Below are 57,474 nucleotides of genomic sequence, written 5' to 3'. Positions count from 1 at the left end.
CGGCATGAATTTCATCTGCCGCAATGCGCCGGAGACACGGCCACGGACGAACTTCGCATGCTTGTTCAGAGCCTCGACCACCGCATCCGTATCCTTGGCGCCGAGCGGCGAGACGAAAGCAGTGGCGACCTTCAGGTCGGGCGACATGCGCACTTCCGAGACCGACACCACGGTGTTCTCGATCAGCGGATCGATGATCTCACCACGCTGCAAGGTTTCGGACAGCGCATGGCGCACCTGTTCGGCAACGCGCAGCATGCGCTGGGATGGGCTGGATGCTGTTGGACGGGGCATTTTTCTCAATCCTGAAAGCGTGAAGCGCGGGATGGGACCGCGCCGCATGTCTCATATGGGCCATTCTCAATAGACGTTGGGCGGCGGCCTTTCGACCACCGCCCGTATAAACAGTCACTCCAACTCAGAGCGTCCGGGTCACCATCTCGACGCGGAAGCACTCGATGACGTCGCCGACGCGCATGTCCTCGTAGTTCTGGAAGGCCATGCCGCATTCCTGACCGCCTGGGACTTCCGAAACTTCGTCCTTGAAGCGCTTCAGGGTCTTCAGCGTGCCTTCGTGGATGACGACGTTGTCGCGGATCAGGCGCACGCCCGCACCACGCTCGACCTTGCCTTCGGTGACACGGCAGCCGGCGATCTTGCCGACCTTGGTGATGTCGAAGATTTCGAGGATCTGTGCATTGCCGATGAAGGTCTCGCGACGCTCCGGCGACAGCAGGCCCGACAAAGCCGCCTTCACGTCATCGACGAGATTGTAGATGATCGAGTAGTAGCGGATCTCGATGCCCGCTGCCACAGCTGCGGCACGCGCCTGGACGTTGGCGCGGACATTGAAGCCGATGATCGCGGCACCGGAAGTCTCCGCCAGAGAGACGTCGCTTTCGGTGATGGCGCCGGCGCCGGCATGGACGATGCGCGCACGCACTTCGTCGGTGCCGAGCTTGTCCAGCGCCGCGTTGATCGCCTCGATCGAGCCCTGCACGTCGCCCTTGATGACCAGCGGGAATTCCTTCAGCCCGCTCGTCTGCAACTGCGACATCATCTGCTCGAGCGAACCGCGCTGGCCGGCATGCTTGGCAACCGCCTTCTCGCGCGCCAGACGCTGGCGATATTCGGTGATCTCGCGGGCACGGGCCTCGTTGTTGACCACGGCGAAGCGATCGCCGGCCTGCGGCGTACCCTGCAGGCCAAGCACCTCCACCGGCATCGCCGGCGGCGCTTCCTTGATCTGCGTGCCACGATCGTTGACCAGCGCGCGCACCCGGCCCCATTCGTTGCCGGCAACAAGGATGTCGCCTGGCATCAGCGTGCCGGTCTGCACCAGCACGGTGGCGACGGGACCACGGCCCTTGTCGAGCTGGGCTTCGATGACGACGCCTTCGGCGGTACGATCCGGATTGGCCTTCAGGTCGAGAATTTCGGCCTGCAGCAGGATCGCCTCGAGCAGCTTGTCGAGATTGGTGCCCTTGGTCGCCGACACTTCGACGTCCAGAACTTCACCACCCATGGATTCGACGAACACCTCGTGGCGCAACAGTTCGGAGCGCACTTTCTGCGGATCGGCATCATGCTTGTCGATCTTGTTGATCGCCACGATGATCGGAACGCCGGCCGCCTTGGCATGGCTGATCGATTCGATCGTCTGCGGCATGACGCTGTCGTCGGCCGCAACCACCAGGATGGCAATGTCGGTCGCCTGGGCGCCACGAGCACGCATCGCCGTGAAGGCGGCGTGGCCGGGCGTGTCGATGAAGGTGATCTTGTGACCGTTCTTCTCGACCTGGTAGGCGCCGATATGCTGGGTGATGCCGCCGGCTTCGCCGGAGACGACGTTGGCGTTGCGGATGGCATCGAGCAGCGAGGTCTTGCCGTGATCGACGTGGCCCATGATCGTCACGACAGGCGGACGCGACACCAGGTCCTCGGCATTGTCGGCGATGTTGAACAGGCCTTCCTCGATGTCGGACTCGGCAACGCGGCGAACCGTATGGCCGAATTCGGTGGCAACCAGTTCGGCCGTGTCGGCGTCGATGACGTCGCCCGGCTTCAGGATCTGGCCTTGCTTCATGAAGAACTTGACCAGGTCGACCGCACGCTCGGACATGCGTTGCGCCAATTCCTGGATGGTAATCGTCTCTGGCAGGATCACTTCGCGCATGACTTTCTCGCGCGGCTCATTGTGCATCGCGCGCTTGAATTTTTCCTGGCGTCGACGCATCGACGACAGCGAACGGGCTCGCGCATCTTCGTCGGACAATGCTGAATTCAGCGTCAGCTTGCCACGGCGGCGGTCTTCCTCGCTCTTGGTCGGCTTGGCCGGGCGCGCCACTTCGGGCGTGACCGGACGGCGCACCGGCACACCGGCACCGGTCCGCTTCGGCTTGACCTGTTCTTCGTCATCGACCGTCGCCAATTCGGCGGTCAGCGGCGCGCGGCGACGCGCCTCTTCCTCGGCCCGACGGCGGGACTCGGCCTCGGTCTGCAACCGCGCCTCTTCCTCGGCCTGGCGGCGCGCGGATTCATCGCGTTCGCGCTTGCGGCGCTCTTCATCCTCGGCGCGGCGCTTGGCATCCTCGGCGGCGCGCTGACGGTCCTCGACCTCACGAACCTTCGAGCCCTCGAGCGCCCTGCGGCGTGCTTCCATTTCACTGCGCGACAGTTCGTTGAGCACCATGCCGCTGCGCTCGACCGGGGCCGGTGGCGGGGGTGGCGGCGCCTTCGGCGCTTCCTGCACGACAGGTGCGGCCACGACCGCCGGCTTCGGTGTGAAGACGGGGGCTGCAACCGGCTCCGGCTTGTCGCCGGGCATCGAGAACTTGCGCTTCTTGGTTTCGACGACGACCTGCTTGGTGCGGCCGTGCGAGAAGTTCTGGCGCACAGTGCCCTGTTCCATACCGGGGCGCTTCAGCGTCAAGGTCTTCTTCGGCGTCACACTCAGCGTATTGTCGTCACCCGATTTCGTATCGCTCATTCCATATCCTCTGCGGCATCATCTTCGTCAGCAACAGCCGCAAGCATTGCCAGATCGTCCGGGGAACCGCCCCGATACCGGTCGAGCGCAACCATGCGCTTCTGGACCGCCCTGCCCGCGTCTCCCGCGAGAACGGCAGCATGTATCACATTTGTACCCCCCAATGCCAAGCTCAACTCGGCCTCGGAGAAAAGTTTGTAGGCAAGGATAGCAGGGCCGCCGAGATGGACTGTCGCCCGTCGCGCTTGGCTGATCTTGCGCACACCGTCGTCGGACGCCTCGGTCGCGTGAAGCACGAAAAGCGCCAATCCGCCGCGTACAGCGCTCTCGACCTTGGTGGCACCCAGCGCAATCGCGCCCGCCTTGCGGGCAAGACCAAGCATGCCCAAGGCGTGTCTGGAAAGCAACCCGTCGACCATGCCGCCAAGATCGGGCGGCACGACCACCTGTGCCTTGAAGGCGCGAGCGAAAAGGTTCTTCGCCGCAGCCTTGTCGATATGTAGGCGGTCGGCGCTCACCCAGCAACCGCGGCCGGGCAAATTTCTCTTGATGTCGGGAACGACGGCCGAATCCGGGCCGACGACGAACCGGATCAAATCATCCGGTTCGGCCTGCCTGCGGGTGACGATGCAGGTGCGATCGTTCATCTCGTCCAAGGGCGGGTTCGGTGCGATGCGGTTTCACCTCACGCACCAACGGCTTCGTCAGCCGATTCTTCTTCGGCCGCAAGCTCGTCTTCGGTGATCCACCCAGCCTTGAGGCGGGCGGCAAGAACCATCTGCTCGGCATCGGCGCGTGTCACGCCATGATTGGCCAGCACGCCGGGGAATACCTTGGTTTCGCCGTCCTTGCGTTCCTTCCAGCCGGTCAAGTCGTCGGCGGCATAGCCGGCAAAGTCCTCGATCGTCTTCACGCCGTCCTCACCAAGCGTCACCATCATGGCGGTGGTGACGCCGGGGATTTCGCGCAATTCGTCCGAGACGCCGAGCGCCTTGCGCTTGTCGTCGTGTTCGGCTTCGATCTTCTCCAGATATTCGCGAGCGCGGGTCTGGATCTCCGAAGCGGTGTCCTCGTCGAAACCGTCGATCGAGGCGATCTCGCCGGAATCGACATAAGCGACTTCCTCGACGCTGGTGAAGCCTTCGGAGGCGAGCACCTGGCCGACCATCTCGTCGACGTCGAGGGCTTCCATGAACAGCGACGAGCGCTCGACGAATTCCTTCTGCCGACGCTCGGATTCCTCGGCCTCGGTCAGGATGTCGATATCCCAGCCGGTCAGCTGCGAAGCCAGCCGCACGTTCTGGCCGCGGCGGCCGATGGCCAGCGACAGCTGGTCGTCGGGAACCACGACTTCGATGCGTTCGGCATCCTCGTCGAGCACGACCTTGGCGACTTCCGCCGGCTGCAGCGCGTTGACGATGAAGGACGCCGCCGATGGGGACCACGGAATGATGTCGATCTTCTCGCCCTGCAATTCGCCGACGACGGCCTGGACGCGGCTGCCGCGCATACCGACGCAGGCGCCGACCGGATCGATCGAGCTATCGCGCGATATGACCGCGATCTTGGCGCGCGAGCCGGGGTCGCGGGCGACCGACTTGATCTCGATGATGCCGTCATAGATTTCCGGCACTTCCATGGTGAACAGCTTGGCCATGAACTGCGGATGGGTACGCGACAGGAATATCTGCGGGCCGCGCTGCTCGCGGCGCACGTCGTAGACATAAGCGCGGACGCGGTCGCCGTATTTGTAGTTTTCGCGCGGGATCAGTTCGTCGCGACGGATGATCGCCTCGCCGCGGCCGAGATCGACGATGACGTTGCCGTATTCGACGCGCTTGACGGTGCCGTTGACGATCTCGCCGATGCGGTCCTTGTACTCGTCATACTGGCGATCGCGCTCGGCCTCGCGGACCTTCTGCACGATGACCTGCTTGGCCGACTGGGCAGCGATGCGGCCGAAATCCATCGGCGGCAGCTGTTCGGCGATGAAGTCGCCAAGCTGGGCGTCGGGATTGCGCTCGCGGGCCGAGGAAATGGCGATCTGCGTGGCGTAGTCGTCGACCTTCTCGACCACTTCCATCAGCCGCTGCAGCTTCATCTCGCCGGTGTTCGGGTTGATGTCGGCGCGGATGTTGGTCTCCTGGCCGTAACGCGAACGTGCCGCCTTCTGGATCGCATCGGCCATGGCGGCGATGACGATCGACTTGTCGATCGACTTTTCACGCGCGACCGCGTCGGCGATCTGCAGCAGTTCAAGTCTGTTGGCGCTTACAACCATCGTTTTTCTCCAGAGCCTGTTTGCCGGACCTTTGCGCCCGGCAGCTCAATCATAGTTCCTGTTCGTGTTCTTCGGTGGCGTCCGCTTCCGTACCCGACTCATCGTCGTCCGGTTCGCCGCGACGTTTTTTGGCTTCCTTGCGCGCCCTGTTGTCCTTCGACAGGGCATCGCGGATGAGATCGTCGGTCAGGATCAGGCGCGTTTCGGAAATCGCGTCATAGGGGACACGCACCGTCGGCTCCTCGCCATAGGCGGCCTTTTCGCGCTCGATCAGCACATCGTCTTCGCCGGCCTCGACGATCTTGCCTTTGAACCGCTTGCGGTCGGCAACCACGATCGATGTTTCCATCTTGACCAGATGACCCTGCCAGGTCGTGAAATCCGATTTGCGGACCAGCGGCCGATCAATGCCGGGCGACGAGACCTCAAGGTGATAGGCTTTTTCGATCGGATCGTCGACATCGAGCGCCGGCGACACCGCGCGGCTGACCTCTTCGCAATCCTCGACGGTCATGGTGCCGTCCTCGCGCTCGGCCATGATCTGCAGCGTCAGCCCGTTCTGGCCCGACAGATGCACCCGCACGAGGCGGAAGCCGATGCCACGCAGAACCGGCTGGACGATCAGCGCGATGCGCGCATCGATGCCGCTTTCGCGGATGATGCGATCGTCGCCCTCGCTTGCCGTTGCAGTCATTGAAATCCTGTCGCTCTACCCGAAGTTACCGGCAGGTAATAAAAAAGAGCGGGACCGGGTGGACCCACTCTTCGTCATACCGACCAAGAATTTGAGGCTGATATAAACGATCGCGGCCGGTGTTTCAAGCCCGCCGTGCGGGTCGCAGGGCAACGAACTCGGGTTACGGGTTCCTTCGCAGCCTTCGCCGGCGCGTTGGCTGACGGAGCATCAAACGAAAAACCCGCCTGGTGCGGCGGGGTTACTGGCGCAAATCAGCACCATGAACAAATATGTACCATAGCTGAGGTCACGGAGTCAAGAAAAAATTCCTATCGTGAAAGGCTGCCGGCACAAAAGTTGCCGACACCGCCGAACTGGCTGTCGTCAGGTTTTTTGTTGACCTGAGTTCGGAGCCCTATGCGGGTCGGGCAATGCCGCCGTCGAGGCGGCCGACGCCAGCGTTGCATGGGGCGCATGGCGCCTATGCGGCAACACCCATGTGATTGGCGCTGAACGCACCTATTTATGTTGCGCTGCACAAATGTGGCTGCGCGCCACTCGTTCGCGAAAGGACATGATCATGAGCAACCGCAAGATATTTTCGGCAATCGGCGATTTCTTCACCGTATTCGGCAGCGCCGTGGCCGCCTCACGGGCCGTCGAAGCCGGCCGCAGGCCGCGCGCCAACGACTTGCGCAACCTCGGCGTCGAACCTGCCGCCTTCGACCGGATCGGCCGCCGCTTCTAAGACCCGTTAGCCCTATACGAGAACGTGAGGTTCCCTTCGAGGCAAAGCGCGCCCTTCAAGCCACCGGCTATTTCCGAACGAAGGTAAGATAGGCCGGCCGCCGGCCCTCTCGAATGGCCTTCGCCTCGTAGCGCGTGCCTGGCCAGCCGTCATAAGGCCGATGCCAGTCCGCCGCCTCCGAGGCCTGCCACACGAACGCGCCATGCGCACGGCAATGCAGCAAGGTCCAGTTGACATAGGTGTCGATATCGGACGCAAAGCGGAATTTTGAACCCGGCTTCAGCACCCGCGCGAACCGCTCGAGATTGACCGGGCTGACGAAGCGCCGCTTCCAATGTTTCTTCTTCGGCCAGGGATCGGGATAGAGCAGGTCGATGCCGTCGAGCGAGGCTTGTGGCAGCCAATCGAGCAGCCGGGTGGCGTCGTCGTCATAGACCCGCAGATTGGCGAGCGGCTTCTCCCGCACCGCCATCATCATCTTGGCCATGCCGTTGACGAACGGCTCGACGCCGATAAAGCCGATCGAGGGCGCCTCGGTCGCGCGATGCAGGAGATGTTCGCCACCGCCGAAGCCGATTTCGAGGCGAACCGCCGAAACATCGGCTTCAAACAGAGTGGACAGATCGGCCGGCGGCCCGGCCGACAGATCGAGCCGATATATGCCGAAACCGCTTTCCAGTGCAGCCGCCTGCTGCGGACGCATGGTCTTGCCGCGCCGGCGACCGAAGAAGGCTTCGGTCGCGCGACTTGGTCTGTCCTTCGGGTCCATGGCGGGACTTTGCGGCGCCGCTATCAGGCGGCGACCGCGTCCTTGAGCGCCTTGGCGAGGTCGGTCTTTTCCCAGGAGAAAGACCCGTCGCGGCCGGCCTTGCGGCCGAAATGGCCGTAGGACGACGTCTTGGCATAGATCGGCTTGTTGAGATCGAGATGGCGGCGGATGCCGGACGGCGACAGATCCATCACGCTGCGCAGCGCCTCCTCGAGCTTTGCCTCGTCGACCTTGCCGGTGCCGTGCAGGTCGACATAGACCGAAAGCGGCTGGGCAACGCCGATGGCGTAGGAAAGCTGGATGGTGCAGCGGTCGGCGAGTTTCGCCGCCACGACATTCTTGGCCAGATAGCGCGCCGCATAGGCCGCCGAACGATCGACCTTGGTGGTGTCCTTGCCGGAGAAGGCGCCACCGCCATGGGGTGCGGCCCCACCATAGGTGTCGACGATGATCTTGCGGCCGGTCAGGCCGGCGTCACCATCCGGCCCGCCGATGACGAACTTGCCGGTCGGGTTGATGTACCACATGCAGTTGTCGGCGATCTTCAGCTCGCCCAGCGCCTCGCGGATATAGGGTTCGACGACCTTGCGGACCTTCTTCGAATCCCAGCTCGCATCGAGATGCTGCGTGGACAGCACGATCTGCGTCGCCTCGGCGGCCTTGCCGTCGACATAGCGAACGGTGACCTGGCTCTTGGCATCCGGCCCGAGCCTGCCGGCTTCACCGCTGCCTTCGTGACGGGCAGCTGCCAGCAGTTCGAGGATCTTGTGGCTGTAGTAGATCGGCGCCGGCATCAGATCCGGCGTCTCGCGGCAGGCATAGCCGAACATGATGCCCTGGTCGCCGGCACCCTCTTCGCCCTGACGGTCGGAGGCGTTGTCGACGCCCTGGCCGATATCCGGCGACTGGCCGTGCAGCAAGACCTCGATCTTCGCCGTTTTCCAGTGGAAGCCGGCCTGTTCATAGCCGATTTCGCGGATCGCCTTGCGGGCGACCGATTTGAACTTGGCCGGATTGACGACCGGATGGCCTGCGGCATCCGTGAGGATGTTGCCTGCCTTGTCCTTCTTCAGCAGCGTCTCGGGGACGCGCACCTCGCCGGCGATGACAACGCGGTTGGTTGTCGCAAGCGTCTCGCAGGCGACACGAACTTTCCACGGGTCCATGCCGGTCTTCTTGGCTTCGCGATAGACCAGATCGACGATCTCGTCGGAGATCCGGTCACAGACTTTGTCGGGATGGCCCTCGGCAACGGATTCCGAGGTAAAGAAGTAGTTCTGCCGCGTCACGGGTGTCCCCTCTTGAAAAACGATCGGCAGGCTGCCGACTTTGGCGCGCCACGTGTTAGCGGGGCAAAGCGCCGCTCGTCAAGCGGTGCTTCGGTTCTGGCATGAATGTCGATGCGGTTATCTTGTGCCACCGGCGGCAGGACGCCGCCGGTCCAAGCGTGATTGCGGATCAGTCGGCATCGTCGGTGGAAAGGGACTTGACCAGATCTATGATCCGGCGGCGCACCTTGGCGTCGGCGATCTTGACAAAGGCCCGGTTGAGCTGAAGTCCTTCCGGACTGCCGCAGAATTCGACGGCGAAAGCCATCGACGCATCCTCGGCAAATCCACGGCCCGCCACGGCCTCCTGGCCAGGCGCATCCTCGAAAAAGAAGGCGACAGGCACGCCGAGGATGGACGCGATCGCCTGCAGACGGCTGGCGCCGACGCGATTGGTGCCCTTTTCATATTTCTGTATCTGTTGAAATGTGATGCCGAGATTTTCCCCCAGCTTCTCCTGGCTCATTCCCAGCATGTTGCGGCGAAGCCGGATGCGACTGCCGACATGGATGTCGATCGGATTCGGTTTCTTCTTGTTGTCTTCTGTCATTTTTTCCTCGCCGAATTTTTTCGGCTTCTCTATTTTTTCCTGCCCAAACGACGCCGGAGGCAACTGCCCCAACAGAACGATCCACCGACTTCGAGAAATTTCAGGCGCTTACAGTATGAGTTTCTAATGTGCGGGCTGTCAATTCACCCGTAGCCTTTGCCTTACGTTCAACAGTGTGGCGGCGATGGCAAACAGCAACATGATCAGCATTCCGTTAATGCGCCGTTGGCCGGGAGATATGACCGCCTGTTCGGAAATCGGTACATGGGCATCGATGGCGCCGCGGGCGTCGATTGCCAGCGCATCGACGATGCGCCCGCGCGGATCAACGACGGCCGAGATGCCGTTGTTGGCAGCGCGCAGCAATGGCAATCCATTCTCCACAGCACGGATCTGGGCCTGCCTGAAATGCTGATACGGACCCGGCGTGTCGCCGAACCACGCATCATTGGTAACGTTCACAATAAGCTGTGCTGACGTAGCGTCAACTGCTACGAGATCGGGAAAGATCACCTCATAACAGATAAATGGCAACGCACGGATGCCGTCGGGCAGGGCGATGGCGTGCCGCTCATTGCCGGCCGCAAAACTCATCGGCCCGGCAACCAGTTGCTCGATGCCGAAACGCTCGAGCAGATCGGAGAAAGGCAGGTATTCGCCGAACGGCACCAGGTGAACCTTGTCGACTGCATCAGTGATTTCACCCTTGTCGTCGATCGCCACCACGGAGTTATAGTAGCGGCTGTCGGCATTCGCGGCCGAGCCACCTTCCTCGCGGACGACGCCGGCGATCAGCATCTGGCCGGGTCCCAGCATGTCGCCAAGCGCCGTCAATGCGTCTGGACGCTCGGTGAAGAGGAACGGCACCGAGGTTTCGGGCCACAGGATCAGTTGCGGCTTTTCATGGCCTGACACCGGCGCCTTGGCCGACAGCCCCATCAAGGTTGCGAAGATGCGGTCGCGCACCGAGGCGTCCCACTTTTCCGACAGATCCACGGCCGGCTGGACGATGCGGACATCCAGGCTGTGCGCCGCCGGCTTTTCGGGAGCGGCAAGCCTGACATAGCCGAAGCCGACATGGGCGGCGGCAAGCACGATAAACAGCGCCGCGCCGAGGCGCAGATGCCGGCGCGTCGCCAGCAGCGCCGGCAGCGCGAAGACGAACACCGCGAGCGCGTTCATGCCGATCATGCCGGTCACCGAGACGCTTTGCATCAGCAACGGTACGGGCATGGCCGCGTAGCCGATGGCATTCCAGGGAAAACCGGTGAACAGGAAGTCGCGCAGCCATTCCGCCAGCGCGAAGCCGAAGGCAAGGGCGGCGATGCGGCCGATGTCGCTGCTCCACAAGAGCCGCGCAACCATGGCCGCGAAGCCGTAGAAAAAGGCGAGTGCGAAGGGGATGCCGACCACCGCGAAGGGAAGCGCCCAGGCAAAGCTGTCGGCCTCGACCAGCAGGGCCGAGCCGATCCACCACAGCCCGGCAAGGAAATAGCCGAAGCCGAACCACCAGCCGATGGCGAAGGCCGGCCGCAAGCGACGGAACAGGCTGCCTGAAGCTTCGCCGGTGGCGCCGTCGAGCAGCCAGACCAGCAGGGGAAACGAGATGAAACAGGCGGCGAAGAAATCGTAGGGCGCCTGGCCAAGCACGGCAAAAGCGCCTGCGATAAACGCCACGAGCGCGCGCCGCCAACCCCAAAGCAGAATTATCCGGCCGGTCAGGCGCTCCATGCATACTTCCGAGTCGCGCGAATCACGACGCAAGATTTAACAGGCCGCGGTCCGCGCTCCAAACGCCGGATGGATGGCCGTGATGCAAGCTCCGGCCACCGCCCTACCGGTGCCAGCCCTCGATCCGCAAGCCGCTCAGCCGTTCCGCCTCTTCACGGGAAACGGAGCCGATGGTCTGCGTGAAGGTCCAGACATGGCCCTCGGGATCGCGCGCCCGATACTGGCGCTCGCCGTAGAACTGATCCGCCGGCTCCTGGATTATGTCGGCACCGGCTGTCCGAGCCTGCTCGCAATGGGCATCGATGCCGTCGTTCAGCCTGATATAGACTGACTGCGTGTTCTTGCCGGAGACGGAAGCCGGGCTGGCGACGTAATCGGTCCATTCGGAATCGATGATGATGTAGCCGTCGCCGAACCGCATCTCGGCGTGAACAAGTCTTCGCTCGGCATCGCTGACCACCATGCTGCGCTCGAAGCCGAAGGCTGCTTCAAGCCAGCCCAGCGCGGCACGAGGATCCCTATAGAACACCCCGGACCCCAAGGTGGCGTGCTTGAAGGGGTCTTCGATCGTCATCCCTAAGCGCTTGGATCATTGTTTTGTCGCATGATGTCTATCCGAAAAATCTGCAACTTTTCGGCATCGTGCTTAAGCCTGCTCGGTGCGCGCGGCGCGCCGGCGGCGCTCGCCCTTCTGGCTCTGCACGATGCGCACGCGCTTGACGCGGCGCGGATCGGCATCGAGCACGTGGAACTCGAAGCCCGGAATGGCCTGCACCACCTCGCCACGCGCAGGAACGCGGCCAAGCGTGTTGAAGATCATGCCGCCGATGGTGTCGACATATTCGCCATGTTCGCCGGCGGCGAAATCCCCGCCGATCATCTTGGCGACATCGTCGATCTCGGCCTTGCCGTCGACGATGAACACGCCGTCACCGCTCTGAGTGATCATCGGCTCATCGTCGTCATGCTCGTCCTCGATGTCGCCGACCACCATCTCGACGATGTCCTCGAGCGAGGCAAGGCCGTCGGTGCCGCCATATTCGTCGATGACCAGGGCCATCTGCGTGCGCGTCGTCTGCATGCGGCCCATCAGGTCGGAGGCAAGCATAGACGGCGGCACGAACAGCACCGGACGGATCAGATTGAGATCGCCAATGGTACGCGCAAGGTCGACCTGTGCGAGATCGAGAACCGTGGCGATGGGGGTTTTTCTGGTCGTGCGGCCCTTCTTGACGCGCGCGATCTTGGTGATGTGGGCCAGTACGTCACGGATATGCACCATGCCGCGCGGATCATCGAGCGTCTCGGAATAGACCGGCATGCGCGAATGGCCGGATTGTTCGAAGGTACCCAGGAGATCGCCGAGCGTCGTCGTGATCTCGACTCCCTGAATGTCGGTACGCGGCACCATGACGTCCTCGACGCGCACCTCGCGCAGCCGCAGGATGTTGTTGAGCATGGCGCGTTCGCCGGGCGAGAAGGATTCCCCGTCGCTCGTCGTTTCAGCAAGCGCGCCGGCAATTTCCTCACGCAGGCTGGTTCCGTTGCGTTGCCTGAACAGGCCTAGAACGCGGTCGAACAGGGAGGGACCGGCGGGCGATGTTTCGCTGGCAACGCTGCCGGTGCTGGCAGCACCAGTGGTAACGGGACTCGGACTTGATCCCTCTTCCGATGTGTCGGAAGCCTTGGTCGCACTGCCGGCGTCGGGGCGGGCGGCAGTCTCTGGTTTGTCGTTCATCGTCGTCCGGTCAATTGGTCAGAAGTAGTTACGCGTAGGGATCGGGAATGGCAAGCCTTGCGAGCGCAGCACGCTCGGTGGCTTCCATCGCCTCTGCCTCGGCGTCGGTCTCGTGATCATAGCCCAGCAAGTGCAGCAGGCCATGGATGACGAGATGGGTGATATGGTTCTCGACAGGCTTGTCTTCCAGTGCCGCTTCACGCGCGACCGTCTCGGCGGCGAGCACGATATCGCCCAGCATCGGCGGCAACGGGCCCCCTTGCAGCAGCGGAAAAGCCGGGAAAGACAAGACGTTGGTCGGTTTATCCTTGCCGCGCCAGTCGGCGTTGAGGGTGCGGATATGGGCGTCGTCGGAAAAAACGAGGCTAAGTTCGGAACGGCCGGCCACGCTGGTTTCAGCAAAAGCAGCCGCGACGGCACGATCGACCAGCCGCGTCAGGCTTGCCTCATCGGGCCATTCGCCCGCTTCGACAGATATATCGATGTCGACGGGAACATTCCCGTCGCCGGATATTATGTCCTCAGGCATGAAGCCGCATCGACAAAATCAATTCTCGGCACCGAGGCCGCGCGCCAGTTTGGCGTCGCGGTCATAAGCCCTGACGATTTCCGCCACCAGCGGATGGCGGACGACGTCGCCGTCGTTGAACCGCACGGTGACCGCGCCCGCCACGCCGTCCAGCACACGCAAGGCTTCGACGAGGCCCGATTTGGTGTTGGACGGAAGGTCGATCTGGGTCGGATCGCCGGTGACGATCATATGCGAGTTCTCGCCCAGACGGGTCAGGAACATCTTCATCTGCATCGGCGTGGTGTTCTGCGCTTCGTCGAGGATGACGGCGGCGTGTGCCAGCGTGCGGCCGCGCATGAAGGCGAGCGGCGCGATCTCGATGACTTCGGCGGCAATGGCGCGCTCGACCTTGTCGGCCGGCATCATGTCGTAGAGCGCGTCATAGAGCGGCCGCAGATAAGGATCGACCTTCTCCTTCATGTCGCCCGGCAAGAAGCCCAGCCGCTCGCCGGCTTCGACCGCCGGCCGCGACAGAATGATGCGTTCGACCATGCCGCGCTCGAGCAGCATCGCCGCATGCGCCACCGCCAGATAGGTCTTGCCGGTGCCGGCCGGGCCGATGCCGAACACCAGTTCCGACCGCTCCAGCGCCCGCATATAGGCGTCCTGGTTGAGCGAGCGAGCATAGATCGTCTTCTTGCGGGTGGCGATCTGGGCGGCGGAGACCTTGCCCTTGCGCTCCAGCGTCGGCAGCGTGAGCTGATCGTCGGCGGCGATTGCCATGCGCACGGCGCCATCGACGTCGGACTGGCCGATATCGACGCCCTTCTGGAGAATGCCGTAGAGATTGTCCAGGGCGCGGCGCGCCTGCTCGGCGGCTGACGCCGAGCCCTTGATGGTCAGCTGGTTGCCGCGCGAGCGGATGTCGATGCCGAGCTTCTGCTCGAGCCTGGCGAGGTTTTCGTCGAACTGACCGTAAAGGGCGCTGGCAAGCTTGTTGTTATCGAAAGTCAGAACGATATGCGCCATATCAGAAGCCCCGGATGCAGTGGTCTGAGGCATATTCTTCACTTCCGCAGCGCTCAACCGTCTCTCCTCATCTGCCGAGACCCTCAGGCCAATTCGGCGAACAGGCTGTTGTAGCCCGTCTTCGTGATTCGCACTTGGATAATGTCACCGATTTCGCCGGCCTTTTCATCAACAATAACCGGCTGCAGCCACGGCGAGCGGCCGACCTTCTGGCCGGACTGGCGGCCGGGCTTCTCGATCAGCGTGCCGATGGTGCTGCCGACGAGGCTCAAACCAAAATCCTGCTGCTGTTTAACAAGCAGAGCCTGCAACCGCTGCAGACGCTCGTCCTTGACCGTTTCCGGCACATGGTCGGGCATTTCAGCGCCGGGCGTGCCCGGGCGCGGCGAATATTTGAACGAGAAGGCCGAGGCGTAATTCACCTGGCGCACCAGTTCCATGGTCGCCTCGAAATCCGCTTCGGTCTCGCCGGGGAAGCCGACGATGAAGTCGCCGGAAAGCGCGATGTCAGGCCGGGCCGTGCGGATGCGGTCGAGCAGCGCCAGATAATCTTTCGCCGTATGCCTGCGGTTCATCGCCTTGAGGATGCGGTCGGAGCCTGATTGCACCGGCAGATGCAGATAAGGCATCAACGCCGGCAGATCGCGATGGGCGGCGATGAGTTCGTCGTCCATGTCGCGCGGGTGGCTGGTGGTGTAGCGCAGCCGCGCCAGCCCGGGAATCTCGGCCAGCCGGAACAGCAGGCGGCCAAGACCCCACTCCTCGCCGTTCTCGCCCCGGCCATGCCAGGCATTGACATTCTGGCCAAGCAGCGTCACCTCGCGCACGCCGGCTTCCGCCAGACGCTCAGCCTCCGCAACGATCTGCGCCACCGGCCGCGAGACTTCCGAGCCTCTGGTGTAGGGTACGACGCAGAAGGTGCAGAATTTGTCGCAGCCTTCCTGCACGGTGAGAAAAGCGGTGACGCCGCGCTTGATGACCTCGGCGCGCTTCGGCTGCGGCAGATGCTCGAATTTGTCCTCGATGGCGTAGTCGGTCTCGACGATCTTTTCGCCGCCGCGCACCCGTGCCAGTACATCAGGCAGCCGGTGATAGGTCTGCGGGCCGATGACCAGATCGACGGCCGGCGAACGGCGGATGATCTCGGCGCCTTCGGCCTGCGCAACGCAGCCGGCGACGCCGACCAGCATCTCGCGGCCGGCCAAGGCACGTTCGGCTTTCATACCGCGGATACGGCCGAGTTCAGAATAGACCTTTTCCGCCGCTTTTTCCCTGATATGGCAGGTATTGAGCAACACCAGATCGGCCTCGCCGATGGCATCGGTCGCGGAATAGCCGTCGGCGATAAGCGCATCGGTCATGCGCTGTGAATCATAGACGTTCATCTGGCAGCCATAGGTCTTGATGAAGACTTTTTTCGCTGCCGTTGAAAGCACCACCGGCTGTCCGGCCGCGGTGGGGATGTCGTCGCTTTCGATCGTGTTCAAGTCCATCTGGCGGCTTCTAACGCCTTTCTGTGACAAAAAACAGACGATTCTCGGCATTCGCCTGCAGGTGCATGCCGGGGCTAGCGCCCGCGGGCGCAGCCGGACTAACGGCTCGGGCGCGGATCGGCAAGCGCGGCCTGCATCATCCCGCGCACCTGGCTTTCCATCAGTTTCGACGTTTCCTTGCGGTTCGAACCCTTGGAAAAGGCGATCGGTTCGCCGAAATGCACCTCGACGTCGAGGGCGCCCTCCGCCAGCAGCACTTTGAGATGCGGCATCAAATCCTCATCGCCGATCCAGGCGGCAAGCGGGCGGTGGCGGCGGCCGAGCGGCACGCCATGCAGGCGCGTGTAGGCGATCGCCACCGGTTGGATGAACACCTGTTCCGCCGCACCTTCCGAAATCGCCATCGAGGCGGCGCCAAACAGCGTGCTCTTGAAAGGCAGGACGATGTTGCCGTCGCCGGTCGAGCCCTCGGCGAACAGCACCATGGCATCACCCTTGGCCATGCGGCTGGCGATCTCGCTTGCCTGGTCGCCCGAGGACCGCTTGCGTTCGCGCTCGATGAACACGGTGCGCTGCAGCTTCGACAGCATGCCGATCAGCGGCCAGCCTTCCATGTCCGCCCTGGCGATGAATTTTACGTCGGCAAAAGAGCCGAGCACCATGATGTCGGTCCACGAGATGTGGTTGGACGCCACCAGCAAAGGACGCTTGGTGGATAGCGCTCCCTTGACATGGATGCGCATGCCGAGTGCCCTGATGATCAGCTTGTGCCAGATCTTGAGGATAAAGGTTTCCGGCCACCAGCCGGTCTTCATCGACAGGATCTGCAACGGCACGAGGACCATCGAACCGGCGACAACGAGGCCCAGCGCCAGGAAAATCCTGATTTTCTTGATCATCGCCCTACCCCGGCCGTCTCGCTAGCGAAGATCGCGGCGCATGACAAGCGCGCCGGTCGGTCCGTGTTCCGGCGACCTGTAGTAATTCGGTCGCTTGCCGACCTCGCGGAAGCCCAGCCTCCGATAGAGCGCGATCGCCGCGACATTGGTCTCGTCGACCTCGAGGAACAGCGCTTCGGCGCGCTGCGCGTGCAGTTCGCGCAGTACCGCGTCCATCAATTGCCAGCCGAGCCCCTGCCGGCGATGCGATCGTGCCACCGCGACGGTGAGAATCTCGCCTTCGCCAGCGGCGAGCCTCGCCAACACGAAGCCGACCGGAGGCTTGGCGCCGTGTCCGGTTTCACGCGCGGCATAGCCGAATACGGTGTCCTGTTCGAGCAAGGCGGCGAATTCGCCATCGGTCCACGGGCGCACAAAGTCCTCGCGATGCAGCAGCGAGACCGCCGGGCTGTCGGCGATCTTCAGCGGCTCGAGCGCGTAGTCCCGGCGGCGTGGTTGGAGAAAAGGTATGCGCATCAACTCTCTTGCCTTGATAGAATGAATCCCGCCTGCGGCTTGGCGTCAGCGCCGCGCAGATAGAGTGGTTTCGGCCTTTCGCCGGGACCCTTGGCGGCAGCCAGGCGGGCGTATGTGACAATATCGGCGGTGGCCGTCTGAGGGCCGATATCGAAGGCGCGTCCGGCCGACGCGGCGATCAGCGCCGCCGCGGTTCCGGCAAGCACCGACGAGCTTTCCGTCGCCATGGTGACGACATCAGCCAGTGTGGCGACAGCCGGACCGTAAGTCAAAGCTGACATTTCATCGTAGAGGGCGGCATGGATTTCCTCGCGACCCGCATCGAGCGCCGCCAGTACGGCGCGACCGGGAAATACTGCTGCCGCCTCAGCAGCCAGCGCCTCGAGCGTCGTCACCCCGATCGCCGGAATCTTGAGCGCCAGCGCCAAGCCGCGCGCGGTCGAGACGCCGACGCGCAGACCGGTGAAAGAACCCGGGCCAACGGAAACGGCGATGGCGCCAAGACCGGCATAGTCGGTCGCACTTGCCTTCAGCGCTTCGGCGATGACGGTCATCAGGTGCTCGGCATGGCCCTTGCCGAGATCGAGTACCGAACGGCCAAGCTCCTGCTTCGCCGCCGCGTCATAGACGCAGGCGGCGCAGAGGTTGGCGGCACAGTCGATGGCGAGCAGTTTCATGAAGCGACCGGTTCGAAAAACAATTCCCTGTGCCCGCCACGGCCCGCCACCGCAAGGGGATAGTTCATAATTCGTCAAGCGGCTTCGCTTCGGCCCGGCAGGAAATATCTACGCAACCTGTTCGATGCGCAGCATGTGGTTGTCCCAGACATAGTCCGGTTCGGAGCGTGTCGCACCGCTGCCCTCGATGATCTCGCCGGCGCCTGTAGTGGCCATGAAGCCGGTTCCGTCGGGCGCCACGCCGCAAACCTCGACCAGTGCGCTGGCCGAGACGACCCGGCTGCTCGTAGCATCGATCACGACAAGCGAATTGCCTTCCGGCGACGAGACGGCGACGGTGCCGGCAGCCGGATTGGCGGCGACCGAACCGATATAGTTGCGGAAGCCGGACAGCACGTCCTGCGGCATGTCGAGCAGCTGCAAGTCCTTGCCGCGCGCGGCGCGGCCGACCAGCGGCGGACGATCGGTGCCCGGGCCCCGGTATTGGCAGCCGAACCAGACGGTGCCGGACGGGTCGGTGTCCATATGCCGGATCGACAGCTGATGCAGTGCCGCCGGCAGTTCGTGCTTCTCGATGAGATCGCCGGTGACGCGGTCGATGAGCACATAGGACGGCTTCATGGTCGCGATGTTGAGCTCGGCACGGCCGTAATCCGGATGGGTCTCGATGCCGCCATTGGCAACCGCGATCGTCCTGCCGTCACCCAGCAGCAGAAGCTCGTGCGGACCCATGCCATGGGTCGGGAATTCACCGATGCGGTTGAACTTCGCCCGCGCATCGTAGATGCCGACCACGCCGGCGGCGTTGTCGAAGTCGTTTTCGGTGGCGTAGAGCAGCGCCCCGTCGGGCGAGAACACGCCATGCCCAAAGAAATGCCGGCCGGCGATGCTGGCGATGGTCCGCGGTTCGTCGCGACCAGAATGATCGAACACCACGGCGAACGTGCCGGGCTGGCGAGCGAAGACCACCGAACGCTTCGATATGGGATCGAATGTGACGTCATGGCCGCGATCGGGCAGGTCGATCGCGTGCAGGACCTTGCCTGCTTCGGACAGCACAGCGGCGCCATAGCTGCCATCGCGCTTGACGAACGCGGTGGCGAAGACGGCGTCGGCCGCAAGCGTCTTTGCCCAGGCCGACGGCGCTACGGCAGCGGCAAAGCCAATGCCTGCGGCCCTGAGAAAATCGCGGCGGTCGACGAGGGAGGTTTTCAAGAGGCGATCCTCCCCTGCACTGGCTCGCTCCAAGACAGGGTGATTTTTGCGGATCGGAGCTGACGCTTGGCACCTACCGGTTCTTGGAATGATCTATCGAAGACGTTGGAAGTTGGCCGAAGCCTCCGGAATTTCGTCAGCCACGGGCGGAGCAGGAGCGAAGCTCCGTCGCGGAGACCCGAGGATCCATGCCGTGACCTCGACCGTCGGGTGCAACGGAGCAAAATTCCGGACCGCGGCAGCGCTTTGAAGTCGCGGCATGGATCCCGGGGTCTGCGCTGCGTCGCTTCGCTCCTTGCTTCGCCCCAGGATGACGAAACTATGGGCGTTTTGGCCAATCTCGAGATCATGCTCAGTCCCCATCCAGCGACGAGAAGCCGGCGGTCAGACCAAATTCTGCGGTCAGCCTGGTGCCGATCAGGGTCGATAGGCTGGAGGTGATGAGCGCGAAATGGTCGAGTTTGTCACGCAGTGCCGGATCGGCAAGCGCCTTGTCGATCGGGCCCTGGATGGACTTCGCGGTAGCGACACCATTGACCAGTTGGATGTGGATCGATTCCGCCATCCAGCGGGCATCGACCGGCAGTGCGTCGCCAAGCTTCGACGCCTGGAACAGCGTGTCTATCCCGGACAGATTGCCGGCCAGCGAATTGGCGGTGTTCCGCGAGCGCCAGTAGATCGCCTGTTTCGGCTTGTCCGCATCCGGCTTGCCGCCGAAAAACCCTTTCAGGCGCACATCGCGAACCATTTCCAGTTCATTGATGAAGACGCCGACCAGTTCGGTCACCGCTTCGTTGCCGTCGCGGTAGAGCGGGTTCTGTGTCCCCGGATTGGCCCAAAGGGCAGCAAATCCGTTGGGCTTGTTCCAGGCATCGTTGACGTCGCCGGCCATGGTTTCGATGTTGCCGGCAATCGCGGCGCCATAGGCACAACGATAAGGATCGTCCCTGCCCGTCAGTGCATCGGCGCCGTCGCCGTAAAGCACGAATTCCAGCGCGCCCAGCCCCTGCATGGCGACACTCTTGCCGGCCAGCTGTGCCGGGTCGGTAGCGGTCGGATCCTTGGCCGCCAAGGCTGCCTGCACCTGCCTCAGGCCGATGCTCTTACGATCCGGCCAGAACAGCATGCGTTCCAGCCGGTTGTTCTCTTTGATCGGCCCGAAACCGATGATTTCGGCCGACGACCAGGCATAGACGGTGGCGGAAAATTCGGCGCGCGCCGCATCGAGTTCCCCTGGCGAGGGCGCTTCGCAGAGCTTGTGCATCGCTTTCGTCAGGGCTTCCGCATGCTTATGCAGGCCGGCATAGGCCGGGCGGACAAAGCCGTCGATCGCCCTCTGGATGATTTCGGAGGCTTTGACTGCCGCCGGCGTCGGTACGGCACCCAGCAGAGCCAGCGGAAGAACGAGAAACAATGCAGAGCGCTTGAGCATCACAGTGACTCCAGGAATTTGAGCAGCGCATCGCGGTCGGCGGCGTCGGCGGCGGCAAAGCGGTCGCGTGCCTTCCGCGCTTCGCCGCCATGCCACAGGATCGCCTCGGTCAGGCTGCGGGCACGCCCATCATGCAGGAAGAAGGAATTGCCGTTGACCGTCTCGGTGAGGCCGATGCCCCAGAGTGGCGGCGTGCGCCACTCACTGCCCGTGGCTTCGCCCACAGCCTGGCCGTCGGCCAGATCGGGCCCCATGTCGTGCAGAAGGAAGTCGGAATAGGGCCAGATCAACTGGAAGGCTTGAGCCGTGTTGGGCGTGCCGCGACGGGTGACGAATTTCGGCGTGTGACAGGCAATGCAGCCGACTTCGTAGAAGATCTTCTTGCCCGCGAGCACGTCCGGCCGGTCGAGGTCGCGGCGCGCCGGCACCGCCAGGTTCTGCGAATAGAAGGTGACGAGATCCATCACCGGCGGCGGCGCCTCGACCGGGCCGAGACGCTGCTGCACGCCGTTCGGCATGGCGAGGCATTTTTCCTGTGCGGCGGTGCAGTCGCCCCAATGATCAGGCACTTCCGGTGTCGAAATGCCGATATCGCCGGCAAAGGCATCCGCCGCCTGCTGACGGATCGACGCGGTCTGCGCCTTCCAGCCGAAACGGCCAAGCGTCAGCTCGCCGCTCGGCCCATCGCGCACGATGTTCGGCCTGCCAGAAATACCATCTCCGTCCTGGTCGTCCGGGTCGGCGTTGGCGAGAATGTCAGCTGGTGCGATCTGTTCGATCAGACCCAGACCGATCATCGGCGGCGTCAGGCGCGGCGACAGCGTGGTGCGCGGATCGAGTGGTCCATAGGCAGGATCGGCAACCGAATAGCTGGGTTTGCGCAGGGAAACCACGGCGCCGTCCGTCAGTTCTACCTTACGCTCCTGAAAGTCGACATGCATCCGGCCTTCGCCGCGCAGGCCGGGCACCGCCAGTTCCTGCAATTGCGCGCCGTAGACCGGGTCGGGGAAATTGAGCACCTCGTGATCGGCAAGTGCTGCCTTCTCTTCCGCGTTGCTGGCCTCACGCGCCAGCCGCAGGAACATCGAGGTGGTGCCGGCATCGCCTTGCGGGGGACGACCGCGGCCGTCCTTCAGATGGCAGTTCTGGCAGGCGCGTTCGTTGAACAGCGGGCCGAGCCCGTCCGAGGCCTGCGTCGAGGACGGCGACGACACCCAGTTCTTGCGAAACAGGGCATTGCCGAGCTTGAAGTCGCCCTCTTCCTCGAAGGTGATGTTGGCCGAGGATTGCGAGAAGGAATCGCGACTGACGTCCTTCCTGGACGTGCCCGCGCCGCCTTGCATCAATTCGAACTGCTCGGGCCTGGAGAAATCCGACGTCGGCCTGGTGATGGCGGTGACGCGCGCCTGGTCCTTCTGACTGAGGTCGGTGCGCGTGGTGGCGAGGCCGGCAGGTTGAAGATTACCGGCCATCGCCGAAGAGGTGAGCGCCACCACGAGGATGACGCTGCGCCGACGCGCCAATCCGGCTGGCGTCTTCCGAGGGAGCGGCGAGCCATCGGCCCGCCGCGAGCGACGCACGAATTCTAGCAGGCGCCGCATTCCCGCATGCCCTTACTCCGCCTCGTCCGCCGATGCGGCGTTGAGCTGGCCGTATTTTTCCTCGCCGATCGAGGCAAGCAGGTCGAGCTGCGTCTCGAGGAAGTCGATATGACCCTCCTCGTCGGCCAGCAATTCCTCGAACAGCTTCATCGTCACATAGTCGCCGGCGTCGTTGCAGATTTCGCGTGAGCGCTTGTAGGCGGTACGCGCGTCATATTCGCCGGCAAGGTCGGATTCGAGCACTTCCTTGACGTTCTGGCCGATGCGCAGCGGCGCCACGGACTGCAGGTTCGGATGGCCTTCAAGGAAGATGATGCGTGCCACGAGCTTATCGGCATGGTGCATCTCCTCGATCGATTCCGCCCGCTCCTTCTTTGCCAGCTTGGCGTATCCCCAGTCTTCCAGCAGACGGAAATGCACCCAGTACTGATTGACAGCCCCTAACTCCAGAAAAAGGGCCTCGTTAAGCCGCTCGATGACCTGCGGGTCGCCTTTCATGATTTCTGCTCCCGTATTGGATGCGCAGGCTTCTGACGCGATCCAGGTGTGAAACGATATCCACGCCGCTCGCCTCCGAGCGGGCGTGGTAATTTTCGGTGACCCGAATGATCGTTTCCACCACATTTGGGAAGCAGCCGCAACAGCGACCGCGCTTTTGCATGGCATGATAGACCTTCGCCGGCACGATCAGCTGCCAGGGATCCTGATCCAGCAGCCCGACGATCGTCTGCTCGATCTCCTTCTCAGTGATGATATTGCAATGGCAGATCAGCATTAATTTGCTCGGATGGCTGACGGCGCCTCCCGCGCCGTGTGGCTTGATTTCCTACCGGAGCCGATTGCGAAGCCGATTATCCGGCTCCGGATCAGGCTCCAGCCTTTCGACTTTACTTGAACACCTTGTCGGGTGCGTCGAGACTGTCGGACCCTTCGAAGGCGATGGTGCTGAGCTTCAGGGAGCCAACGGCGCGTTCGATCGACTTTGTCTGGTCGATAAGCGCGTCGATTGCCGCCTGAACAGTTGCATTGCCTTCCGCGTTGCCTTCGGCGATCTGCTGGTCATAGGCCTCGCCGGCCAGTGCCCGTGCCTTGATCGCTTCCATCTTGGCGACCGTGACATCGAGCTTGTCCGACAATTCCTTGTCGATCGCCGGATCGGCCGCTTTCACCATATCGGCCACCGAGGGACCCGAAACGACGGTGCCGTCGAGGCTGGTATAGCTGGCATGATAGGCAGCGCGAATGCCGATGGCGTCGTAGAGATGTGAGTTGTAGGTGTTGTCGGAAAAGCAGTCGTGCTCCTCTTCCGGATCGTGCAGCAGCAGGCCGAGCTTCATGCGTTCGCCGGCCAGTTCGCCGTAGGACAGTGAGCCCATTCCGGTGAAGATGGTCGAGATGGCGGTGCTCGGCTCGCCGTCGACGAGGCTTTTGCGGGCAGCGCCGTCTTCCTTCCAGTTGCCGACCATCTCCTGAAGATCGGAGACCAGAAGGTCGCTGGCCGACTTCAGATACTGGGCGCGGCGGTCGCAATTGCCGCCGGTGCAGTTCTTGAGGTCGTAATCAGTGTAGGGGCGCTCGCCGGCACCCGGTCCGGTGCCATGCAGGTCCTGGCCCCAGAGCAGGAATTCGATGGCGTGGTAGCCGGTGGCGACGTTAGCCTCGACACCGCCGGCTTCCTGCAGCGTGCCGGAGAGGAATTCCGGCGTCAGGTTCGAAGCATCGACCTTCTTGCCGTTGATCTCGATCTCCTTGTTGGCGATCACATTGGCCGTATAGAGCGCGTTCGCATCCGATTCGGTGCCGTAGCTCTTGGCGACATAGTCGATCAGGCCTTCGTCCAGCGGCCAGGAATTCACCTTACCTTCCCAGTCGTCGACGATCTTGTTGCCGAAACGGTAGACCTCGGTCTGCTGGTAGGGAACGCGCGATGCCTTCCAGGCGTCGCGCGCTGCATTGAGGGTTTCCGCCGAGGGGTTGGCGAGCAGCGCGTCCACTGCCTTGTCGAGCGCCTGCGCGGTGGTCAGCGAATCCTCATACTTGGCCAGAGCGATGTCGGAATAGGTCTTGATGACCGCCTTCGCATCGGTTTCCGCCTTGGCCGGCAACACGAACACCGCCGCCGTCAGCAGGGCCGTGGCGCCGATCGCGGCAAACCTGCCGCCATATCGTGCTGTCATAATCACTCTCCAGTTTCTCGGAAATTCTGTAAACGGCGCGCGCGGCAACGGGCGCATGACCATCTGCAAGCCATTGGGCGCAAAAGATGCCGCGCCAGCGCGCGGTTCGCGGAAGAAAGACACCAAAATGCCTCCAATCGAAAGGGTTCAAGGCCCAGACATTAAAGGGATGCGCTGACGCGCGAGCCTCCATAAAGCTGCGACATCGTCGGATGTCAATGGAAATCAGCAAGAAAAATCAATTGAAACAATAGTTTAGAATTATTCTAAACTGCAACTGTCAACTTTATGCATCGGCCTGCACCGGTCTTGCCGCTGAACTGTACGATTGACAGCCGCCATCCCGAGTGCGACCCGCAAAAGCTCTCTTGCGGCGGCGCCAGACAATTGCCACTTGGCGAGACATCCTAGGATAGAAGCGGGATTGGAATGCGATGAAGAACGGTGTGGTCATTGTCGGCGCGGGTCATGCGGGCGTGCAAGCGGCCGCGAGTTTGCGTGAGGACGGCTATGACGGGCCGGTGATCCTCGTCGGCGACGAGAACGAACTGCCCTACCACAAGCCGCCGCTGTCGAAGACCTTCATCAAGGATGCCGAGGCCAAGCCGCAACCCTTGCGCGGCGAGGCCTTCTACACGGGCAGCGCCATCGACTATCGGCCGGGCGTCAGGATCGATCGCATCGATGCCACACGCCGCAGCCTTGATATTGCCGGCGGCGGCACACTTGCCTTCAATCACCTGATCCTGGCGACCGGCTCGCGGCCTCGCGTCCTGCCGCTGCCCGGTTCGGACCTGGCCGGCGTGCTGTCGCTGCGCTCGCTCGCCGATGCGCGGCTGATCCGAGAGCTGAGCGCACAGAGCGACGAGGTCGTCATCCTCGGCGGCGGCTTCATCGGGCTGGAGATCGCGGCGACGCTGCGGGCAGCCGGCCGCACGGTGACCGTGGTCGAAGCGGTCGACCGGCTGCTTGGCCGCGCCGTGGCGCCGGTTGTGGCGAGCCACGTCCGCCAACGGCTGGAAGCGACAGGTGTGCGCATCCTCACCGGCACCTCGATTGCAAGGCTCGAAGGCGAAAACGGCCATGTCGCAGCCGCGATCACGTCTAGCGGCGAAAGGCTGCCGGCGCGCATGGTCATCGTCGGCATCGGCGCCGTGCCGAACGTCGAACTGGCGCAGCAAGCCGGCCTCAGCATCGCCAACGGCATCCGCGTCGATCACCAGATGCGCACTTCGGTGCCTGAAATCCTCGCCATCGGCGACGCCGCCTCCTACCGGCACTGGTTCACCGGCGGCGACGTACGGCTGGAATCGGTGCAGAACGCCACCGACCAGGCACGGCTTGCCGCACGTACCATCACCGGCCATGCTGACGCCTATTCGGCGGTGCCGTGGTTCTGGTCCGACATCGGCGACATGAAATTGCAGATGGTCGGCCTGACCGCCGGCGGCGACAGCCATGTCGTGCTGGGTGATCTGCCCGACAACAAATTCTCGATCTACCATTATGCCGGCGACCGGCTGCTCGGCATCGAATCGGTCAACCGCCCCGGCGACCACATGCTTGGCCGCAAGATGCTCGGCGCCGGCTTCTCGCCGACGCCGCAGACGATCGCGGCTGGCCCCGAGGGGTTGAAAGCGGCACTGGCCGCGTTTCAACAGGATGTGCCCGCGACGGCTGCGGGTTAGCTGTTGCCCCGACTGGCAAGGTGGTGGGACGATCCTGGCGACGTTGATTTGGGAACGCCGACGCCGCCCCTCATCCGCCTGCCGGCACCTTCTCCCCGTATAGTGACGGGGAGAAGGAAATCGCGCCGATCAGGCGGCGCAGACTTCGCGGATCGAGCTTTCCAGAATGTCGAGTGCCTCGTTCATGACGCTGTCCTGGATGGTGATCGGCGCCAGAAAGCGGATGACGTTGCCATAGACGCCGCAGGTCAGCAAGATCAGGCCCTTGTCGAGCGCCTTCAGCCGGATCGCGTTGGCGATCTCGGCCGACGGCAGGCCCTTCTTGACGTCGTTGAACTCGACCGCGTTCATGAAGCCGAGGCCTCTGATGTCGACGATCTCGGGCACGTCGTCGCGGATCGACTGCAGCCGCTGCTTCAGCCTTGCACCTAGCGTGTTGGCGCGATCGCACAGCTTTTCGTCATCGATCACGTCGAGCACGGCGTGCGCCGCGGCGACGCCGATCGGGCTGCCGCCATAAGTGCCGCCGAGCCCGCCGGGGCCGGGCGCATCCATGATTTCGGCGCGGCCGGTGACCGCGGCCAGCGGGAAACCGCCAGCCAGGCTCTTGGCCATGGTGGTGATGTCGGCGGCAACCTCATGGTGATCCATCGCAAACATCTTGCCGGTGCGGGCGAAGCCGGTCTGCACTTCGTCGGCGATCAGAAGCATGCCGTGCTGGTCGCAAAGCTTGCGCAGCGCCGTCAGAAACTCGCGTGGCGCGTCGTAGAAACCACCCTCGCCCTGAACCGGCTCGATGATGATGGCAGCGACGCGGGCGGGGTCGACATCGGCCTTGAACAGCCGGTCGAGCGCGGCAAGCGAATCGGCGACCGATACGCCATGCAGCGGCACCGGGAACGGCGCATGGTAGACGTCGCCCGGCATAGCGCCGAAGCCGACCTTGTAGGGCACAACCTTGCCGGTGAGCGCCATGCCCATGAAGGTGCGGCCATGGAAGCCGCCGGCAAAGGCGATGACCGCCTGGCGGCCGGTGGCGTTGCGAGCGATCTTGATGGCGTTCTCGACCGCCTCGGCGCCGGTGGTGACGAAGATCGTCTTCTTCGCGAACTTGCCGGGCAGCATGCCGTTCAGCCGTTCGGCAAGCCGCACATAGCTTTCATAGGGCACCACCTGATGGCAGGTGTGGGTGAAGCGGTCGAGTTGCGCCTTGACCGCCTCGATCACCTTCGGGTGGCGGTGACCGGTGTTGACGACGGCGATGCCCGACGAGAAGTCGATGTAGCGACGGCCTTCGACATCCCAGATCTCAGAATTCTCAGCCCGATCGGCATAGATCTGCGTGGTCATGCCGACGCCGCGCGAGATCGACTGGTTCTTGCGTTCGGAAATGGCTGAATTCTTCATGGTGTCCTCATCGGGCCGGCGCCCGTTCTTGTTTGATGCCGCTGACAGGTCTTCTGACCTTATTTCACGTTTTCCTCAAGTCGGCACCAGCGGCAGGCGATTGGGCCTGTGATCCCACCTTAACCAGTCGCCCGATACGCGGACGAGGGAGGTTCCCTTTTCCAAGGGATCGATTATCTTCGGGCAGCCCGCGAGGCTCCGCAGTGGGAACGTCCCACGCAGGCAGGGGAAGCCATGACAAGGAACGCGACATCGTCCGCCTTGCAACCGTCGCCCTCCAATCCTTTGCCGTTTCGAAATGCCCCGATCCTCATCGCCTGCGCAATGGCCGGCCTGTTTCTCACCGGTTGCCAGAAGCAGGAGGCGGCCGATCACAAGCTGCCGACCATGGTGCGCACCGCCGAGGTCGAGATCTCGAGTTATGCCCCGACGACGTCGCTGACCGGGGTCATCGCCGCGCGCACGCTGAACAACCTCGCCTTCCGGGTCGGCGGCCGCGTTGCCGAGCGACTGGTGGAAATCGGCCAGCATGTCGACAAGGGCACGTTGCTGGCCCGCATCGATCCGCAGGAGCAGGAATCGGATTTGCGCTCGGCGCAGGCGGATCTCGACGCGGCACAGGCGCAATTGACGCAAGCATCCGCCGCCTTCGAGCGCCAGAAGACGCTGCTCGCGCAGGGTTTCACCACGCGCCGCGACTATGATCAGGCGGCACAGGCGCAGAGCGTTGCGCAAGGCAGCGTCCAGCAGGCGCAGAGCGCGTTGGACAATGCGCGGGAGAGCTTCACCTTCACCGAGTTGCGGGCCGGCGCGCCGGGTGTCGTCACCGCCCGCTCGGTCGAGGCCGGCCAAGTGGTGCAAGGGGCACAAACAGTCTTCACCATCGCCGAGGACGGCGACCGCGACGCGGTCTTCAATGTCCACGAAACGCTGGTTGCCGGCAGCTCGATGGCACCACCGCCGGTGTCGATTACGCTCGTGTCGGATCCGTCAGTGAAGGCGACAGGCAAGGTACGCGAGATTTCTCCGGTGGTCGACGCCGCCTCGGCCTCGGTTCGGGTCAAGGTCGCCATTCCCGAGACTCCTGCCGCCATGCCGCTCGGCGCCGCCGTCACCGGCACGGTCAGCGCCCAGCCGGTGAAAGCCGTGATCCTGCCCTGGCAGGCGCTGACGTCCAGCGACGGCAAGCCAGCGGTCTGGCTCGTCGATCCGGCTTCCAAGACGGTCACCATCGCGCCGGTGGATATCCTTGCCTATGATTCCGGTGTCATCGTCGTCGACAAGGGGCTGGAGCCCGGCCAGCACGTCATCACCGCCGGCGGTCAGTTGCTCAGCTCCGGCCAGACTGTCGAGATCGCCGAAGGGGCAACGCAATGAACCGGCCAGCGCGCATGATCGCCCTGTCGGCGCTGATTGTTGTCGGCGCCTGTTCGGCCGAGCCGGAAAAGGCGCCCGAGATCATCCGGCCGGTGCTTTCGGTGGTGGTCGAGCCGCGCACCAGCCAGACGCTCGGCTTCGCCGGCGTCGTCGAGCCGGAATTCAGTGCCAACCTGGCCTTCCGCCTGCTTGGCCGTGTCGTCACCCGCGACGTCGATATCGGCGACCTCGTCACCAAGGGTACGACGATCGCCACGCTCGATCCGACGGCGCTGGAATTGGCCGTTCAGGCAGCCAAGGCTGGCCTCTCCAACGCGCAGGCCGAATTCACCAATGCTTACGCCAGCGAGGAGCGCCAGCGCGCATTGCTGGCAGACAAGAACACCTCGCAGGCCACCTATGAGGCAGCCCAGCAGGCGCGGCAAGCCGCGCAGGCCAATGTCGAGCGCGCCAGGGCTGCGCTGGCTAAATCTCAGGAACAGCTTGGCTATGCCCGCCTGTTTTCGGATTTCGATGGCGTCGTCACCGCCACCGGCGCCGAAGTCGGGCAGACAGTATCGGCCGGCCAGACCGTAGTGACGGTGGCGCGCTCGGACGTGCGCGAAGCCGTCGTCGACATTCCCGACCAGTTAACCGGCGACCTGGCTGACGGAACCGGCTTCGATGTCATACTGCAATCGCTGCCGGCGATCCGCACGGAGGCCAAGCTGCGCGAGATCGCGCCGCAGGCCGATAGTTCGACCCGCACACGCCGTGTGCGCCTGACGCTGCTCAATGCGCCGACCGCATTCCGGCTCGGCTCGACGGTCACGGCGACACGGGTGACGGCGATAGACCCGACGATCGAGCTGCCGCTGTCGGCTCTGCTCGAAAAGAACGGCAAGCAGCAAGTCTGGATCGTCGATGCACAATCGAAGGTCGCCTTGCACGATATCCAGGTCGGCGCCAAACGCGCCGGCAGCTTTACCGTTGCTGGTGGATTAGACGCGGGCATGCGCGTCGTCACCGCCGGCGTCCACAGCCTGACAGCGGGCGAGACGGTCAAGATCCCCGAAGGAGCCGCCAAGTGAAGGGCTTCAACCTCTCCGACTGGGCGCTCAGCCACCGTTCGCTGGTCTGGTATTTCATGCTGGTATTCGTCGTCGCCGGCGTCTCGGCCTATCTCAATCTCGGCCGTGAGGAAGACCCGGCCTTCACCATCAAGACCATGCTGATCCAGGCCAACTGGCCGGGCGCCTCTGTCAACGAGACAGTCCGCCAAGTAACCGACCGCATCGAGAAGAAACTGGAGGAACTCGACAGCCTCGACTACAGCAAATCCGTCACCACGGCCGGCAAGACCGTCGTCTTCGTCAATCTCAAGCCGTCGACCAAGGCACGCGACGTGGCCCCGACCTGGGTGCGCATCCGCAACATGATCAACGACATCGGCGCCCAGTTTCCGGAGGGCGTGCAGGGGCCGTTCTTCAACGACAGTTTTGGTGACGTCTACGGCAACATCTATGCCTTTACGGCGGACGGACTGACATCGCGCCAGCTGCGCGACTATGTCGAGCAGGCGCGCACCCAAATCCTGGCCGTGCCCAATGCCGGCAAGGTCGACCTGATCGGCGCCCAGGACGAGGCGATCTATCTCGAATTCTCGACCCGCCAGATCGCCGCCCTTGGCCTGAACCAGCAGGCGATCGTCGCTAGCCTGCAGGCGCAGAACGCGATTGCGCCTTCCGGCGTCATCGAAACCGGCCCCGAACGCGTCAGCGTGCGCGTCTCGGGCCAGTTCACCTCCGAGGAAAGTCTGCGCGCCATCAATTTGCGCGTCAACGACCGCTTCTTCCGGCTGAGCGATGTCGCCACCATCACCCGCGGCTACGCCGATCCGCCGAAAGCATTGTTCCGTTTCAACGGCGAGGATGCGATCGGGCTCGCCATCGGCATGAAGCCCAACGCCAACCTGCTCGACTTCGGCAAGGCGCTGAAGGTCGAGATGGACAAGATCGTCGCCGACCTGCCGGTCGGCGTCGGCGTGCATCTGGTCGCAGACCAGCCTGTCATTGTCGAGGAAGCGGTTTCGGGCTTCACCCGCGCGCTGTTCGAGGCTGTCGCCATCGTGCTTGCCGTGTCCTTCATCAGCCTCGGCATGCGCGCCGGCTTCGTCGTGGCGCTGTCGATCCCGCTGGTGCTGGCCATCACCTTCCTGTTCATGGACTATCTCGGCATCTCGCTGCAGCGCATTTCGCTGGGCGCGCTGATCATCGCGCTCGGCCTGCTGGTCGACGACGCAATGATCGCCGTCGAGATGATGGTGGCGAGGCTGGAAGCAGGCGACAATCTGCGCAAGGCGGCGACCTATGTCTACACCTCGACAGCGTTCCCGATGCTGACCGGAACGCTGGTGACGGTCACCGGCTTCATTCCGATCGGCCTCAACAACAGCGCGGCTGGCGAATACACCTACACGCTGTTCGTCGTCATTGCGGTCTCGCTTCTGGTGTCCTGGATCGTCGCGGTGCTGTTTGCGCCGCTGCTCGGCATCACCATCCTGCCTGCGGTGATGAAGCAGAAGCACCATGACAAGCCCGGCCGTTTCACCTCGCTGTTCCGCAGAGTGCTGGTCGGGTCGGTGCGCCGCCACTGGCTGACGATCATCGCGACGGTGCTGTTGTTCGCCGCCTCGGTCGTCGGCATGGGTTTTGTCCAGCAGCAGTTCTTCCCGTCCTCCGACCGGCCGGAACTTATCGTCGATTGGAACCTGCCGCAGAATTCATCGATCGCCGAGACGCGGGACCAGATGGAGCGCTTCGAGAAGGCAGCCCTTGCCGGCAATCCCGACATCGATCACTGGAGCTCCTATATCGGCCAGGGCGCGGTACGCTTCGTGCTTGCCTATGACGTGCAGCCGGCCAATCCCTATTTCGGCCAGACCGTCATCGTCACCAAGAACGTCGAGGCGCGCGACAGGGTAAAGGCGGCAATCGAAAAAATGCTGCGCGACGACTTCATCGGCACCGACGCCTTCGTCAAGACGCTCGAACTCGGTCCGCCCGTCGGCCGGCCGGTGCAATACCGCGTCAGCGGGCCCGACATCCAGACGGTGAGGACGCTGTCGCAACAACTGGCAGGCGTCATCTCGGCCAATCCCAAGCTTGGCGCGCCGATCTTCGACTGGAATGAACCGTCGCGGGTGCTGAAAGTGGACGTGCTGCAGGACAAGGCGCGCCAGCTTGGCGTCACCTCGTCGGACATCTCCAATGCGCTGAACAGCATCGTCGGCGGCGTCACCATCACCCAGGTGCGCGACGCCACCTATCTCATCAACGTCGTGGTCCGCTCGCGCGATGCCGAACGCGGCTCGATCGAGACGCTGCGCAACATGCAGTTGCCGACCGGTGCCGGCGAATCCATTCCACTCGCCGCCGTCGCCAACTTCCACTACGAGTTGGAGCAGCCAACAGTCTGGCGACGCAGCCGCGTGCCGACGATCACCGTGGGCGCCGGGCTCGTGGGCGATGCGCTGCCGGCGACGGTGGTCGACGAGCTAAAACCCTCGGTCGATGCCTTCATTGGCAAGCTGCCGGTCGGCTACGCCGTCGCCACGGCCGGCTCGGTCGAGGAAAGCGCCAACAGCCAGGGGCCGATCGCGGCGGTCGTGCCGCTGATGCTGTTCATCATGGCGACGATCCTGATGATCCAGCTGCAAAGCTTCCAGCGCCTGTTCCTGGTCGTGGCCGTCGCACCGCTCGGGTTGATCGGCGTGGTTGCTGCACTGTTGCCAAGCGGCGCACCGCTCGGCTTCGTCGCGATATTGGGGGTGCTGGCGCTGATCGGCATCCTGATCCGCAACTCCGTCATCCTGATCGTGCAGATCGAGGACCTCGTCGCCGAGGGCAAGGACCGCTGGGCGGCCGTGATCGAGGCAACCGAACACCGCATGCGGCCGATCGCGCTGACGGCGGCGGCCGCCAGCCTGGCGCTGATTCCGATCGCACGCGAGGTGTTCTGGGCACCGATGGCGTTCGCCATGATGGGCGGCATCATTGCCGGCACGGCGATCACGCTGCTGTTCCTGCCGGCGCTCTATGTGGCCTGGTTCAGGATCAAGGAGCCGAAAGGCCGGGAAGAGCCACCCGTTCTGGATGGGGGCGAACTGGCGCGAAGGTCGACTTAAAACCCTGCTGGATCACTCGTTATCGTTGGAGGGTACAGGGAGTGATTTGGCGCGCTGCCACCGCGACGATTTGGAACTTCGCCAAGCATACCAGCCTTTTGGCAAATCGGCCAATGCCAGGATGCTTTCATCCAGTTGAACCACCGCTTGCAGGCCGACGAGCATTATATCGCTGTCATCCACAGGTCCGGGTTCGCTGTTGTGGAATTGCCAACTGCCACCGTCATCGTTGTAGCTGTCGTCGTCGTCATCTTCATGCACAACGTATGCGATCCAGTCGCCACGTTTAAATATGCTCTTGTCCGATAACACCGCGACATTGGGTGGGTCAGCAAACCTCCATTCCTCCATGGTAGTCCCCAAGACGGTTGTTCTGTACACAGGAAGAACGAATTCAGGCGGTTCTCACAAACCCGTCGCTCGCTCTCAGCAGGTTGCGCGTATAGTCCTTCGAGACGCGGCGCTCGACAAGATCGTTGGCCGCCAGATTCTCCACCGCCTCGCCGCTTTGCATCACCATCAGCCGTTCGCACATGTGGGTGATGATGGCGAGGTCGTGGCTGACCATCAGGAAGGTCAGTTTGCGCCGCCGGCGAACCTCTTCCAAGAGGTTGAGCACTTCCGCCTGCACCGAGGCGTCGAGCGCCGAGGTCGGTTCGTCAAGCAGCAGGATCGAGGGTTCGAGGATCAGGGCACGGGCAATCGCCACACGCTGGCGCTGGCCGCCCGACAATTGATGCGAATAGCGGAAGCGAAAGCCGTTTCCCAGGCCAACCTCGTCGAGCGCCCGCTGGATGCGCTTTTCGCCGTCGGCAAAGCCATGGATGGCAAGCGGCTCCTGCAGCAGGCGGTCGACGGTCTGGCGCGGGTGCAGCGAGCCATACGGGTCCTGGAAGACCATCTGCACCTCGCGGTAGAAGGCCTTGTCGCGGCGCGCGCCGAGCGTCTTGCCGTTGACGGCGATGCTGCCCGAAGCGACCGGCGCCAGACCGGCGATGGCCCGCAGCAGCGTCGATTTGCCGGAACCGGATTCGCCGACCAGGCCGAAGGATTCGCCCGGCTGCACGTCGAGGCTGACACCTTTCAGCGCGCGAAAACGGTCGAAGATCACTTCCAGCCTATCAACGGCAATCGCTGACGTCATGCCGCCCACTCCGGCTTGCGGTCGAGCACCGGCAGCGGGTGACGGTCGGCACCTATCTTGGGCATGCAGTTGAGCAGGCCGCGCGTGTAGGGATGCTGGGCGCGGCCGAGTTCCGAGGCCTTAAGCTGCTCGACCACCTTGCCGGCATACATGACAATGACGCGGTCGCAGAAGGATGAGACCAGGCGCAAATCGTGCGAGATGAAGATCAGCCCCATGCCGCGCTCGCCGACCAGCCTGTCGAGAATGCCGAGCACGTCGAGCTGCACGGTGACGTCGAGCGCTGAGGTCGGCTCGTCGGCGATCATCATTTCCGGCCCGGCGATCAGCATCATGGCGATCATGGCGCGCTGGCCCATGCCGCCGGACACTTCATGCGGATGCAGGTCGAAGACGCGGGCCGGGTCGCGGATCTGCACCGCCTCCAGCATTGCCAGTGCGCGATCGCGCGCCTCGGCTTTGCCGACCTTTTCATGGGTGCGCAGCGTCTCGACGATCTGGCGGCCGATGCTCATCACTGGATCTAGCGAATATTTCGGATCCTGCAGGATCATGGCGATGCGTTTTCCGCGCAGCTTCCGGCGTTCGCGTGGCGAGACGTTGAGCAGGTCGATGCCGTCGAAAGCCAGCTTGTTGGCCGATATCCGGGCCTGCGGCGGCGTCAGGCCCATGATGGCGCGGCCGGTCTGCGATTTGCCCGAGCCGGACTCGCCGACGATGCCGAGCCGTTCGCGGCCGAGCGAAAAGGAGACGCCGCGCACCGCCTCGATGAGCCCGGTGCGGGTCGGGAAGGTGACGCGCAGATCGTCGACATCGAGAAGCGTGCTCATTGGTCACCACTGCGGGGATCGAGCGCGTCGCGCAGGCCGTCGCCAAGCAGGTTGAAGCCGAGGCTGACGATGAGGATGGCGAAGCCCGGCGCGCCGGCTACCCACCATTGATCTAGTACGAAGCGACGCCCCGAAGCGATCATCGTGCCCCATTCCGGTAGCGGCGGCTGCGCGCCAAGGCCGAGGAAACCGAGGCCGGCGGCGGTCAGGATGATGCCGGCCATGTCGAGCGTCACCCTGATGATCAGCGAGGAGATGCAGAGCGGCATGATGTGGCGCAGCACGATGCGGAAGGGCGAGGCGCCCATCAGCTGCACCGCCTTGATGTAATCGGAATTGCGCACGGTCAGTGTTTCGGCGCGCGCAATACGGGCGTAAGGCGGCCATGAAGTGATCGCGATGGCCAGCACCGCGTTCTCGATGCCAGGGCCAAGGGCCGCGACAAAGGCCAGCGCCAGGATCAGCTTGGGGAAGGCGAGGAAGATGTCGGTGATGCGCATCAGTACAGCATCGGTCCAGCCGCCGGCATAGCCGGCCACCGTGCCGACCAGCAGACCGATGGGTGCGGCGATGATGGCAACCAGGATGACCACGTAGAGCGTCCAGCGCGAGCCGTAGAGAATGCGCGAAAGGATATCGCGGCCGAGATCGTCGGTGCCAAACCAGTGCTCGGCGCTCGGCGCCAGCAGACGTGCGTTCTTCAGGTCGCCGAACGTCGGCGAATACGGCGCCAGCACGCCGGCAAAGGCGGCAACGACCAGCAAGGCGATGATGATGAGCAAGCCGAGAAACGCTAGCCGGTTGGCGGAAAAGCGGCGCCACGCCACGTAGGCGCGGCCGAGTCTTGCCTGCATGCGCGAGGCCGGCCGCTCGCTGAGCAGCCAGTCGCGACGAGAGAGAGGGCGGGCGTCGGAGGCGGTCATGACGATGCCTCTTGGAGGTGCCGACCCCCACTCCGGTCTGCTTCGCAGACCACCTCTCCCCCGTTCGACGGGGGAGAGGAATGGCGCCAGGCGTGCGACCGGCTTTTCCTCTCCTCCGGGCAGGGGGAGAGTTGGCCCGAAGGGCCGGAGTGGGGGTGATTGGCCGCAACTGGGCCCGAAAGTAGGATACCTCTGCTCATCTTACCTTCGTCCTCGGATCGAGCACCCGGTAGAGCAGGTCGGACAGAAGGTTGATGCGATGAACACCGAGCCGATAACGATGGTGCCGCCGAGCACGGCATTCATGTCGGCGTTCTGCAGCGAATTGGTGATGTAGAGGCCGATGCCCGGCCACGAAAAGACAGTCTCGGTCAGCACCGAACCTTCGAGCAGCCCGGCATAGGAGAGCGCGATCACCGTCACCATCGGCACCGCGGCGTTGCGCAGCGCATGCCCCCAGATGATGCGGGTTTCCGACAGGCCTTTGGCGCGTGCCGCGACGATGTATTCCTGCGACAGCTCGTTGAGCATGAACGAGCGTGTCATGCGGCTGATATAGGCGAGCGAGAAATAGCCGAGCAGCGAGGCCGGCAGGATGATGTGGCGGAAGGCATCGTGGAAGACATCCCACTGGCCCTGCCACAGAGAATCAAAAAGGTAGAAACCGGTGATCGGCGTGAAGGTGTATTCGTAGACGACGTCGAGTCGGGCCGGAAAAGCGACCCATTGCAGCTTGGCGTAAAACAGCACCAATGCCAGCAGCCCGAGCCAGAAGATCGGCACGGAATAGCCGATCAGGCCGATGACGCGCACGATCTGATCGATGAGACTGCCGCGCCTGACCGCCGCCAGCACACCAAGCGGCACGCCGAACAGCGCACCGATCAACGTTCCCAGCGTCGCCAGCTCCGTGGTCGCCGGAAGCGCTCGGCGAATGTCGGTCATGACGGGGTTCGTGGTCAGCACTGAGACGCCGAAATTGCCGTTCAGGGCATTTTTCACACAGATATAGAACTGCTCGATCAACGGCAAGTCGAGGCCCATCTCACGGCGCGTGCGCTCGACGACATTGGCCGGCGCCCGGTCGCCCAGCACCGCCAGCACCGGGTCGATCGGGATGACACGGCCGATGAAGAAGGTCACCGCGAGCAGACCAAGATAGGTCGTGATCGCGATGACCAGGAAGCGGCCGAGTGATGATGCAATGGCGACGGCGCGGGCGCTGCCGCGCCCGCTCTCGTTTTCAACCGCGCTCATGCGGCGCCCGCGGCGTTATTCTTTCGAGACCGGCCCGACGAAGTTGGTGTCGAAGCTCGGCCCGAGCGCAAAGCTCTTGAGGTTCTTGCGCAGGCCGGCCACTTCCAGCTGCTGGTGAATGATGACGAAGGGGCTGGTGTCGAGGATCTTCTTCTCGAGATCCTTGTACATATCGGCGCGCTTGCCCGCATCTTTCTCGAGCAGCGCCGCTTCCGTCTGTTTGGTCAGGTCCGGAATGTCCCAGGAGTTGCGCCAGGCAAGCGTATGGGATTTGCCGGCATCCGAATTGTCCGGGTTCGAGGCGAAGGTCTGGGCGTTGGAGTTCGGATCGAAATAGTCCTGGCCCCAGTTGCCGATATAGATGTCATGATTGCGGGCGCGGTATTTGGTCAGCGTCTGCTTGCCGTCGCCGGGAATGATCTCCAGCTTGATACCGGCCTGGCCAAGCGTCTGCTGGATCGATTCCGCCATGCCCGTCGTCGGCTGGCCGGTGCGAACGTCCATGGTTACGCTGAAACCGTCGGCCAGGCCGGCCTTGGCCAGCAATTCCTTGGCTTTCGCGACATCTAGCTTGAACGGATTCTCGTCGAGTTCGCCGAGCACGCCTTTGGGTAGGAAGGTCTGGTGGATCTCACCGATGCCCTTGAGAATGGTCGAGCTCAAGGCATCATAGTCGACCAGATACTTGAACGCCTGGCGAACCTCCGGCTTGGCGAGATTCGGGTTCTTCTGGTTGAGGCTGATGTAATAGACCGTCCCCTTGGGCGCGCTGGTGGTGGTCAGGTCGGCGTTCTTGGCGATAGCGTCGAGATCGTTCGGCTCGAGATTACGGGCGACGTCGATGTCTCCGGCTTCGAGCGCCAGGCGCTGGGCCGAGCTTTCCTTCATGTTGCGATAAATGACGCGGGCCAGCTTGGCCTTTTCGCCGTAGTAATTGTCGTTGCGCTCGAGGACGACGGCCTCGTTGGCCCGCCATTCGCGCAACTTGAAGACGCCGGAGCCGGCATAGCCGGTCTTCAGCCAGGCATTGCCGAAATCATTGTCCCATTTGTAGTCGGCGGTGGGTGCCGCGGTGACGACATGTTCCTTAACCAGCTTGGCATCGACGACCGAGGCGACCGTTGCCGACAGGCAGTTCAGCACGAAGCTTGGCGCATAGGCCTTGTCGACGGTGAACTGGAAGGTGCCGTCGTCGACCGCCTTGGCCTTTTCAGTGACGTTGTCGCCGCTGATACCGAACTGGCCGATGATGAAGGCCGGGCTCTTGTCGAGCTTGACGGCACGCTCGAACGAATAGGCGACGTCGGCTGCGGTGATCGGATTGCCGGAGGCGAATTTGAGACCGGGCTTGAGTTTGAAGGTGTAGACCAGACCGTCGTCGGAGACGGCCCAGCTCTCGGCGAGATCGCCCTTGACCTTGGAGGTGTCGTTGAGGTCGAGACGGACCAGCAGATCATAAGTGTTGCCGGTGACCTCGGCGGTCGACAGCTCGAATGCCTCGCCCGGATCCATGGAGATGATGTCGTCGATCGCGAAACCTTCGACCAGCGTGTCGGCGGGCGTGACCGCACCGGCTGGCGCGCCGGCCAGAAGCAGCGCGGACATGGCCGCACCCGCGAGCAAGATGCGGGAGCGTAGAGCAAACTTTTCCATCATCATCGTGATTGTTCCCTGTTTTGTTGTTTGTTGACCTGAGTTCCCGGCTCAGGGTTGCGGAATTCTTTTCGGGCCTGGAGACGACCCTCTGAGCTCTTACCGTTGCGGTTTTTGTCCAGTTGGTCAACACCATATCCGGCAGCCTCATGGCGGGCAACGAGCATTTATACGACGACTCATTGGGCCAGAAAGGCCGGCGGCCTGTCGACAGCCAGGCCAGCCAATCGAGGCTGCCGATCGAGAAAAATCTGTTAATTTCGGAGCTATTTCAGCGCGGCTACCAGGCCGGCGTCGGGAAAGCAGGTTGCGGCCTGGCCACTCTTGGCTTGCCACTTGCCGATCGAACGGCGGGTCTTGAAGCCGGGCAGCCCGTCGGCGCTGCCGACATCATAGCCCTTGGCTTCCAACGCCCGCTGCAGGGCGGCGATGTCCGAACGGTGAAGCCCGCCCACCGCGCCCCAGCTGCCGGCAAAATTCTGATCGCCATGGGCAATGCGATCAGCACCATGGCCGATGAACAGCGCGTAGAGGTCGCTGGTGTTGTATTCCTTCAGCACGTAGAAATTGGGGGTGGCGATGAAGGCCGGGCCGCTGCGCCCGGCCGGCATCAGCAGGAAGCCTTCGGCCTTCATTTCGCTGGCCGGAAACGGTTTGCCGCCAACGCGCTTGATGCCCATTGCCGCCCACTCGGAGATCTTCTTGCCCTGGTCCGGGCCTTCCAGCGCGCAGGAAACCGTCTCCGGCACGGTCACCTCGAAACCCCAGCCGCGGCCCTTCACCCAGCCATAGTGGACGAGATAGTTGGCGATCGAGGCCAGCACGTCCGGCGTCGAGTTCCAGATGTCGACACGGCCATCGCCGTCGAAATCGACGGCATGTTTCAGGAACGAGGTCGGCATGAATTGCGGCTGGCCAAGCGCCCCGGCCCAGGACGATTTCATCGCGCCGACCGGAGCCAGCCCGCGCTCGACGATTTCGAGTGCCGCCAGGAGCTCGGTGCGGAAGAAATCCTTCTTGGTCGACATGAACGCCTTGGTGCCCAGCACCTCGAAGGCGTCGTAAGGCATCTTCGCCGCGCCGTAGCCGGTCTCGCGGCCCCAGATCGCCAACAGCACTTCGCCCGGCACGCCGTAGCGCTTCTCGATCGCTGCAAGTGTCCCGGCATTGGTGGCTTCACGCGCGCGTCCGCCTGCCGTCACCGCACGAACCGTCTTCTCGGCGAAATAGGCGCCGGGCGAGCCGAATTCGGCCTGGTGCTGTTTCTGCGGCGTGGTCGCCTTCTCGCCCGGCTTGACCAAGTCGGGCAGCTTCAGATTGGGCTTGATGCCGTCGAAGGCGGCATCGAAGGTTTTTTTGGAAATGCTTTTCGCCTTGGCTTGCGGCCAGAGGTCGTTCTGCAGCCAGGCGCGGAACTGGTCGTCGATCTTTGCGGCGGAGGCGGGGGTGGAAAGAAAGACCGCGAGAAGAACTGCAAAAAAGGAAAACAGAGCCAATCTGAGAGGTTTGCGTTCCTTCACACCCCCCTCTGTCCTGCCGGACAGTTCGGCAGGACAGAGAGGGGTGCTTGGCACCAGCCTGAAAGGACGCGCAACAATCATGATCCGCACCCTCTCCCGTAACTTTGTCAAAACGCCGTCCGCGAGCGCAGCGCCGCGGCCAGCGTGCCCTCGTCGAGATAGTCGAGTTCGCCGCCGACCGGCACGCCATGTGCCAGCCGTGTCACCTTGATGTCGAAGCCGGAGAGCTGGTCGGTGAGGTAATGCGCGGTGGTCTGGCCCTCCACCGTCGCGTTGACCGCGAGGATGATCTCCTTGATCTCGCCACCGGCGACGCGGTCGACCAGCGAGCGGATGTTGAGCTGGTCGGGGCCGATGCCGTCGAGTGGGGACAGTGTCCCGCCGAGCACGTGATAGCGCACATTCATCGCCGCCGCCCGCTCCAGCGCCCACAGGTCGGAGACGTCCTCAACGACGATGATGGTGCCGGCCTCGCGGCGCGGATCGGTGCAGATCATGCAAGGATCGGATGTATCGACATTGCCGCAGGTCGAGCAGATGCGCACCTTGTCTGCCGCTTCGGCCATGGCGGCGGCGAGCGGCGACAGCAGCTGCTCCTTCTTCTTGATCAGATGAAGGGCGGCGCGCCTGGCCGAACGAGGACCCAGCCCCGGTACCTTGGCCAGGAGCTGGATCAGGCGTTCGATCTCGGGACCGGCGATTCGCTTGGACATCGCTCTGATCTAGAGCAATTCCAGGAAAAGTGCGAAGCGGTTTTCCCGGGAAAAGCGCGTAGAGCTTTCCCTTGGGAGTTGCGTCAAAACGAAAAGCTGGAGCGGTTCACCGTTTCCGCGAAACGGTGAACCGCTCCAGGATTTTTCAGAGCGCTTTGGAACATCTTGGAACATCCCACGTCCGCATCAACCGCCATATTGGCTTGGTGGACCATTGGGCGGACCATGGAGCGGATCAGTTGGTTTCGAGCGGCCGGCCCTGGCTGACGATCATCGCGCCGATGGCGTCGGTGTTCTCAGGTGTCGACTGGAACCCCATCGACGCCTCTTGCGGCGCGCTTTGAACCGAGGAGATGACCCTTGTGTTCAAGGTTCCGCCAAAACGTGCGGCATCCGGTTCCTCCATCGGCTCCTGCATCGCCACCACCGTCGGCTCCACCGAGACGCGCGCGGATTTCGCGGGCGGCGCAGCGGCCGCGGTCACATAGGTCTGTTGGGCAGGAGCGGATCGAACGGTTGCCGGCTTGATCGGAGGTACCGGCTCGGCGGAAGCAACCATCACCGGTGCGGCTGACTTCTGGGGCGCCGCCGAGGCAATGGCTACCTGTGGCTCATCCGGCAGCGGCTGCCAGTTGCGGCCGCGCTTCTCATAGAAGGCATTGCCACCGGCAACCATGGTGTAGTGCATGTTCTTGTAAGGGAAGCGCAGCCCGGCGGTGTGGAAATACATCGTGTTCTTCAGCTTGGCCTTGCGCTCGCCCTTGAGCACCGCGTCGGCGGCTTCCTCGACATCGGGCATCGCTCGCGAATTCATCGGCCTTGTCATGACGCCGGGGGCAAACTGCCCGCGCTCGCCCACCACCTCGCAGATGGTGCTGCCGTGGTTGCCGGAGCGGAGCCGGTTCATCACCACCGTGCCGACGGCGATCATGCCGTCGCGGCTTGAGCGGTTGGATTCAAAGAACATCGCCCGCTCCAGGCATTCCTTGTCCTTCGGCGTATGGCTGTAAGCCCGGGAGCTCAGGAAACTCGGCGTGATGGCGTCGGTCAGGCTGGCGACAGACATGCCATGTGAAGTGGTCTGACTGCAGGCAGCCAAAAACAGGGGTGAAATGACGGCGCCGAGCAACAGCGGCGTCTTCCATCGCGTGGCAATCAACAGGTAACCCTCTCACTTCCATGCCCGCCCCCAGGCTGCGGCAAGAATGAGACACTTTCGGGCAAAAAGATGGCCAAAACGTTATTACTGGAGCACTGTTGCCAAATTGGCACGGTTGCATGGCTTTATGCGGGCTACCGCACGGCTGCAATCACCACCGGCTGGCCAGGTTCAGCCTCTTCGATCTTCTCCGAAAACAGGCCGCGCCGGAGGAACAGCGCCCGCGCATCCCTGGCCGTCGGCGCGATCCTTGCCGGCCAGTCGCTTTCGATGAACTCGGCCTTGGTGAAGTCCGGATTTGTCTCGCTGGCCGCCTCCAGAAATTCGGCGATCTCCAGCACGATCGCGCGCTCATCCTTCGAAAGCGCCGACGTGCCGGCTTCGATCGACGAGCGATGGACGAAATCCTCGAACAGATTGAAGTAACCTTTGATGCCGACGAGATCGACGCCATTGTCGCAGTCAGCCAGGATTTCCAGGATCTCGTAGATCCTGTTGCGGATACGCTGCTCGATCAATCTTTCGGAGGGCTCTTCGGTCATGTCGATCACGGGGGGGCGCGCGCCGAATGCTAAAAGGGCAGTTTCATTCCCGGCGGTATTGGCAGGCCGGCCGTCAGCGCCTTGGTCTTTTCCTGCATGATCTGCTCAACCTTGGTCTTGGCGTCATTGTGAGCGGCGAGCACCAGGTCTTCCAGGATTTCGACATCGTCCTCCTTGAACAGGGACGGGTCGATCTTCAGCGACTTCATCTCGAATTTTCCGGTCAGCGTCACGTTGACCAGGCCGCCGCCGGCCTGGCCGGATGCTTCCAGCGTGGCGATCTCGTCCTGCATGGCCTGGAACTTGGCCTGCATTTCCTTCGCCTTGCCCATCAGGCCGAGAAGATCTTTCATGGTCCGGTCCTTTGCGGATTCGTGGCTGGATCAGGTTTCGTCGTCGTCAGCCGGCGGCTCGACCGGCACTTCGGCCTCAGTCGTTTCGGCTTCCGGCGCGTCTGGAATGCGCACGTCGATGATCTTGGCACCGGGAAAGCGCGCCAGGATGGCGGCCACCGTCGGGTCACTCTTGGCATCGAGGAAGGCGGTCTCGCGCTTGGCCGATTCCATTTCGGCAAGCGTCTGGCCACCCTCTTCCTTCGACAGCGAGACCAGCCAGCTGCGGCCGGTCCAGGCGCGCAACTTCGTCGTCAGGTCGTTGAGCAGCATCTTGGGTGCGTCGCTGGTCAGGCCGACGTCGATACGGCCGGGTTCGATGCGCACAAGGCGGATATAGCTCTTGATCTGCACCTTGAAGGCGATGTCGCGCTGCGCGTCGGCCAGGGCAATGATGTCGGCCAGCGATTTCAGCGGCGCCGATTGCGTCTCCACGACCGGCTCCGGCGGCGCGACGAAAGTGGCGGGGGCAGGCGTGGCTTCGACCAGCCGCATGGTCTGTGCGCCGCCCGACCCGGCAGGCATGCGCGTCTGCGTCACCGCGCTGGCGCCACCGCCATTGCCGGAATTTGCGGGCGCACCATTCGCGCGCGGCGCGCCATTTTGCACCGGCGCTGCGCCCTCAAGCGATCTCAACGCCTCATCCAGCGTCGGCAGGTCGGCGGCGTGCGCCAGCCGGATCAGCACCATTTCGGCGGCACTTACCGGCCGGTTGGAGGACTGGACCTCGGGAATGCCCTTGAGCAGCATCTGCCATGTCCGCGACAAGACCCTGACCGACAGCGTCCTGGCGAAATCCGCGCCCCGCTGCCGCTCGTCCTCGGAGAGCGAGGCGTCCTCGATGGCCGTCGGCACGAAACGCAGGCGGGTGACGAGGTGGTTGAACTCGGCAAGATCGGTCAGCACGGCCGCCGGATCGGCGCCGGTATCGTACTGCGCGCGGAATTCGCCAAGGGCGGCCGCCACATCGCCCTTCATGACATGTTCGAACAGGTCGACGATGCGAGCGCGGTCGGCGAGACCCAGCATCGCCCGAACCGCATCGGCGCTGACCGAGCCGGCGCCATGGGCAATCGCCTGGTCGAGGATGGAGAGCGAATCACGCGCCGAGCCTTCGGCTGCGCGGGCGATCATCGCCAGCGCGTCGTCGTCGACCGAAATGCCTTCCTTGGCCGATATCGAGGAAAGATGCGCGACCAGCGCGCCGGCGTCGATGCGCCTCAGGTCAAAGCGCTGGCAGCGCGACAGGACGGTGATCGGAACCTTGCGGATTTCGGTGGTGGCGAAGATGAATTTAACGTGCGGCGGCGGCTCTTCCAGCGTTTTCAACAGGCCGTTGAAGGCCTGCGTCGACAGCATGTGCACTTCGTCGATGATGTAGACCTTGTAGCGGGCCGAGACCGGCGCGTAGCGCGCACGTTCGATGATGTCCCTGATATCGTCGATGCCGGTGTGCGAGGCGGCGTCCATCTCGATGACATCGACATGACGGCCTTCCATGATCGCCTGGCAATGTTCGCCGAGCACGGCAAGGTCGACGGAAGGCTGGTCGACATCAGCGGTTTTATAGTTCAGGGCCCGCGCGAGTATGCGCGCCGTCGTGGTCTTGCCGACGCCGCGCACGCCGGTCAGCATCCAGGCCTGGGCGATGCGGCCGGTGGCAAAGGCATTGGTGAGCGTGCGCACCGTCGGCTCCTGGCCAACCAGTTCGGAGAAGTTCGAAGGACGGTACTTGCGCGCCAGCACGCGATAGGCGGCCGCCTTGCCATTCTCCAGGCTTTTTGGTCCCGAATTTCCGGCTTCGCTCATTCGCCCGTAAAGCTCCAAATGGCCGCGCCCGAAGGCGGCCGATTCCTGCGCATAGTCTCGCCCGCGCTGCAATGCGTCGTCAATGTCGCGAGAGGAGCCGATGAGGTGGGAGGCTGGAACAATGACCCGTTCCGGGCTCGTTAGGGCTGCTTCCTTCCGGACCTGACCCGGTTGGCGAGTGGATCGTCCACCACCAACCTCCCGCTGTCCATATCGGCAATTGTGCGATGAAATGCAAGTGCGCCGAATAAATCGTAGGAATATGGGATTGGCGCACCAAACCGTGAGGGGCGCAATGATTCGCTTGCAGCTCTCTTGCCGCCGCTCTAGCGTTCCTGCGTTTGAGGAAAACAAGAAAAGCAAGGGAAACGCCGATGTTGCCGGGCCTGAAGGCCGGATTCACGCTGGACTCCCGGCTGGAGGCGGACAGCGAGCAGTTGATGTGGCTTGGGCTATGCGAACTGCGCGTGATGAACGACCGCCGCTGGCCATGGCTGCTCCTGGTGCCACAGCGGCCGGGCGTGGAGGAAATCCACGACATGACGCCGCTCGACCAGGCAATGCTGACCTTCGAGACCAATATGGTGGCACAGGCGCTGAAGAAAGCGACTGGCTGCACCAAGATCAACACCGGCGCGCTCGGCAACATCGTGCGCCAGTTGCACATCCATATCATTGCGCGTTCGGAAGGCGATCCGGGCTGGCCCGGCCCGGTGTGGGGACATGGCCTGCGTGAGCCCTATCAACGTTCCGACCTGCGGCGGTTTGCCGAAACGATCAAGGCGGCGCTATAAGCGTCCCCCGTGTCCATCCCGCAACGTACCCAGAGTCTCCATGAGCTTCCGCCTGTTTGACGCGCCTTTGCGCGAGCCGAGCCAGTTCGTCGGCTTTGCCGGCAACACCATCGACCGGCAGTCCGAAAACCGCGCCGACGATTCCGTCGACAAGGCGCTCGCCGACCCGGCTACGCGACTGCTGTTGATGAATGGCGGCCGGCTCTATCTGAAGCTCGGGGATGGCGGCCTTGATCCCTGGTTCGGCGTGGCCGAAAGCCAACCCTTCAAACCATCCCTCGAACAGGGTGTTCTGCTCGGCTTTTCCGAAAACGGACCGGTGCTGGCCGTGCTCGCCGGCGTCGATCCAGAACAGCTTCCAGAAACCATCAAGGCCATCGACTATCGCTCCGTCTATATGCAAGGGCTGATCGACGAGGCGTCTGCCGGCGCGATGGCGCAAGGGGCGGCCCTGCTTGCCTGGCACGCAAGCCATCGCTTCTGCAGCAAATGCGGTACCGAATCGCAGATGCGGGCCGGCGGCTACAAGCGCCACTGCCCGAATTGCAGCACCGAGCATTTTCCCCGCACCGATCCCGTGGCGATCATGCTGACCGCGACGCGGGAGAAATGCCTGCTCGGGCGCGGCCGGCATTTCGCGCCGGGCATGTACTCCGCCCTTGCCGGCTTCATCGAGCCGGGTGAGACGATCGAAGCGGCGGTGCGCCGCGAGACGCTGGAGGAGGCCGGCATCAGGCTTGGCCGTGTCGTCTACCACGCCAGCCAGCCCTGGCCGTTTCCCTATTCGCTGATGATCGGCTGCTTCGGCGAGCCGCTCAACGACGATATCCAGGCCGACCTAAACGAGCTGGAGGACTGCCGCTGGTTTGCCCGCGACGAGGTGCGTTTGATGCTGACCCGGGAGCATCCCGGCAATTTGGTCACGCCACCGAAAGGCGCCATCGCGCATCACCTCATCCGCGCGTGGGTCGACAGCGAATGATAGCCGCGACTATTGAAAGACATTGCAGGAGCAGCACATGATCCGTCACACCGTCGTTTTCACGTTGAGGCATCCGCCGCATTCGCTGGAGGAAAAGAGGTTCCTGGTCGACGCCAAGAAAATCCTGACCGCGATCAGGGGCGTCACGCATTTCGAGCAATTGCGGCAGATCAGCCCCAAGAACGACTATCACTTCGGCTTCTCGATGGAGTTCGCCGACCAGGCTGCCTACACCAGGTACAACGACCACCCAGACCACGTCGCCTTCGTACGCGACCGCTGGGTGCCGGAGGTCGAGACCTTCATGGAAATCGACTACGTGCCGCTGGGCTGGTGATTTAGTCAGCGACCTTCCACTGCTCACGCGACTCGCTGGCCGGATAGACGCCCAGGATCCGCACTTCGCGCGAGAAAAAGCGAAGCTCGTCCAGTGCCAGCTTGACCAGCGGGTCGTCGGGATGGCCCTCGATGTCGGCGTAGAACAACGTCGCCGTGAAAGCTCCCAGCTGGTAGCTCTCCAGCTTAGTCATGTTGATGCCGTTGGTGGCAAACCCGCCCATCGCCTTGTAGAGCGCGGCCGGCACGTTGCGGACCCGGAAGATGAAGGTCGTCATCATCTTGACGTCGGGTGACGGGCGCTCGGCCCATTGCTTGTTCTTGGTCAGGACGACAAAGCGGGTGACGTTGCTGTCGGTGTCCTCGACATTTTGCTCGATGATATCCAGACCATAGAGCGTCGCGGCCAGCGCCGGCGACAGCGCCGCCATGGTGCGGTCCTTGACCTCGGAGACCATCTTGGCGGCGCCGGCCGTGTCGCCGGCGACGATCGCCTTCCAGCCGTTCTTGCGGATGTATTTGCGGCACTGGCCAAGCGCGTGAATGTGGCTGTGCACCGTCTTGATCTCTTCACGCCTGACGCCCGGCAGCACCATCAACTGGAAATGGATCGGCAGGAAATATTCGCCGACGATGTGGAGCTTCGATTCCGGTAGGAGATGATGGATATCGGCGACGCGCCCGGCGATCGTGTTCTCGATCGGGATCATGGCGAGATCGGCCTTCCCCGTCTCGACCGCGTTGAACGCGTCCTCGAAGGTCGGGCACGGCAACGGCTCCATCGATGGATAGACGTTGCGGGAAGCGGTGTCGGAATTGGCACCCGGCTCGCCCTGGAAGGATATTCTGTTGGTCTTTTCAGGCATGGCCAATTCTCGATTCAAGGGGTCTCAGCTTCGAAGGGATTTCTCAGTTTGCAAGGATGGTTCTGGCGCGTTCGAGATCTTCCGGCGTGTCGACGCCAAGCGGCAGCGACTGGACGATCTCGGCATCGATGCGCATGCCGGCTTCGAGCGCCCGTAGCTGCTCCAGCCGTTCGCGTCGCTCCAGCGGCGACGGCCTCAGCGCGACAAAACGCTCGAGCGCGGCACGGCGATAGGCATAGAGGCCGACATGATGATAGAGCGGCCCCTCGCCCCAAGGAGCTGTGGCACGGGTGAAATAGAGCGCCCTCAGCCTGGTGCCGAAGAGCGGCGAACCGACGATCTTGACGACGTTGGGATTGGTCTTCTCCTCGTCACGGACGATCTCGACACCGAGAGTAGCGATGTCCACCGCCTCGTCCTCGAACGGCCTGAGCGAGGCGACGATGATGCCGGGATCGATGGTCGGCAGGTCGCCCTGCACATTGACGATGGTTTCGACCTTGCGCTCAGGATCGAGCGCGACCAGCGCCTCGTGGATGCGGTCGGAGCCGGATTCGTGGTCCATGCGTGTCATCACGGCCTCGAAACCGTGTGCGCGCACCGCTTCCGCCACGCTTTGCGTGTCGGTCGCCACCACCACCCGGCCGAGGCCGGCCTCGGCGGCGCGGCGGGCGACATGGACGATCATCGGCGCGCCGGCGATGTCGGCCAGCGGCTTGCCCGGCAGGCGGGTCGAGGCCATGCGGGCCGGGATCAGGATCAGCGTGGACATGCGCGGTGCGAGGCGTCTCAAAGAGGACAAGGAAAGTGGCAAAAGGTCTCACTGGAAGCGCCCTTATAGGTGTTGCAACGCCGCAGCAAAAGACCTAGTTTCCGCCCGATTTGGCCGCCCTGGCAGGGCGGGTCGCGATACCGACGGACGGAGTGGACGGTTCGGTCCGCCGGAAAAGGGAGCAAGGGGCGTATGGATTCCACCGAAGTCAACAAGCTGCTCGCCGGGTTGCTCGGAACCGTTTTCGTGGTCTTCTCTGTCGGCATTGTGTCCGACGCGCTGTTTGCTTCGCCGGCGCCGGAAAAGCCCGGTTTCGCCATCGAGGCTGCGGAGCCCGCCGAAGGTGGCCCGGCCGCGCCTGCCGCCGAAGCCAAGCCGATCGCCGACCTGCTGGCGACCGCCAATGTCGAGCAAGGCGCTGCCGTCTTCAAGAAATGCCAGGCCTGCCATTCCGGCGAAAAGGGCGGACCCAACAAGGTCGGCCCCGATCTGTGGGATCTCATCGACCGTCCCGTCGCCGAGCATGAAGGCTTTGCCTATTCGGCCGGCATGAAGGAGTTTTCCAAGGGCGGCGCCGAGAAGTGGACGTACGACAACATCAACCACTTCATCACCTCGCCGAAGAAATTCGTGAAGGGCACCGCCATGGGCTTCGCCGGCCTGCCCAAGGACGAGGACCGCGCCAACGTCATCGCCTATCTGCGCACGCTGTCCGACAATCCCAAGCCGCTGCCGGCGCCAGGTGCCGCCGCCGACGCAACCGCGCCCGCCAAGCCGGCCGACGCAGCTGCTCCGGCCAAGCCGGCTGAAGGTGCAGCGCCCGCGAAACCGGCTGATGGTGCCGCGCCAGCCAAGCCCGCAGCGCCCGCACCTGCGCAATAACCGGATATCATCTCGACGACCTTGAAAAAGCCGGGTTCAGCCCGGCTTTTTCGTTAGGAAAACCGCATAGGCGGCGACAAAGCCGCGCATGGCGGTTTTCACGAGCGCCAAATCATCTAGATTGTCCATGAACGGGCATTGCGAAGAGGATAGTGCATGACGGTTGGCCGAACGCTTCTCAAGTCGATGCTGGCGGCAGTCCTTCTGACGGTGGGATTGCAGGCTGCCCGCGCCGATGAATGGCGCACCACCTCATCGCTGATCGGCGAGTCCAAATACGGCGACAACTTCCAGCACTACGACTACGTCAACCCGAACGCGCCCAAGGGCGGCACGCTGAATTCGGTAGTGCCCGGCACATTCGACAGTTTCAATCCATATATCGTGCAGGGATCGCCGGCCGCCGGCCTCGTCGGGTTCGGTGGCGGCCTGCTCTACGACACGCTGATGGAGCAGGCGACCGACGAAGGCAGCACCAGCCATCCGCTGATCGCCGATGCCTACAAATATCCCGCCGACTATTCCTCGGCGACCTATCGGCTCGACCCGCGCGCCAAATGGCATGATGGCCAGCCGATCACCGTCGACGACGTGATCTGGTCGTTCCAGGTGCTCAAGGCCAACAGCCCGCAATACAGCCGCTATTTCGACAACGTCACCGATGCGGTGGCGATTTCGGACCGCGAGGTCGAGTTCCATTTCAACCAGAAGGGCAACCGCGAGCTGCCCAAGATCATCGGTGATCTCGCTGTGCTGCCAAAGCATTGGTGGGAGGGCACTGATGCCAACGGGAAGAAGCGTGACGTCACCAAGCCGACGCTGGAAATTCCGCTCGGGTCGGCGGCCTACAAGATCGCCAGCTTCAAGCCGGGCTCGGAAATCATCTGGCAGCGCGTGCCGGACTACTGGGCGGCCAAGCTGCCGGTGAAGATCGGCCGCGAGAATTTCGATACGCGACGCTACACCTATATCCTCGATGACAACGCTGCCTGGCTCGCCTTCACCAAGGGCGGGCTGGAGGATATCAACCGCGAATACAGCTCCCGCAAATGGGCGACGGCCTACAATTTCCCGGCATTCCAAGCCGGCGACGTCGTCAAAAAGGACTTCCAGACCAAGGCGCCGCAACCGATGCAAGGCTTCGCCCTCAACCAGCGGCGGCCGCTGTTCCAGGACAGGCTGGTGCGTGAGGCGCTGACCATCCCGTTCGATTTCGAGAGCATGAACCGCACGCTGTTCTTCGGCTTCAACACCCGCACATCAAGCTATTTCCAGGGCACCGAACTGGCGTCGAGTGGGTTGCCGCAAGGCAAGGAATTGGAGATTCTGGAAAAATACCGCGACAAGCTGCCGCCCGAACTTTTCACCCAGGAATTCAAGCTGCCGGTCTACGATTCGCCTCAAGCGGAACGGAAGTACCTGAAACAGGCGGTCGATCTTTTCGCCAAGGCGGGCTGGGTGATCAAAGGCGGCAAAATGGTCAATGCAAAGACCGGGGCACCGTTCAAGTTCGAGATCCTCGGCTGGAACGACACCGACCAAGTGATCGCCAGCCCCTACGTCGCCAATTTGCGCAAGATCGGTGTCGACGCCACTTTGCGCATCATCGACCAGACGCAGTACATCAACCGCGTCAATAATTTCGATTTCGATGTCGTCACCGGGATTCTGCAACAATCGGAATCGCCCGGAAACGAGCAACGCGATTTCTGGAGTTCGAAAGCCGCCGACTCGCCCGGCTCGCGCAATCTGATGGGCATCAAGGATCCTATCGTCGACGCGCTGGTCGACCGCATCATCTTCGCCACCGATCGCGACGACCTCGTCGCCGCCACGCACGCGCTCGACCGCATCCTGCTGTGGAACTTCTACGTCGTGCCGCAATATTACCGTTCCGCGGTCTGGCTGGCCTACTGGAACAAGTTCGGTTTTCCAGATAAGCAGCCCGCCTATGTCGGCGCCGACATCGATTCCTGGTGGATCATTCCTGACAAGGAAAAGGCGTTGGCAGCCAAGTACAAGGGCGGCAATTGATGGCGGTCCTGCCCCGCCGCGATTTTCTCGCCCTCGGCGCGGCTGCCGCGGCTGCGGCCCTGCTGCCCGGCAAAGCCTTCGCCGAAATTGTGACCGGCACCAAGCTGCATGGCCTGTCGGCCTTCGGTGACCTCAAATACAAGCCTGACTTCACGCATTTCGACTACGTCAATCCGGATGCCCCAAAGGGCGGCCAGATGAATTTCGCACCGCCGAATTCGACCCTCAATCAGAGCTTTCTGACCTTCAACACATTGAATTCGCTGGTATTGAAGGGGGACGCGCCGCCGCGCACCGAACTCTGTTTCGATTCGCTGATGACAAGCGCGCTCGATGAGCCTGATGCGGTCTATGGCCTGCTCGCCGAGTCCGTTATCCTGTCACAAGACCGCAACGGCTTCCGCTTCGTGCTTCGACCGCAAGCGCGTTTCCACGACGGTTCGCCGCTGACCGCCGAGGACGTTGCCTTCGCGTTGAAGCTTTACAAAGAGCAAGGCCATCCGAACCTTTCCCAAGCGTTGCGGTATATGACGGAAGCGGTCGCGGTCGATCCCGCCACTCTCGACCTGACCTTCAATGGCGAACAGTCGGCGCAAAACATACTAGTGGTCGTGGCCATGCCGATCGTCTCCAAGGCCTTTTACACGGCCAATGATTTCGATGCCTCGACGATGACGCCACCGCTTGGATCGGGACCCTACAAGATAGGGCGCGTGGCGGCCGGACAGACTATCGAATATGACCGCGTGGCCGACTATTGGGGCCGTGACCTCCCAGTGAACTGGGGGCTCTACAATTTCGACCGCATCCGCATCGACTTCTATCTTGATCGGCAAGCGGCATTCGAAGCCTTCAAGAAAGGCGACACGCATTTTCGCGAGGAGGCCACCGCGCGTGTATGGGCAACCGGCTACGACTTTCCGGCGCTGAAGGACGGCAAGGTCGTCAAACGGGAATTTCCCGGCGAGAAGACGCCGGACATGCAGGCTGTCGCGCTGAATCAGCGTCGTCCGCAATTCCGCGATGAGCGGGTGCGACGGGCAATCGCCAGATGCTTCGATTTCGAATGGATGAAGCGGGCGCTGTTTTACGGCTCTTACGAGCGCTCTCAATCGAACTTCGAACGGTCGGATTACAAGGCCGAAGGCCTGCCCTCGCCCGCAGAATTGGCCCTGCTGGAGCCGTTTCGGGCCGAATTGCCGCCGGAGGTCTTTGGTGAAGCGGTAACGCAGCCCCTCTCCGACGGTTCGGGCCATGACCGCAAGCTGCTGGGCGAGGCTTCGAGATTGCTTGCGCAAGCGGGCTGGAAGCGCGCGGGCAGTTTCGTCGTCAACGACAAGGGGGAGCGGCTGCGGGTCGAAATGCTGGCGGAGGATGACGGCATCGTTCGCATCTACACCCCTTGGTCCGAGAATATGAAGGCGATCGGGATCGACGCATCGATCCGGCAAATCGATTCGGCACAGTATGAACAGCGGCACAGTGATTACGACTTCGATCTGGCCCTGCTGCATTGGTCGATCGGGGCGACGCCAACCGACGACGGACTGGAGATGCTCTATGATTCCCGGATGGCGAAAATCCCGGGGCAGCGCAACTATCCCGGTACGGAGAGCAAGGCCATCGACGCGCTGATCGTGGCGGCCGGCAAGGCGAAAAGCCGTACAGAACTGGTCACCGCGCTCAGAGCGCTCGACCGGGTCTTGCGCGCGCGGCTGGACTGGATTCCAACATACTATCTGGCGAATCACCGCGTCGCCTATTGGGACATGTTCGGCTTTCTCGAACAGAAGCCCGATTTCGGCTTTCCGGCCGAGACGCTGTGGTGGTTCGATAAGGGCAAGGCGGCAAAAATTGGCAAAGGCTGAGATGTTCGCTCAAGCAGGGCAAAAGGCCTGATGGGCGCTTATATCCTGCGCCGCATCCTTTTGATGATCCCGACGCTGTTCGGCATCATGGCGATATCCTTTGCCGTCATCCAGTTCGCCCCCGGCGGGCCGGTCGAGCAGGTGATCGCCAGGTTGACCAATCAGGGTGGCAGCGATCGCCTCGGCGGCGGCGGTGGCGACGCAGGCGGCGGCGCGAACTTCGATGCCGCCGGCGATGTCAGTTCGAAATATCGCGGCGCGCAGGGCCTCGATCCGGAATTCATCAAGAAGCTGGAGAAGCAGTTCGGCTTCGACAAGCCGCCGCTCGAGCGCTTCGGCATGATGCTGTGGAACTATATCAGGTTCGATTTCGGCGACAGCTATTTCCGCGACATTTCGGTGCTCGACCTGATCCTGGAAAAAATGCCGGTGTCGATCTCGATCGGGCTGTGGATCACGCTTTTGTCCTACCTGATCTCGATCCCGCTCGGCATCCGCAAGGCGGTCAAGGACGGCACTCCCTTCGATGTCTGGACCAGTGGCGTCGTCATTGTCGGCTATGCCATTCCGGGCTTCCTGTTCGGCATCATGCTGATGGTGCTGTTTGCCGGCGGGTCCTTCTGGGACTGGTTTCCGCTGCGCGGCCTCACTTCGGATAATTGGGATCAGCTGTCCTGGTGGGGCAAGATCGTCGATTATTTCTGGCACATGACCTTGCCGCTGACGGCGCTGGTGCTGTCGGCCTTCGCCACCACCACGCTGTTGACCAAGAACTCCTTCCTCGAGGAAATCCGCAAGCAGTATGTGGTGACGGCGCGGGCCAAGGGCCTGTCCGAACGGCAGGTGCTCTATGGCCACGTCTTCCGCAATGCCATGCTGATCGTCATCGCCGGCTTTCCAGGCGCCTTCATCTCGGCCTTCTTCACTGGCTCGCTGCTGATCGAGAACATCTTTTCCCTCGATGGCCTCGGCCTGCTCGGCTTCAGGTCGGTGGTCGAGCGTGATTATCCCGTGGTGTTCGCCAATCTCTACATCTTCTCGCTGCTCGGGCTGTTTGTCGGACTGCTGTCCGACCTGCTCTACACCTGGGTCGATCCGCGCATCGATTTCGAGCGGAGAGACGTCTGATGTCGGAGGCCACAGTCCCTGCTGAAGCGGCACCGGAGCGGATCGCCCGGCCGTTTCTGTCGCCGCTCAACAAGCGACGCCTGCAGAACTTCAAAGCCAACCGGCGCGGCTACTGGTCGCTGTGGATCTTCCTGGTCCTGTTCGTGCTGTCGCTGTTTTCCGAATTCATCGCCAACGACAAGCCGATCATCGCCTCCTACAAGGGCGAGATCCTGTTTCCGGTGCTGGTCGCCTACCCCGAGGAAAAATTCGGCGGCTTCTATGCCGTCACCGACTATCGCGACCCGGTGATCCAGGACGAGATCAACGCCAATGGCTGGATGATCTGGCCGCCGGTGCGCTACTCCTACCAGACGGTCAACAACGCCATTCCGGAGGCCGCACCCGCCAAGCCGTCCTGGCAATATGACGCCAAGACGCGTTGCAATCAGTATCCGCAAAGTGCGGCCGACCCTGCCTGCATCGTTGGCAACTGGAACTGGCTCGGCACTGACGACCAGGCACGCGACGTGCTGGCGCGTGTCATCTACGGTTTCCGCATTTCGGTGCTGTTCGGCCTGATCCTGACTGCCGGCTCGGCCTTGATCGGCGTCGCGGCGGGCGCCGTGCAAGGCTATTTCGGCGGCTGGACGGATCTCTTGTTCCAGCGTTTCATCGAAATCTGGTCGGCGATCCCGGTGCTCTATCTCCTGCTCATCGTCGCCGCCATCCTGCCGCCGGGCTTCTTCATCCTGCTCGGCCTGATGCTCTTGTTCTCCTGGGTGGCGCTGGTCGGCGTGGTTCGGGCCGAGTTCCTGCGCGCCCGCAATTTCGAATATGTCAACGCGGCCCGCGCGCTCGGCGTGCCCAACCGCACCATCATGTTCCGCCACCTGTTGCCCAACGCCATGGTGGCGACCTTGACCTTCATGCCGTTCCTGCTCTCAGGCTCGATCTCGACGCTGACCTCGCTCGACTATCTCGGCTTTGGCCTGCCGCCCGGCTCCGCTTCGCTCGGCGAACTGCTCAAGCAGGCGCAGCGCAACCTCAATGCGCCGTGGCTCGGCATTTCGGGCTTCATCGTCATCTCGCTGATGCTGTCGCTGCTGGTCTTCGTCGGCGAGGCGACGCGCGATGCCTTCGATCCGCGCAAGACATTCAGATGAGCGAAGCACCCCTGCTCAGCGTCCAGGACCTCAGCGTCGCCTTTGCGCAAGGCGGACAGCCGTCGACGGCGGTCGACCACATCTCGTTCGACATCGCCAAGGGCGAGACAGTGGCGCTGGTCGGCGAATCCGGCTCCGGCAAATCGGTCTCGGCGCTCTCGGTGCTGAAGCTGTTGCCCTATCCCAGCGCCAGCCACCCCTCGGGAAAGATCCTGTTCCAAGGCGCGGACCTGCTTGCGATGAGCGAGAAGCAGTTGCGGCAGGTGCGAGGCAACAAGGTCACGATGATCTTTCAGGAGCCGATGACCTCGCTCAATCCGCTGCACACGATCGAGCAGCAGATCGTCGAGATCCTGAAGGTGCATCAGGGCATGGCCGACCGACCGGCCAAGGCGCGCACGCTGGCCTTGCTCAACGAGGTCGGCATCCGCGATCCGCAAAAACGGCTCGACGCCTATCCGCACCAGCTGTCCGGTGGCCAGCGCCAGCGCGTCATGATCGCGATGGCGCTGGCCAATGAACCCGAATTGCTGATCGCCGACGAGCCGACGACGGCGCTCGACGTCACCGTGCAGGCGCAGATTCTCGAACTGCTGGCCGGCTTGAAGAGCCGCAAGGGCATGTCGATGCTGTTCATCACCCACGACCTCGGCATTGTGCGCAAGATTGCCGACCGCGTCTGCGTGATGACCAAGGGCAAGATCGTCGAAACCGGGCCGACCAAGGAGATTTTCGCCAATCCGCAGCATGCCTATACAAGGCATCTGCTGGCGGCCGAGCCGAAGGGCAAGCCGCCGGCCGCCAATGCCGCGGCCAAGCCTGTCATGACCGGCAAGGACATTAAGGTCTGGTTCCCGATCAAGCAGGGCTTTTTCCGCCGTACCGTCGACAATGTGAAGGCGGTCGACGGCATCGATGTCACCGTGCGCGCCGGCCAGACGCTGGGCGTGGTCGGCGAATCCGGTTCGGGCAAGACGACGCTCGGCCTGGCGCTGGCGCGCATGATCTCGTCGACAGGCACCATCCAGTTCAACGGCCGCGACATCAACCAGCTGACCTTCAACGCCATGCGGCCGCTCAGGCGCGAATTGCAGATCGTCTTCCAGGATCCGTTCGGCTCGCTCAGCCCGCGCATGTCGATCGCCGAGATCATCGAGGAAGGCTTGAAGATCCACGAGCCTAAGCTGTCGCCCGACCAGCGCGACGACAAGGTGGCGGCCGTGCTGAAGGAGGTCGGGCTCGATCCGGCGACCCGCAACCGCTATCCGCACGAGTTCTCCGGCGGCCAACGCCAGCGTGTCGCCATCGCGCGCGCCATGGTGCTCAATCCGCGCTTCGTCATGCTGGACGAGCCGACATCGGCGCTCGACATGAGCGTGCAGGCGCAGGTCGTCGACCTGTTGCGCAGCCTGCAGGCCAAGCACGACCTTGCCTATCTTTTCATCAGCCACGATTTGAAGGTCATCCGCGCGCTCGCCAACGACGTCATCGTCATGCGCAATGGCAGGATCGTCGAAGCCGGTCCTTCGCAGCAGATTTTTGAAAATCCGCAAACCGACTATACTCGGGCGCTGATCTCGGCCGCCTTCAAGATCGAGACGGCGCCGGTCGGCATCGTCAGCGAGTGACTTAGCAGGCTGCTGCAAAAGTCTGATCGTTGCTGATTTCGATATTCTTGGCGGGAGTATTGAGTTGCCCGCGCGATTTCCGGCGGGTTTGCAGCGCTGA

At 63.0% G+C, this 57,474-nt stretch carries 51 protein-coding genes, 1 other RNA gene and 1 pseudogene (1 of these 53 only partly in view); 14 read left to right on the top strand and 39 right to left on the bottom strand.

What is annotated here, in order from left to right:
* The 5 genes from rbfA to rimP form a co-directional block, all read right to left on the bottom strand.
* Positions 1-294, bottom strand: the 5' portion of a protein-coding gene (gene rbfA / locus NKI38_RS17710; RefSeq protein WP_352601443.1) for a 30S ribosome-binding factor RbfA. Its footprint begins 132 nt before the window's first position; the window shows 294 of its 426 coding nt (coding positions 1-294); it begins with the start codon at positions 292-294; its stop codon lies beyond the left edge, outside the window.
* A 124-nt stretch (positions 295-418) separates the two neighbouring features.
* Positions 419-2,989 (bottom strand): translation initiation factor IF-2, encoded by a 2,571-nt coding sequence (gene infB / locus NKI38_RS17705; RefSeq protein WP_352659518.1) that lies wholly within the window; start codon positions 2,987-2,989, stop codon positions 419-421.
* The gene (locus tag NKI38_RS17700; RefSeq protein WP_352659517.1) at positions 2,986-3,636 is read right to left on the bottom strand and encodes an RNA-binding protein; all 651 of its coding nucleotides are present in this window, start codon (positions 3,634-3,636) and stop codon (positions 2,986-2,988) included. Before NKI38_RS17700 ends, infB begins: the two co-directional genes overlap by 4 nt.
* 38 nt (positions 3,637-3,674) lie before the next feature.
* Entirely contained in the window at positions 3,675-5,270 is a 1,596-nt protein-coding gene (nusA, locus tag NKI38_RS17695; protein ID WP_352629740.1) for a transcription termination factor NusA, read from the bottom strand.
* A 49-nt stretch (positions 5,271-5,319) separates the two neighbouring features.
* A complete protein-coding gene (gene rimP / locus NKI38_RS17690; RefSeq protein ID WP_352629742.1) occupies positions 5,320-5,964 on the bottom strand; it encodes a ribosome maturation factor RimP in 645 nt (214 codons plus the stop codon).
* A 562-nt stretch (positions 5,965-6,526) separates the two neighbouring features.
* On the opposite strand from rimP, the gene NKI38_RS17685 reads away from it, so the two are divergent.
* Positions 6,527-6,694 carry a hypothetical protein gene (locus tag NKI38_RS17685; protein ID WP_127381317.1) on the top strand — a complete coding sequence of 56 codons (168 nt, stop codon included), beginning with the start codon at positions 6,527-6,529 and terminating at the stop codon, positions 6,692-6,694.
* Between the two features lie 67 nt (positions 6,695-6,761).
* On the opposite strand, the gene trmB is transcribed toward NKI38_RS17685, so the two are convergent.
* The 18 genes from trmB to NKI38_RS17595 all read right to left on the bottom strand — a co-directional run bounded on the left by trmB (position 6,762) and on the right by NKI38_RS17595 (position 24,360).
* On the bottom strand, positions 6,762-7,463 hold the full coding sequence (gene trmB, locus NKI38_RS17680) for a tRNA (guanine(46)-N(7))-methyltransferase TrmB (RefSeq protein WP_352659516.1): 702 nt from the start codon (positions 7,461-7,463) through the stop codon (positions 6,762-6,764).
* Between the two features lie 23 nt (positions 7,464-7,486).
* On the bottom strand, positions 7,487-8,752 hold the full coding sequence (metK, locus tag NKI38_RS17675; protein ID WP_352629748.1) for a methionine adenosyltransferase: 1,266 nt from the start codon (positions 8,750-8,752) through the stop codon (positions 7,487-7,489).
* Between the two features lie 169 nt (positions 8,753-8,921).
* A complete protein-coding gene (locus tag NKI38_RS17670; protein WP_352629751.1) occupies positions 8,922-9,341 on the bottom strand; it encodes a helix-turn-helix domain-containing protein in 420 nt (139 codons plus the stop codon).
* Between the two features lie 138 nt (positions 9,342-9,479).
* A complete protein-coding gene (gene lnt, locus NKI38_RS17665; RefSeq protein ID WP_352659515.1) occupies positions 9,480-11,072 on the bottom strand; it encodes an apolipoprotein N-acyltransferase in 1,593 nt (530 codons plus the stop codon).
* 103 nt (positions 11,073-11,175) lie between these two features.
* On the bottom strand, positions 11,176-11,646 hold the full coding sequence (locus NKI38_RS17660; RefSeq protein ID WP_352659514.1) for a VOC family protein: 471 nt from the start codon (positions 11,644-11,646) through the stop codon (positions 11,176-11,178).
* A gap of 72 nt (positions 11,647-11,718) precedes the next feature.
* Positions 11,719-12,810, bottom strand: coding sequence for a hemolysin family protein (locus tag NKI38_RS17655; RefSeq protein ID WP_352659513.1), 1,092 nt, complete (start codon positions 12,808-12,810; stop codon positions 11,719-11,721).
* 28 nt (positions 12,811-12,838) lie between these two features.
* Positions 12,839-13,339: an rRNA maturation RNase YbeY gene (gene ybeY, locus NKI38_RS17650; protein ID WP_352659512.1), complete on the bottom strand. Its 501-nt coding sequence runs from the start codon at positions 13,337-13,339 to the stop codon at positions 12,839-12,841.
* Positions 13,340-13,357: 18 nt separating this feature from the next.
* Entirely contained in the window at positions 13,358-14,383 is a 1,026-nt protein-coding gene (locus NKI38_RS17645; protein WP_352659548.1) for a PhoH family protein, read from the bottom strand.
* Positions 14,384-14,433: 50 nt separating this feature from the next.
* A complete protein-coding gene (gene miaB, locus NKI38_RS17640; protein ID WP_352659511.1) occupies positions 14,434-15,843 on the bottom strand; it encodes a tRNA (N6-isopentenyl adenosine(37)-C2)-methylthiotransferase MiaB in 1,410 nt (469 codons plus the stop codon).
* Positions 15,844-15,941: 98 nt separating this feature from the next.
* Positions 15,942-16,742 (bottom strand): lyso-ornithine lipid O-acyltransferase, encoded by an 801-nt coding sequence (gene olsA, locus NKI38_RS17635; RefSeq protein ID WP_352659510.1) that lies wholly within the window; start codon positions 16,740-16,742, stop codon positions 15,942-15,944.
* A gap of 21 nt (positions 16,743-16,763) precedes the next feature.
* On the bottom strand, positions 16,764-17,258 hold the full coding sequence (gene rimI / locus NKI38_RS17630) for a ribosomal protein S18-alanine N-acetyltransferase (protein WP_352659509.1): 495 nt from the start codon (positions 17,256-17,258) through the stop codon (positions 16,764-16,766).
* Positions 17,258-17,935: a tRNA (adenosine(37)-N6)-threonylcarbamoyltransferase complex dimerization subunit type 1 TsaB gene (gene tsaB / locus NKI38_RS17625; protein ID WP_352659508.1), complete on the bottom strand. Its 678-nt coding sequence runs from the start codon at positions 17,933-17,935 to the stop codon at positions 17,258-17,260. Before tsaB ends, rimI begins: the two co-directional genes overlap by 1 nt.
* Before the next feature lie 108 nt (positions 17,936-18,043).
* Positions 18,044-19,150: a DUF1513 domain-containing protein gene (locus tag NKI38_RS17620; RefSeq protein WP_352659507.1), complete on the bottom strand. Its 1,107-nt coding sequence runs from the start codon at positions 19,148-19,150 to the stop codon at positions 18,044-18,046.
* Between the two features lie 352 nt (positions 19,151-19,502).
* Positions 19,503-20,582 (bottom strand): imelysin family protein, encoded by a 1,080-nt coding sequence (locus NKI38_RS17615; protein WP_352659506.1) that lies wholly within the window; start codon positions 20,580-20,582, stop codon positions 19,503-19,505.
* Positions 20,582-22,183 (bottom strand): di-heme oxidoreductase family protein, encoded by a 1,602-nt coding sequence (locus NKI38_RS17610; protein ID WP_352659505.1) that lies wholly within the window; start codon positions 22,181-22,183, stop codon positions 20,582-20,584. The genes NKI38_RS17615 and NKI38_RS17610 overlap by 1 nt, the downstream gene beginning before the upstream one ends.
* A 12-nt stretch (positions 22,184-22,195) precedes the next feature.
* Positions 22,196-22,681 carry a bacterioferritin gene (gene bfr / locus NKI38_RS17605; RefSeq protein WP_352629774.1) on the bottom strand — a complete coding sequence of 162 codons (486 nt, stop codon included), beginning with the start codon at positions 22,679-22,681 and terminating at the stop codon, positions 22,196-22,198.
* Positions 22,647-22,958 (bottom strand): (2Fe-2S)-binding protein, encoded by a 312-nt coding sequence (locus tag NKI38_RS17600; RefSeq protein WP_352659504.1) that lies wholly within the window; start codon positions 22,956-22,958, stop codon positions 22,647-22,649. Before NKI38_RS17600 ends, bfr begins: the two co-directional genes overlap by 35 nt.
* Positions 22,959-23,070: 112 nt before the next feature.
* Positions 23,071-24,360 (bottom strand): imelysin family protein, encoded by a 1,290-nt coding sequence (locus NKI38_RS17595; protein ID WP_352659503.1) that lies wholly within the window; start codon positions 24,358-24,360, stop codon positions 23,071-23,073.
* A 434-nt stretch (positions 24,361-24,794) separates the two neighbouring features.
* Between NKI38_RS17595 and NKI38_RS17590 the strand changes: the two genes are divergently transcribed.
* Entirely contained in the window at positions 24,795-26,048 is a 1,254-nt protein-coding gene (locus tag NKI38_RS17590) for an NAD(P)/FAD-dependent oxidoreductase (protein WP_352659502.1), read from the top strand.
* A gap of 129 nt (positions 26,049-26,177) precedes the next feature.
* Here the strand turns inward: NKI38_RS17590 and NKI38_RS17585 are convergent, their stop codons facing one another.
* Positions 26,178-27,455 carry a 4-aminobutyrate--2-oxoglutarate transaminase gene (locus NKI38_RS17585; RefSeq protein WP_352659501.1) on the bottom strand — a complete coding sequence of 426 codons (1,278 nt, stop codon included), beginning with the start codon at positions 27,453-27,455 and terminating at the stop codon, positions 26,178-26,180.
* Positions 27,456-27,689: 234 nt separating this feature from the next.
* Here NKI38_RS17585 and NKI38_RS17580 point away from each other — a divergent pair, with 234 nt between their 5' ends.
* The 3 genes from NKI38_RS17580 to NKI38_RS17570 are packed head-to-tail and all read left to right on the top strand — an operon-like array spanning position 27,690 to position 32,997.
* A complete protein-coding gene (locus tag NKI38_RS17580; protein WP_352659500.1) occupies positions 27,690-28,832 on the top strand; it encodes an efflux RND transporter periplasmic adaptor subunit in 1,143 nt (380 codons plus the stop codon).
* Positions 28,829-29,902, top strand: a complete 1,074-nt coding sequence (locus tag NKI38_RS17575) for an efflux RND transporter periplasmic adaptor subunit (RefSeq protein WP_352659499.1) — start codon at positions 28,829-28,831, stop codon at positions 29,900-29,902. The genes NKI38_RS17580 and NKI38_RS17575 overlap by 4 nt, the downstream gene beginning before the upstream one ends.
* Positions 29,899-32,997: an efflux RND transporter permease subunit gene (locus NKI38_RS17570; RefSeq protein ID WP_352659498.1), complete on the top strand. Its 3,099-nt coding sequence runs from the start codon at positions 29,899-29,901 to the stop codon at positions 32,995-32,997. The genes NKI38_RS17575 and NKI38_RS17570 overlap by 4 nt, the downstream gene beginning before the upstream one ends.
* 12 nt (positions 32,998-33,009) lie before the next feature.
* Here NKI38_RS17570 and NKI38_RS17565 read toward each other — a convergent pair whose 3' ends face one another.
* From NKI38_RS17565 to ffs, 13 genes and pseudogenes are all read right to left on the bottom strand, one after another.
* Entirely contained in the window at positions 33,010-33,348 is a 339-nt protein-coding gene (locus NKI38_RS17565; protein ID WP_352659497.1) for a hypothetical protein, read from the bottom strand.
* Positions 33,349-33,391: 43 nt separating this feature from the next.
* A complete protein-coding gene (locus tag NKI38_RS17560) occupies positions 33,392-34,141 on the bottom strand; it encodes an ABC transporter ATP-binding protein (RefSeq protein ID WP_352659496.1) in 750 nt (249 codons plus the stop codon).
* Positions 34,138-34,971 carry an ABC transporter ATP-binding protein gene (locus NKI38_RS17555; RefSeq protein WP_352659495.1) on the bottom strand — a complete coding sequence of 278 codons (834 nt, stop codon included), beginning with the start codon at positions 34,969-34,971 and terminating at the stop codon, positions 34,138-34,140. The genes NKI38_RS17560 and NKI38_RS17555 overlap by 4 nt, the downstream gene beginning before the upstream one ends.
* Entirely contained in the window at positions 34,968-35,894 is a 927-nt protein-coding gene (gene nikC / locus NKI38_RS17550) for a nickel transporter permease (protein ID WP_352659494.1), read from the bottom strand. The genes NKI38_RS17555 and nikC overlap by 4 nt, the downstream gene beginning before the upstream one ends.
* Before the next feature lie 196 nt (positions 35,895-36,090).
* A pseudogene (locus NKI38_RS17545) lies at positions 36,091-37,151 on the bottom strand (ABC transporter permease).
* Between the two features lie 15 nt (positions 37,152-37,166).
* A complete protein-coding gene (locus NKI38_RS17540) occupies positions 37,167-38,810 on the bottom strand; it encodes an ABC transporter substrate-binding protein (protein ID WP_352659493.1) in 1,644 nt (547 codons plus the stop codon).
* 260 nt (positions 38,811-39,070) lie between these two features.
* Complete coding sequence (locus tag NKI38_RS17535; protein WP_352659492.1) at positions 39,071-40,405, bottom strand: lytic murein transglycosylase; 1,335 nt, start codon at positions 40,403-40,405, stop codon at positions 39,071-39,073.
* Positions 40,406-40,431: 26 nt separating this feature from the next.
* Positions 40,432-41,037: a recombination mediator RecR gene (gene recR, locus NKI38_RS17530; RefSeq protein WP_352659491.1), complete on the bottom strand. Its 606-nt coding sequence runs from the start codon at positions 41,035-41,037 to the stop codon at positions 40,432-40,434.
* A 235-nt stretch (positions 41,038-41,272) separates the two neighbouring features.
* Positions 41,273-42,196: a cell wall hydrolase gene (locus NKI38_RS17525; protein WP_352659490.1), complete on the bottom strand. Its 924-nt coding sequence runs from the start codon at positions 42,194-42,196 to the stop codon at positions 41,273-41,275.
* Between the two features lie 134 nt (positions 42,197-42,330).
* Entirely contained in the window at positions 42,331-42,738 is a 408-nt protein-coding gene (locus NKI38_RS17520) for a hypothetical protein (protein WP_352659489.1), read from the bottom strand.
* 29 nt (positions 42,739-42,767) lie between these two features.
* A complete protein-coding gene (locus tag NKI38_RS17515; protein ID WP_013527931.1) occupies positions 42,768-43,091 on the bottom strand; it encodes a YbaB/EbfC family nucleoid-associated protein in 324 nt (107 codons plus the stop codon).
* Positions 43,092-43,121: 30 nt separating this feature from the next.
* Positions 43,122-44,939, bottom strand: coding sequence for a DNA polymerase III subunit gamma/tau (locus tag NKI38_RS17510; protein ID WP_352659488.1), 1,818 nt, complete (start codon positions 44,937-44,939; stop codon positions 43,122-43,124).
* A 105-nt stretch (positions 44,940-45,044) separates the two neighbouring features.
* Positions 45,045-45,141: signal recognition particle sRNA small type (gene ffs, locus NKI38_RS17505), an RNA gene on the bottom strand.
* 172 nt (positions 45,142-45,313) lie between these two features.
* Here ffs and NKI38_RS17500 point away from each other — a divergent pair.
* From NKI38_RS17500 to NKI38_RS17490, 3 genes are read left to right on the top strand one after another with little or no spacing between them, the layout of a single operon-like run.
* Positions 45,314-45,733, top strand: coding sequence for an HIT family protein (locus NKI38_RS17500; protein WP_352659487.1), 420 nt, complete (start codon positions 45,314-45,316; stop codon positions 45,731-45,733).
* Between the two features lie 40 nt (positions 45,734-45,773).
* On the top strand, positions 45,774-46,715 hold the full coding sequence (gene nudC / locus NKI38_RS17495; RefSeq protein ID WP_352659486.1) for an NAD(+) diphosphatase: 942 nt from the start codon (positions 45,774-45,776) through the stop codon (positions 46,713-46,715).
* Between the two features lie 37 nt (positions 46,716-46,752).
* Entirely contained in the window at positions 46,753-47,052 is a 300-nt protein-coding gene (locus tag NKI38_RS17490; RefSeq protein WP_352659485.1) for a Dabb family protein, read from the top strand.
* Position 47,053: 1 nt separating this feature from the next.
* Here the strand turns inward: NKI38_RS17490 and NKI38_RS17485 are convergent, their stop codons facing one another.
* The gene (locus NKI38_RS17485; protein ID WP_352629819.1) at positions 47,054-47,917 is read right to left on the bottom strand and encodes a prephenate dehydratase; all 864 of its coding nucleotides are present in this window, start codon (positions 47,915-47,917) and stop codon (positions 47,054-47,056) included.
* A gap of 43 nt (positions 47,918-47,960) precedes the next feature.
* The gene (locus NKI38_RS17480; protein ID WP_352659484.1) at positions 47,961-48,689 is read right to left on the bottom strand and encodes a 3-deoxy-manno-octulosonate cytidylyltransferase; all 729 of its coding nucleotides are present in this window, start codon (positions 48,687-48,689) and stop codon (positions 47,961-47,963) included.
* Between the two features lie 192 nt (positions 48,690-48,881).
* On the opposite strand from NKI38_RS17480, the gene NKI38_RS17475 reads away from it, so the two are divergent.
* The 6 genes from NKI38_RS17475 (at position 48,882) to NKI38_RS17450 (ending at position 57,374) form a co-directional block, all read left to right on the top strand.
* Positions 48,882-49,571 carry a c-type cytochrome gene (locus NKI38_RS17475; RefSeq protein ID WP_352659483.1) on the top strand — a complete coding sequence of 230 codons (690 nt, stop codon included), beginning with the start codon at positions 48,882-48,884 and terminating at the stop codon, positions 49,569-49,571.
* Between the two features lie 156 nt (positions 49,572-49,727).
* Positions 49,728-51,605, top strand: coding sequence for an extracellular solute-binding protein (locus NKI38_RS17470; protein WP_352659482.1), 1,878 nt, complete (start codon positions 49,728-49,730; stop codon positions 51,603-51,605).
* On the top strand, positions 51,605-53,473 hold the full coding sequence (locus tag NKI38_RS17465; RefSeq protein WP_352659481.1) for an extracellular solute-binding protein: 1,869 nt from the start codon (positions 51,605-51,607) through the stop codon (positions 53,471-53,473). The genes NKI38_RS17470 and NKI38_RS17465 overlap by 1 nt, the downstream gene beginning before the upstream one ends.
* A 30-nt stretch (positions 53,474-53,503) precedes the next feature.
* Positions 53,504-54,601 (top strand): microcin C ABC transporter permease YejB, encoded by a 1,098-nt coding sequence (locus tag NKI38_RS17460; RefSeq protein WP_352659480.1) that lies wholly within the window; start codon positions 53,504-53,506, stop codon positions 54,599-54,601.
* On the top strand, positions 54,601-55,746 hold the full coding sequence (locus NKI38_RS17455) for an ABC transporter permease (RefSeq protein ID WP_352659479.1): 1,146 nt from the start codon (positions 54,601-54,603) through the stop codon (positions 55,744-55,746). The genes NKI38_RS17460 and NKI38_RS17455 overlap by 1 nt, the downstream gene beginning before the upstream one ends.
* Entirely contained in the window at positions 55,743-57,374 is a 1,632-nt protein-coding gene (locus NKI38_RS17450) for an ABC transporter ATP-binding protein (protein ID WP_352659478.1), read from the top strand. The genes NKI38_RS17455 and NKI38_RS17450 overlap by 4 nt, the downstream gene beginning before the upstream one ends.
* The last annotated feature ends 100 nt before the right edge of the window (positions 57,375-57,474 follow it).

The sequence above is a fragment of the Mesorhizobium sp. M0621 genome (assembly GCF_040320745.1).
In the GTDB taxonomy this organism is placed as follows: domain Bacteria; phylum Pseudomonadota; class Alphaproteobacteria; order Rhizobiales; family Rhizobiaceae; genus Mesorhizobium.
The sequence above is the reverse complement of the archived record's forward strand: the minus strand, read 5'-3'. Positions and strand labels throughout refer to the sequence as shown.

Coding starts and splice junctions, on each gene's coding strand:
- infB (WP_352659518.1), bottom strand. CDS start 2,989: ATGAGCGATACGAAATCGGGTGACGACAATACGCTGAGTGTGACGCCG.
- NKI38_RS17700 (WP_352659517.1), bottom strand. CDS start 3,636: ATGAACGATCGCACCTGCATCGTCACCCGCAGGCAGGCCGAACCGGAT.
- nusA (WP_352629740.1), bottom strand. CDS start 5,270: ATGGTTGTAAGCGCCAACAGACTTGAACTGCTGCAGATCGCCGACGCG.
- rimP (WP_352629742.1), bottom strand. CDS start 5,964: ATGACTGCAACGGCAAGCGAGGGCGACGATCGCATCATCCGCGAAAGC.
- NKI38_RS17685 (WP_127381317.1), top strand. CDS start 6,527: ATGAGCAACCGCAAGATATTTTCGGCAATCGGCGATTTCTTCACCGTA.
- trmB (WP_352659516.1), bottom strand. CDS start 7,463: ATGGACCCGAAGGACAGACCAAGTCGCGCGACCGAAGCCTTCTTCGGT.
- NKI38_RS17670 (WP_352629751.1), bottom strand. CDS start 9,341: ATGACAGAAGACAACAAGAAGAAACCGAATCCGATCGACATCCATGTC.
- lnt (WP_352659515.1), bottom strand. CDS start 11,072: ATGGAGCGCCTGACCGGCCGGATAATTCTGCTTTGGGGTTGGCGGCGC.
- NKI38_RS17660 (WP_352659514.1), bottom strand. CDS start 11,646: ATGACGATCGAAGACCCCTTCAAGCACGCCACCTTGGGGTCCGGGGTG.
- NKI38_RS17655 (WP_352659513.1), bottom strand. CDS start 12,810: ATGAACGACAAACCAGAGACTGCCGCCCGCCCCGACGCCGGCAGTGCG.
- ybeY (WP_352659512.1), bottom strand. CDS start 13,339: ATGCCTGAGGACATAATATCCGGCGACGGGAATGTTCCCGTCGACATC.
- NKI38_RS17645 (WP_352659548.1), bottom strand. CDS start 14,383: ATGCCTCAGACCACTGCATCCGGGGCTTCTGATATGGCGCATATCGTT.
- miaB (WP_352659511.1), bottom strand. CDS start 15,843: ATGGACTTGAACACGATCGAAAGCGACGACATCCCCACCGCGGCCGGA.
- olsA (WP_352659510.1), bottom strand. CDS start 16,742: ATGATCAAGAAAATCAGGATTTTCCTGGCGCTGGGCCTCGTTGTCGCC.
- rimI (WP_352659509.1), bottom strand. CDS start 17,258: ATGCGCATACCTTTTCTCCAACCACGCCGCCGGGACTACGCGCTCGAG.
- tsaB (WP_352659508.1), bottom strand. CDS start 17,935: ATGAAACTGCTCGCCATCGACTGTGCCGCCAACCTCTGCGCCGCCTGC.
- NKI38_RS17615 (WP_352659506.1), bottom strand. CDS start 20,582: ATGCTCAAGCGCTCTGCATTGTTTCTCGTTCTTCCGCTGGCTCTGCTG.
- NKI38_RS17610 (WP_352659505.1), bottom strand. CDS start 22,183: ATGCGGCGCCTGCTAGAATTCGTGCGTCGCTCGCGGCGGGCCGATGGC.
- bfr (WP_352629774.1), bottom strand. CDS start 22,681: ATGAAAGGCGACCCGCAGGTCATCGAGCGGCTTAACGAGGCCCTTTTT.
- NKI38_RS17600 (WP_352659504.1), bottom strand. CDS start 22,958: ATGCTGATCTGCCATTGCAATATCATCACTGAGAAGGAGATCGAGCAG.
- NKI38_RS17595 (WP_352659503.1), bottom strand. CDS start 24,360: ATGACAGCACGATATGGCGGCAGGTTTGCCGCGATCGGCGCCACGGCC.
- NKI38_RS17590 (WP_352659502.1), top strand. CDS start 24,795: ATGAAGAACGGTGTGGTCATTGTCGGCGCGGGTCATGCGGGCGTGCAA.
- NKI38_RS17585 (WP_352659501.1), bottom strand. CDS start 27,455: ATGAAGAATTCAGCCATTTCCGAACGCAAGAACCAGTCGATCTCGCGC.
- NKI38_RS17580 (WP_352659500.1), top strand. CDS start 27,690: ATGACAAGGAACGCGACATCGTCCGCCTTGCAACCGTCGCCCTCCAAT.
- NKI38_RS17575 (WP_352659499.1), top strand. CDS start 28,829: ATGAACCGGCCAGCGCGCATGATCGCCCTGTCGGCGCTGATTGTTGTC.
- NKI38_RS17565 (WP_352659497.1), bottom strand. CDS start 33,348: ATGGAGGAATGGAGGTTTGCTGACCCACCCAATGTCGCGGTGTTATCG.
- NKI38_RS17560 (WP_352659496.1), bottom strand. CDS start 34,141: ATGACGTCAGCGATTGCCGTTGATAGGCTGGAAGTGATCTTCGACCGT.
- NKI38_RS17555 (WP_352659495.1), bottom strand. CDS start 34,971: ATGAGCACGCTTCTCGATGTCGACGATCTGCGCGTCACCTTCCCGACC.
- nikC (WP_352659494.1), bottom strand. CDS start 35,894: ATGACCGCCTCCGACGCCCGCCCTCTCTCTCGTCGCGACTGGCTGCTC.
- NKI38_RS17540 (WP_352659493.1), bottom strand. CDS start 38,810: ATGATGATGGAAAAGTTTGCTCTACGCTCCCGCATCTTGCTCGCGGGT.
- NKI38_RS17535 (WP_352659492.1), bottom strand. CDS start 40,405: ATGATTGTTGCGCGTCCTTTCAGGCTGGTGCCAAGCACCCCTCTCTGT.
- recR (WP_352659491.1), bottom strand. CDS start 41,037: ATGTCCAAGCGAATCGCCGGTCCCGAGATCGAACGCCTGATCCAGCTC.
- NKI38_RS17520 (WP_352659489.1), bottom strand. CDS start 42,738: ATGACCGAAGAGCCCTCCGAAAGATTGATCGAGCAGCGTATCCGCAAC.
- NKI38_RS17515 (WP_013527931.1), bottom strand. CDS start 43,091: ATGAAAGATCTTCTCGGCCTGATGGGCAAGGCGAAGGAAATGCAGGCC.
- NKI38_RS17510 (WP_352659488.1), bottom strand. CDS start 44,939: ATGAGCGAAGCCGGAAATTCGGGACCAAAAAGCCTGGAGAATGGCAAG.
- NKI38_RS17500 (WP_352659487.1), top strand. CDS start 45,314: ATGTTGCCGGGCCTGAAGGCCGGATTCACGCTGGACTCCCGGCTGGAG.
- nudC (WP_352659486.1), top strand. CDS start 45,774: ATGAGCTTCCGCCTGTTTGACGCGCCTTTGCGCGAGCCGAGCCAGTTC.
- NKI38_RS17490 (WP_352659485.1), top strand. CDS start 46,753: ATGATCCGTCACACCGTCGTTTTCACGTTGAGGCATCCGCCGCATTCG.
- NKI38_RS17485 (WP_352629819.1), bottom strand. CDS start 47,917: ATGCCTGAAAAGACCAACAGAATATCCTTCCAGGGCGAGCCGGGTGCC.
- NKI38_RS17480 (WP_352659484.1), bottom strand. CDS start 48,689: ATGTCCACGCTGATCCTGATCCCGGCCCGCATGGCCTCGACCCGCCTG.
- NKI38_RS17475 (WP_352659483.1), top strand. CDS start 48,882: ATGGATTCCACCGAAGTCAACAAGCTGCTCGCCGGGTTGCTCGGAACC.
- NKI38_RS17470 (WP_352659482.1), top strand. CDS start 49,728: ATGACGGTTGGCCGAACGCTTCTCAAGTCGATGCTGGCGGCAGTCCTT.
- NKI38_RS17465 (WP_352659481.1), top strand. CDS start 51,605: ATGGCGGTCCTGCCCCGCCGCGATTTTCTCGCCCTCGGCGCGGCTGCC.
- NKI38_RS17460 (WP_352659480.1), top strand. CDS start 53,504: ATGGGCGCTTATATCCTGCGCCGCATCCTTTTGATGATCCCGACGCTG.
- NKI38_RS17455 (WP_352659479.1), top strand. CDS start 54,601: ATGTCGGAGGCCACAGTCCCTGCTGAAGCGGCACCGGAGCGGATCGCC.
- NKI38_RS17450 (WP_352659478.1), top strand. CDS start 55,743: ATGAGCGAAGCACCCCTGCTCAGCGTCCAGGACCTCAGCGTCGCCTTT.